This window comes from Leisingera sp. JC1 (assembly GCF_001679925.1).
Classification (GTDB): domain Bacteria; phylum Pseudomonadota; class Alphaproteobacteria; order Rhodobacterales; family Rhodobacteraceae; genus Leisingera.
In genome coordinates this window covers 1-55666 of record NZ_LYUZ01000083.1, presented here as the reverse complement: position 1 = coordinate 55666, position 55666 = coordinate 1, and the positions used below count along the sequence as shown (strand labels likewise).

Below are 55666 nucleotides of genomic sequence, written 5' to 3'. Positions count from 1 at the left end.
GAAGTCGATCGAAAAAGCAGGCTACAAGCCGGGTGAAGAGATCTACCTGGCGCTCGATTGCGCGGCGACCGAGTATTACAAGGACGGCAAATACGTGCTGTCCGGCGAGGGCAAATCGCTGTCCAGCGAAGAAAATGCCGATTATCTGGCTGCGCTGGTTAAAGACTATCCGATCATCTCCATCGAAGACGGCATGTCCGAGGACGACTGGGACGGCTGGAAGCTGCTGACCGACAAGATCGGCAATTCTGTGCAGCTGGTGGGTGACGATCTGTTCGTGACCAACCCGGCCCGCCTGGCCGAAGGCATCGAGCGCGGTGTTGCGAACTCGATGCTGGTGAAGGTGAACCAGATCGGCTCCCTGACCGAGACCCTCAAAGCCGTCGATATGGCCCACCGCGCCCGCTACACCAACGTGATGTCGCACCGCTCCGGCGAAACCGAAGACGCCACCATCGCGGACCTGGCGGTTGCCACAAACTGCGGCCAGATCAAGACCGGTTCGCTGGCGCGCTCTGACCGGCTCGCCAAGTACAACCAGCTGATCCGCATCGAGGAAGCGCTGGGCGAAGTGGCTGAATACGCAGGCCGTTCGATCCTGAAGTAAGGCCGCAAGTCCGAAGATATTCGGAATATTCTGCGTGAAAGCCCCGCCAGACTGGCGGGGCTTTTTTGCGGGGCAGCGCGTACTTATGCGAAGCGGCTGGAAGAAAAGGTGGGGAATGTCTATTGCTGCGGCGGAACCTCTAATTGAAGGCGGTTGAGATGCAGGCACCAAGTCCGGACAACGGGTTTCAAGCCGCCCATGCAGGGCTTCTGCTGCGATCCTATTTGCAGGTGACAGGCCGGACGCTTTTGGAGGGTGGAGATGCGGAGGCGCTCTATCACGCGCCGTTTCCGGTACTGTCGCACAATACAGCCGCCGATCCGGTTCTGACCTACGGCAACCTGGCGGCTCAGGTGTTGTGGGAGATGGGCTGGGAGCAGCTGACGTCTTTGCCCTCACGGTTGACGGCAGAGCCTGCGCACCGGGCACAGCGGGAGGCGATGTTTACGCAGATGCGCGCCAAAGGGTTTATCGAGGATTATGCGGGCGTCAGGATCAGCGCCTCTGGGCGGCGGTTCGAGATCCGGGGAGCAGTGATCTGGCCGCTGCTAGGGGCGGACGGCGTGAAGCTGGGAGAGGCGGCAAGTTTCCGGGATTATGGGTTTATCTGACAGCATACCTGCCGGAAACGGCATATGTGGCCCGGATCACAGACGCTCACGCGGGCGTCATGTTAGCGTGTTCTTACGCGGTGCAGAGGTGCCGCGGGAAAGGGGAACAGGCCATGACGATGCGGATGTTGCGCACAGTGGCAATCTGTGCAGTTCTTTCAACCCTTTTGGGGTGCAGCGGACCGGGGATGTACCCGTTCAGCGGTCAGGCCGCGTCACCGGATGATCCGGTTCAGCGGCTGAACCTTGGCGGGGAAATACGCTGATACCAGGGCTGCGGCTTGAACGCAGGCTGCAGCCGGAGATCTGGCGCCCTAGCCGGGGGGAGGGCGCCAGATCAAAAAACTCTTAACAGGCTGCGGTGTAATAGGTGCCGTCGCCGCGGGAATACGCGCATTTGTTGGACTGGTTGTTTTGCGCAACCATCGTGCCCGCCGCGGCACCGCCGAGCGCTGCGATCAGACGCCAGTCGTCGTCAGCCTTGAGCGCGTCGGCGGCAATCAGGCCGGCTGCGGCACCGCCTGCCACACCGGCAACGGTGCGCTGTTCCGGGGTCATGTTGGTGCAGGCGCCCAGGCCCAGTACGGCGGAACTTGCAAGTGCAGGGATCCAGCGGAAAGTCATTTTGTATCTCCATTTTCAGGTCCGGGGCGGCCGTATTGCGGGCCGCAGACGGGACTATAACGCCGGCCTCTGCAGGATGGTTCCGTATAAATGCGCGCGGTTACGACAGCAGCGCAATTCTGCCGGAGGGGGGCGCACAGCGGCGGGCTTTTGCCGGGGAGGGGTGGAAAAGCCCGCCGTGAAGTGCCGGATTTCAATTCAATTTCAGGCCTGGAAGCTGGGGGGCTTCCGGGCCGTGTTCTGTGCATCAAGCTGCCTGCGGGGCTGGCGTGTCAGAGCTGCTTGGACATCAGGATGTAGTTCTTGCGCGGTTGGAAGCGGGTGCGCAGGTAGAGCCGCTGGGCAGTTTCGTTTTCCCGGTCGACCTCCAGATGCAGGGCGCGCATGCCAGCAGTTGCCAGGGATTTCGGCAATTCGGTCAGCACTTCGGTCGCGATGCCGCGGCCGCGCACGGCGGGGCGGATGTAAAGCTCATCAACAAATCCGTCCATGCCGCCGAACTCAACCGACCAGCCGAAGGTGATCACGATATAACCGATCGGCGCACGGGTGGGGCCGATCAGGTAGACAGCGCCGTAAGGGTGGCCGTTCAGCAAAGGCTCAATGCCAGCGCGGCGGTGCTCGTCGCTGCTTTCCAGCCCGGATTCGGCATGGAAAGCGGCAACGAGGGCCAGAACGGTGTCCAGATGTTCGGGCTTGGCGAGATGCAGGGCGGCGCTCATAGACGGGCGAGCCTTTCGGTCAGAAGGGTGAAGAAGCCGTTCGCGTCGGCATCACCGATGAACATCGCGTTGGCATCACGGTCTGTGACGCCCCACCAGTCGGCGACGGTCATGCCGAGGGTGAGGTCCGATTTGGTTTCGATTTCGACGTTCACATGGCGGCCGGAAAACAGTTCCGGCTGCAAAAGCCAGGCGATCACGCAGGGATCATGCAGCGGACCGCCTTCGGAGCCGTATTTCTCCACATCGAAGCGCTCGAAGAAATCCAGCATCTCTGCTGTGAAATGGCCGACCCGGGTATTGAGGGCACGGATCGCTTCGACGCGCGGTTCGGTGGCCAGCACCTTATGCGTCACATCCAGCGGCATCACGGTGATCGGTGCGCCGGATCTGAATACGATTTCAGCGGCTTCCGGGTCGACGTAGATGTTGAACTCTGCCGCCGGTGTGATGTTGCCGACCTCGAAATAGGCACCGCCCATCATCACGATTTCCTGCACCCGGTCGATGATGTCGGGGGCTGTGTTGAAGGCGGCGGCAACATTGGTCAGCGGTCCCAGAGTGCAGAGCGTGACGGTGCCGGGTTCGTGGCGGCGCAGGGTTTCTATGATGAAATCGACGCCATGACCATCGGCCAGAGGCATCGCCGGCTCCCACAAGTCCGGGCCGTCGAGTCCGGTCTGGCCATGCACATGTTCAGCGGTGATCAGCGGGCGGGCAAGCGGTGCAGCGCTGCCAGCGTAAACCGGCACATCCGGGCGAGCGGCGGCTTCACAAACAATGCGGGCGTTCTTGCTGGTCAGTGACAGGGGAACATTGCCAGCCACGCAGGTGATACCGAGCAGGCCGAGGTCTTCCGGGCTGGCCAGCGCCAGCAGGATGGCGACGGCATCGTCCTGGCCGGGATCCGTGTCGATGATGATTTTTCTGGCGCTCATGGCGGCCTCCGCTGGTCGTGAGCTGTGAGACTACGCGCTGCGGTTCCGGGATTGAACCGGTGCGGTGCCAACCTTTGCAAATTTCCGGAGATTTTCTGCGACGGACGTTTGCCGCCCCCGCGTTTGCTTTCTATAGTTGCATGACGCGGCGTCACGGACGGGATGGTCCGCAGGCGCAGGCCGTAAATTCCTGGCCCGGATTCAGGGCTTTATTGGTACGGCATTGGTTGGCCGGAAACACATTGATTTGCATGGGGAAAACAAAACATGCCCAAAGAGCCCAAAGTTGTTGGCGATATCCTGAAAGATAAGAAGATGACCGCCGCTTATATGGATTACTGCAAGCGGCGCTATTGCCTGAACGAGTTCATGTTCACCCAGAACAAGGGCAACGCGGAATCGCTGTGGACCCGCTACATGGACCAGAAGAAGGGCAAGGAACCGGTCAACATCACCTCCAAGACCCATCTGGCGGCCAAGGCGCTGGCCGACAAAGGCGACTTCAAGCACGCCGACTGGAAAAAGATCATCGCGACCGGCAAGGAAGAGGTCGTGAAGATGCTGAACAAGGATGTGATGGGGTTCACCGGCGGCGACGAATACAAGAAATACGTGGCTGAAAACGCTATGGGCGACCCCAAGAAGGCGGCCAAGCTGCTGGGTATCACTGACGTCAAGAAGCTGAAGGAAGTGATGGTGAACGTCGCCGTCGACGATAAGAAAACCGCCGAGAAGCTGTGGAAAGAACTGGCGAAGAAGGAAAAGATCCTTGAGGACTACAAGGCGATTTCATCGTCCTTGAAAAAGGCCAACCTGGTCTGACCCAGCCGCCCCAGGGACCCGGCGGCGCTGCCGCCGGGATTCGAGTGTTTGGGGAAAGATGAAAAATCTGGGCGAGTTCAGGCGCGCTCGTCGGCCTTTACCGCGTCCCAGAGCGCATCCATTTCTGCCAGATCGCTGTCCTCGGGGCGTTTGCCGCGGGCGGCGAGCTTGGCCTCGACGCCCTCGAAACGGCGGGTGAACTTGGCGTTGGCAGCGCGCAGGGCGGCTTCGGGTTCAACCCCCAGGTGGCGGCCCAGATTGGCCATCACAAACAGCAGGTCGCCGAATTCTTCTTCTACTTCCGCGTGGGAGAGGCTGTCGCGTGCCTCCACCAATTCGGCGCATTCCTCGGTTATCTTGGCGATGACGTTGTCAGCCGACGGCCAGTCAAAGCCGACCCGGGCGGCGCGTTTCTGCAGCTTGTAGGCACGCAGGAGGGCAGGCAGGCCGACGGCGACGCCATCCAGCGTGCCTTTCTGCGCCTTGCCAGCGCGTTCTGCCGCCTTAATTGCCTCCCAATCCTGCGTCTGCTGTTCTGCGGATTTCTCGCGGCTCTCATCGCCGAACACATGCGGGTGGCGCGAGACCATCTTGTCCGACATCGTCCGCACCACGTCCTGAAAGGTGAAATGCCCGGCTTCCTGTGCCATCTGCGCGTGGAAGACGGACTGGAACAGCAGATCACCCAGTTCACCCTTCAACTCATCCCAGGCCTCACGCTCAATGGCATCGGCAACTTCATACGCCTCTTCAATGGTATAGGGGGCGATGGTGGCGAAGTCCTGTTCGATGTCCCAGGGGCAGCCGGATTGCGGATCGCGCAGGCGCGCCATGATTTCCAGGAGGCGCTCGATACCGGCGGTTTGGTCGTGGATCAGGTCTGTTTCTTGCATTGCGGCTGCTCTTTTTCCGGTGTCAGATGCATCATCCCGAGTCTGGAGCAGGAGTCCACCCCGATGCCCGTTGTGAACCGTATTGCCGATTATGCCGAGGAGATGAAGGCCTGGCGGCGGCATCTGCACCGGATCCCGGAACTGGCGCTGGACCTGCCCAAGACGGCCGCCTTTGTCGCTGAGCGGCTGCGGGAGTTCGGCGTGGATGAGCTGCATGAAGGCATCGCGCAGACCGGCATGGTGGCAATCATCAACGGGCAGGGCGAGGGGCCGACGATCGGCCTGCGCGCCGACATGGACGCTCTGCCGATCCCGGAGGAAACCGGGGTGGAGTACGCCTCGGGCCATAAGGGCAACATGCATGCCTGCGGCCATGACGGGCACACCGCGATGCTGCTGGGGGCGGCGAAGTACCTGGCGGAAACACGGAATTTCCAGGGCCGGGTCGCGCTGATCTTTCAGCCTGCGGAAGAGGCGATTGGCGGTGCCCGCATCATGGTCGAGGAAGGCATCATGGAGCGGTTCAATATTGGCGAGATCTATGCGCTGCATAATGCGCCGGGCCTGCCGGAAGGGCATTTCCTGACCACGCCGGGCGCGCTGATGGCGGCGGTGGATACCTTCCACATCCATATCCAGGGCTTGGGCGGCCATGGGGCGATGCCGCATGAGACCCGCGACCCGGTGATGGCGGCCTGCGGCATGGCGCAGGCGATCCAGACCATCGTCAGCCGCAATCATCACACGCTGGAGGACCTGGTGGTCTCTGTCACCCAGATCCACACAGGCACCGTCGACAACGTGATCCCGGACACCGCCTATATCAACGGCACCGTGCGCACGTTTAACCCGGACGTGCAGAAGATGGTGATGCGGAGGATGAAGGAAATCGTTGCCGGGCAGGCGGCGAGTTACGGGGTCGAGGCGGAGCTGGACTATGAGATCGGCTATCCGGCGACGTTCAATGACGCGGAAAAAACCGGTTTTGCGGTGGAAGTCGCGCGGGAGATTTCCGGCGATGCCAATGTGGAGGCCGACGGCGGGCGTGAGATGGGGGCAGAGGATTTCGCCTATATGCTGCAGGCGCGGCCCGGCTCCTATCTGTTCCTGGGACAGGGTGACAGCGCCGGGCTGCATCACCCGAAGTATGATTTCAATGACGCGATTGCACCGGTGGGGGCGTCTTTCTTTGCCCGGCTGGTAGAGCGGGCGCTGCCGCTGAACGGCTAGAGGCGCGGCGTGTCTGCACCAGTCTGCCGGACTGGTGCAGCAGCAGCGGTCTGCGGTCTTTGACACAAGCCTCGCAGGTGCTATTGCCGGGATAAGCTGCGGCGGGGTTTCCGCCTTCTTTGCTGGAACATGAGAGACAATGACTGACTTCAATCAGCCGATCAGCGGCAATGACCTGGCGCGGTTTTCCGGGCCTAACACCTTTATGCGGCTGCCGCAGGCGACTTCGCTGGACGGTTTGGATGTAGCAGTGCTGGGGGTTCCGATGGATATCGGCACCTCCTGGCGGTCAGGCACCCGTTTCGGCCCCAAGCAGATCCGCGCAGAGAGCGCTATGCTGCGGCCCTACAACATGGCGACCGGGGCGGCGCCGTTTGACAGCCTGAACATTGCCGATATCGGCGATCTGGCGATCAACACGTTTTCGCTGCCGGAATCGCTGCGCATTATCGAAGACAGTTACGACGCGATCCTGTCGGGCGGGGTGGTCCCGGTGGCAATGGGCGGCGATCATTCGATCACCCTGCCGATCCTGCGCGCGATTGCCAAGAAATACGGCCCCGTCGCGCTGGTGCATGTGGATGCCCATGCCGATGTGAACGACGAGATGTTCGGCGAGCGGGAGACCCATGGCACCGTGTTCCGCCGCGCCTATGAGGAAGGGCTGATCGTTCCTGACAAGACCTATCAGATCGGCATCCGCGGCACTGGCTATGCCGCCACCGATTTCTCCGAGGCGCAGGGCTGGGGGTTCCAGCACTTCCCGGCGCAGGAGCTGTGGAACCGCTCGCTGCACCAGATGGGTGCGGAAATTCGCCGCGATATCGGCAATAGGCCGGTCTATGTCTCCTATGATATCGATAGTCTTGACCCGGCCTATGCGCCGGGCACCGGCACGCCGGAAATCGGCGGGCTGACAACGCCGCAGGCGCTGGAACTGATCCGGTCTCTGAAGGGGGTCAACATCGTGGGCTGCGATCTGGTTGAGGTGTCGCCGCCATATGATCCCTCCGGCAATACCGCCCTTGTGGGCGCCAACCTGCTCTATGAGCTGTTGTGCGTGCTGCCGGGTGTGGCAACAAGATAAGCGGTCCGGCCTCACACAGAAGGCCGGGGGAGGACCGCGTGTGAGGAGGAGGCAAGGGGTGACCTTGAAACCGCGTTGAGGCGGCTGATGCTGCTGGGCTGGCTGCTGCTGGCCGCGATAGTCGCCGGGCTGGGGTTCATCCGGCTGGCCCCAAGCGACCCGCTGGACTGGAACACCCAGCCGGAGTTCACCGAGGACAAGAATTTCCGCGGCGGCGTGTTCCGGGTGATCCGGACCGGGCCGGACGGGCTGGAGCGGTTCCACCGCATCGCTAGCCACGCGCCGCGCACCAGCGTGCTGGCGGGCGGCCCGGACGACGGCATGGTGACCTATATCACCCGCACCCAGGTGCTGGGCTTTCCCGACTACACCACCGCGGCGCAGGACGGCGATTTGCTGAAGGTTTATGCCCGGCTGCGGTTCGGCCGGTCTGACCTCGGCGCTAACAAGGCGCGGATCAACGGCTGGCTAGCTGAAATGGAGGAGGTGCCGCAGGCGGCCACTGCCGGTGAATAAGCCGGAGGCTCCCGCCTGTTCACGGGCTTTTGGCAAAAGCCCCTCACAGTTGGGGGTGGCGCCGCGCTGACGCGCGGCGCAGGCTCATCGGCTGCCAGCCGATGAGCCATTGGTTTGCTGAGAGGCGCTTCAGGGGCAGGGCTGCCCTGAAGGCGCGTTTTTGATTGTGTTTGTTTCTGTCGTGTTAAGGGCAAGCCGCGCTGGCGCGCGGTGGCTGCGCCACCCTTGACCCGGTTCTGTGATTGTTGATTGTGGTTTTCAGAACCTTGTTCAGAAAAGTTTATTGGGCGCTGAGCATCAGTGCCGGCTTGAAAATGGAGAGCATTTCATGACCGATAGATTTACGAAGCATGTGCTGTCTCTTGCTTGTTGCGCGCTGCTTGCGGCCTGCGGTGGAGCTCCTGCCAGCAATGAACTGCAATTCGACAAGGACGGGAATGGCCGGTTCAGCGGCAGTGCGGGCTCAGGCTGGACGGCGCAGGATATCAACAATTATGCCGCCGGTCAGATATGCGGCGGTCCTGTTACAGGCTTCAGTGTCAGGGTGTTGCCAACCGCCCCTGACTACAAGATTTTTTCAGGCGCTTGCGCATCCGGAGAATATGGCGCGGTTGCTGCAGGCGCAGGTCAGAACTATGTTGTGGCCGCCCCAACCACCCCAGCCGCCCCGGTGGTGGCGTCAGGAGGGAACGGTGCGGCCTGGGATGGCTCCACCCCAATTGTGGATTGATGACGCAGGCATCCCGCTTGGGTGAGGCTTGCAAGGGCACCTTTGCCGAGCCTTCGAGCATTGATGCGGAGACGGGGGAAGTGTTTTCGGGAGGGCTCAGATCCTCGGCAGCTCCATTGGCGCCGGGGAGGCTCCCAGCTTATCCCCCAGCGAGGCCGACAGGCAGCTGCTTTGCACCTCGCGCCACATCGGCACGTTCAAGGACATCTGGCATTGCGCCATGAAGGTGCGGCCGTCCACTTGCAGGCAGCGTAATTCTCCCAGTTCCACGCGGGACCCGGATTTGTCGGTGCAGTAGCAGTCGATGGTCTTGCCGCCTGGTCCCTTCACGTCCGCCAGCGCCAGGCTGGGAAAGGTCAAGAGGATTGTGGCAATAAGGGCTCTGGCATGTCGCATGGCTCTAGCATATCACATGGGGGTCACTTGGCCAAAACATGAACAACAATAGGCGCGCCCATGGTTCCCGAAGAACGGCTGGAACAGATCCTGCAGCGGTTTCAGTATCTTGAAGCCGCAATGGCGGATGGCGCCGGGGGCGGGGATATTGCCGCGCTGGCCAAGGAGTATTCCGATCTGCGCCCGGTGGCGGAGCAGGTGACGGCCTACCGCAAGCTGCAAAGCGATCTGGAAGAGGCGGAGCTGATGCTGGCGGACCCGGACATGAAGGACCTGGCGGCGGAGGAGATCCCGGCCTTGAAGGCGGCCATTCCCGAAGCCGAGCACGCCTTGCAGCTTGCCTTGCTGCCCAAGGATGCGGCTGATGGCCGTCCGGCGATGCTGGAAATCCGGCCCGGAACCGGGGGCGACGAGGCGGCGCTCTTTGCCGGTGACCTCTTGCGGATGTACCAGCGTTATGCCGAGGCGCAGGGCTGGAAGTTCGACATCATCGAGGAGCAGGCAACCGAACTGGGCGGCATCAAGGAAGTGGTGGCCCATATCAAAGGCGAGAATGTCTTTGCCCGGCTGAAGTATGAATCCGGTGTGCACCGGGTTCAGCGGGTTCCGACGACTGAGAGCGGCGGGCGCATCCATACCTCGGCCGCCACCGTGGCGGTGCTGCCGGAAGCGGAGGATGTGGACATCCATATCGACCCAAATGATATCCGCATCGACACCATGCGGGCGTCGGGGGCCGGCGGGCAGCATGTGAATACGACCGACTCTGCCGTGCGGATCACCCACCTGCCGACCGGGCTGATCGTGACCTCGTCGGAGAAATCCCAGCACCGCAACCGCGAGATCGCGATGCAGGTACTGAAGACGCGGCTCTATGATCTGGAACGGCAGCGGATCGACAGCGAACGCTCAGCGGACCGCGCGAGCCAGGTGGGCTCCGGCGACCGGTCGGAACGCATCCGGACCTATAACTTCCCGCAGGGGCGCATGACCGATCACCGCATCAACCTGACGCTTTACAAGCTGGACCAGGTGATGGGCGGCGATCTGGAGGAGATCATTGACGCGCTGACCGCGGACAATCAGGCGCGGCTGCTGGCCGAGATGGGGCAGTAACCATGGCAGAGACCGCAGCACAGGCAATGGCGGCGGCAACAGCCAAGCTCCGGGCGGCCGGGGTCCAGGACCCGGCGAGGGATGCGCGGGTGCTGCTGGCGCATGCGGCGCGGATCGAGGCCAGCCGGGTGACGCTGATTGCACCAGAGGAACTGGCGCCGGAAATCGCCGAACGCTATGAGCAGCTGATTTCGCTGCGGGCGGTCCGGGTGCCGGTGTCGCATCTGATCGGCGAGCGGGAGTTTTACGGCCGCCGCTTCAAGGTCTCACGCGATGTGCTGGACCCGCGGCCTGAGACCGAGATCCTTATCGAGGCGGCGCTGGCGGAGCCTTACGTGCGGGTGCTGGATCTGGGGGTCGGATCCGGCTGCATCCTGGTGACCTTGCTGGCAGAGCAGCAAGAGGCCACCGGCCTGGGGGTCGACGTCAGTGAGGCCGCCTGCCTGCAGGCCAGCGCCAACGCGGTTCTGCACCGGGTGGAGGCACGCGCTGACATCCAGCAGTCGGACTGGTTCGAAAAGGTTGAGGGGCAGTTTGACCTGATCGTGTCAAACCCGCCCTATATCGCGCTGGATGAGATGGACGGGTTGTCAGCTGAGGTGCGCGGGCATGAGCCGGGCATTGCGCTGACCGATGGCGGCGACGGGCTGGGAGCTTACCGGAAGATTGCTGCCCAAGCGGCAGCGCATCTGGCGCCGGGCGGGCGGGTGCTGCTGGAAATCGGTCCGACCCAGGGCCGGGCGGTGAGCGCGCTGCTTGAGACGGCCGGTTTCAACGGTATCGCGGTGCTGCCGGACCTGGACGGGCGGGATAGGGTGGTACGGGCGCATTCCCCCTCAAATCGCGGATTTTAACGCGAAAATCCGCAGATTCGGGTGAAAAAACACAGAAAAACCTTTTGGCCCCCTTGTGTGGGGCTTCGGAACATGGTTACTCAAGATGAGCCGTATAGAGGTGAACGCTTTTCAAGCATTCCCGCGGCATCAAGCCCAAAAAAGCTAACGATCCGGCGCTGAGGCGCGCTGCACAGGGTCAACGGCGCATTAACTCAAGGCTTCTGATAGGCATATGAGATCGTCCAAATCACGTTCCCGCTCCAAGTCGAACCGGAATCGCCCGAACGGCGCCAATGTGGTCAACCGGGTGTTCGACAGCTCCGGTCCCGAAGGCAAGGTGCGCGGAACCCCGCAGCAGATCATCGACAAATACAATCAGCTGGCCCGTGACGCACAGCTGGGCAATGACCGTGTTGCAGCAGAGAATTTCCAGCAGCACGCGGAGCATTACCTGCGGATGTTGAACGAGGCGCAGCGTGAGATCGAGGCGCGCCGCGAGGAGCAGGAACGCCAGAACCGCGAACGTCAGGCAGAGCGCGACCGCGAGCGGGCAGAGCGGCTGGAGCGTCAGGAGCGCGAGGCTGCGGTCTCAGCACCTGCTGACAGTGATCCGGCAAGCACGCCGCAACCCGAAGTGATCGACCCGCGCGGCGACAACGGCAATGTTCAGGACAGCGGCCTGGTTGAGACGCCGGAGAGCCAGAGCGCAGCTCCGGCAGAGGGCGGCGAGGAAGCTGCCCCGAAGAAAGCCCCGGCGCGCAAGCCCCGCGCCCGCAAACCCGCAGCTAAGGCTGACGGCGGCGAGGCGGCAGGCGAGGGCGGTGACGCCCCGGCGCCGAAGAAACCAAGCCGCCCGCGCGCCAAACCCAAGCCGAAGGCCGAAGATGGTCCGGCGGAAGCTGCCGAGTAATCCGGCAACGGTCAGAAAAGAAAACCCCCGAAGCTGAAGGCTTCGGGGGTTTCTTTTGCGGAATTTCCGGTTGGCTGTTCAAGCGTCGTGGCCCAGCACCCTCAGGTAACGGCGCACAGCTTCGGGGAAGCCCAGCATCAGGGCATCTGCTGTCAGGCCATGGCCGATGGAAACCTCGGCCAGATCGGGAATGGCCTGGCGCAGGCCGGGCAGGTTTTCGATGGTCAGGTCGTGCCCTGCGTTCATCATCAGTCCGCCAAGGGCGCGGGCCTCGTTCGCGGTATCCCGGATCAGATCCAATTCGCGCGCGGCGGCGTCAGGATCGGTTTGATCAGCATAGGGCCCTGTGTAGAACTCGATCCGGTCGGCGCCTGCCTGCTGTGCCAGCGCCGGATCGGCGGGGTTGGCGTCCACAAAATAGGACACCCGGATGCCGGCCGCCTTGAATTCCTCAGCGATGGGCAGGAGCATCTCACCGTCGGCAGCAAAGTCCCAGCCGTGATCAGAGGTGGACTGCTCCGGCGTGTCCGGCACCAGCGTCACCTGATGCGGTTTGTTCTCCAGCACCAGGTCGATGAAGTGGCGGGTCGGGTAACCCTCGATGTTGAACTCGGCCTGAGGGAATTCCTCGGCGATCAGCCGGGACAGGGCGGGCAGGTCGGAGAAGCGGATGTGGCGTTCATCCGGGCGCGGGTGCACGGTGATCCCATGGGCACCGGCCTGCAGGATGGCGCGGGAGATGTCGATCAGGTTTGGCCAGGGCACCTCGCGCCGGTTGCGCAGGTAAGCAACCGCGTTGACGTTCACGGACAGAAGGGTCGGGCGCGCAGCTACGGCTTGGGTCATCTGAAAATCGGGCTCCGGCAGTATATCAGGTAAAGAGGGTCAGGCCTTGGCGACTTCGCGGGCCAGGGCGCAGAAGGCCTCCAGACTCACCTGTTCGGCTCGTTCAGTCGGCGGGATCCCTGCGGCGGTCAGATGCGCCTCGATATCGGGAGAGATCCCTTTGAGCGAGGCACGCAGCATCTTGCGGCGTTGGTTGAAGGCGGCAGCGACGACGCGGGAAAGGACCGCAGCGTCGGCCTCGAACCGGGGTTCCGGCAGGGCGTCCAGATGCACCACGGCGCTGGAGACCTTGGGCGGGGGGGKGAAGGCACCAGGGGGAAGTGACAGCACGATGCGGGCATCGGCGCGCCATTGGGCCAGGATTGCCAGCCGACCATAGGCCTTGGAGCCGGGCTGCGCCACGATGCGCTCGGCCACCTCGCGCTGGAACATCAGGGTGAGGCTTTGCCAGAACGGCGGCCAGTCTTTAGGAGTAAGCCAGCGCACCAGAAGCTCTGTGCCGACATTATAAGGCAAGTTGGCGGCGATACGGATAGGCGGGGTGAGATGTTCTAGAGGGTCGATCTCCAGTGCGTCTCCGTTGATCACTTCGAATTGGCCAGGATAGGCGTCTGCAATTTCCTGAAGTGCCGGCAGGCAGCGCTGGTCTTTCTCCACTGCCAGCACCCGGCGGGCGCCTTCGGCCAGCAATCCGCGCGTCAGACCACCGGGGCCCGGGCCGATTTCCAGCACGTCGCAGCCGGTCAGATCGCCTGCTTGCCGCGCAATCTTGGCAGTCAGGTTCAGGTCCAAAAGGAAGTTCTGGCCCAGCGACTTGCGGGCGGACAACTGATGCGTTGCGATCACTTCGCGCAAGGGGGGAAGGCTGTCGATAGCGCTCATGTCATCTGGACCCTGGGACTGGGCGCGCAGCGCACGCCAAATGTTTCATGCTTCCGGCGGGGATATTTCCGGCAAGAGGAAGAATCAAGTGCTGGCGGCCATGGCCTGCGCCAGCCTCAGCGCCTCGATCAGGCTGGAGGGATTGGCCTGGCCGGTGCCTGCGATGTCAAAGGCGGTGCCGTGATCGGGGGACGTGCGGATGAAGGGCAGGCCCAGGGTGACATTCACACCCCGGTCGAAATCCAGGGTCTTGATCGGGATCAGTGCCTGATCGTGATACATGCAGACCGCTGCGTCATAGCGCGCACGGGCGGCGGCGTGAAACATGGTGTCGGCCGGGTGGGGGCCGGTGACGTTCAGGCCTTCCGCCTGCATTTGCGAGACTAATGCATTGATCCAGTCGAGCTCTTCGCGGCCCATGGCGCCGCCTTCGCCCGCATGCGGGTTGAGGCCTGCAACCGCGATACGCGGTGCAGCAATGCCGAACTGGTTTTGCAGGCCCGCCGCGGTGATTTCTATGGTTTCGCGCAAGCCTTCCGGTGTCAGGGCCGAAGGCACGTCTGAAAGGGCGATGTGGATGGTGGCGGGCACCACCCGCAGTTGTTCGCTGGCCAGCATCATCACAACCCTGTCGCGGCCCGCCAGCGCCGCAAGAAATTCGGTATGGCCGGGATAGGCAAAGCCTGCGCCGTCGATCAGTGCTTTCTTGTGAATGGGAGCAGTGCAGACAGCGGAAGCCTCGCCTGCCTTCACCAGCTTTACAGCGGTTTCAATGGATTGGATTACGCCTGCAGCGTTGGCCGGATCGGCCATGCCCTTGGTAGCGCTGCCGCCGAAGGCAAGCGGCAGAACCGGAAAGCTGCCCGTGCAGGTTGCGGCGGCCTCAGCGGGGGATGATATCTCGCGGACCGGTGTGCCTGAGGGCAGATGCTGCGGATCGCCAATCCAGAAGAACGGGCAGCTGTCGCGCAGTGCGTCCCAAGCCTTTACGGCGATTTCCGGGCCGATGCCTGCGGGTTCGCCGCAGCTAAGGGCAATAGGCCCGGAGAGGGTCATTTGATGTCGATCCGGGCGTCCGCGCGCAGCTGCTCCAGGAAGCTGTCAGTCAGCGATGTCATCCGCTGCGCCACAAGCGCATTGGCCACGGTTTCGCGGTTGGCGCCTTCGCCGAGGTCGGCAGTGCGGCCGCAGAGCATCAGAACCATCTGAGTCTGGCCGTTGTTACGGGTCAGCGCAGTGGAGGTTTCACTAGGGTCGAGCTTGGCCAGTTCCAGCGCGATGTCGCGGGGAATGTCAGCCGGCGGCAGGCTTTGGATTTCCAGCACCGACGGGTCCTGACCTTGAGCGAGGCCGTAGAAGTCCTCGCAGGTGTCGACGCTGTTCACAACCTTCTGCGCTGCGGCCAGTCCTTCAGGCGTGCGCCCGCCGGGCACAAAGTAAGTTGCGTATTCGATTGCGGTGTAACGCGGTGCAGCGCCCTCAACCTCGCGCACGCCGCGCATCTGAAAGAGCGCAACGGCATTCTGCAGCGGCAGCGGTTCGGAAATCTCACCCGGTTTCAGTGCCAGCACGATTTCCTGCAGCTGCGGCGGCAGCTTGGTCAGTGGCATCCAGGGAAGGCGGCCGCCTTCATTGCGGCTGGCCGCAGCGGAGTACTGGGTCGCCGCAGCAGAGAAGCTGTCAAAGCTCTTGAGCCGTGCGACCTGCTCAATCAGTTCCTCGACCTGTACGGCGTTCTGGTCGTTGATTGGCACGATGAATTCGCTCAGCAGCACTTGGACGCTGCCAGTACCCGCAGAGCCCATGGCGCGGTCAATCTCTTCCGGGGTCGGGCGCGCCTGGGACAGGAAACGGGCGCGGGTGTATTCGCGCCAGCCCAGACCGACCCTGGTAAAGTCACGCAAGGTCTGCGGAGCGACACCCTGCTGCTGCAGAGCTGTCAGGAATTCGTTCAGCGACAGGTTGGCGCGGCCAGCCATTTCTTCCATGCCCGCGGAAATATCCTCATCCGACAGTTCAATACCGGCCTGTTGCAGCACTTCCAGTTTGAGCCGGTCGTTGATCAGCTCCTCGCGTGCAGTTTCCAGCGGGTCGCCTGGAACTCTCAGCGCTGCCTGGAAGCGGGCGCGCTGTTCCAGCTCATAGCGCGTGATGACTTCGTCATTGACCGTAATCGCGGGGGCAAAAAGGTTCTGTGCCCCGGCCGGCAGAGCGGTCAGGGAAAGACCTGCGGCCAGCGCCAGCGCGGCCGCGGATTTGAGAGCACGGGAAAGGAAGGGAGCCGGGAACCGGGAATTCACGTCTTGCTGCATGACCGCCTGTACTGTTTGTTGCCGCTCTTTACGGAAAAACCGCTGAGGGAGATGGTAAAGCCGAAATCCGTTGTCGGCTCAACACTTGTTGTTGAGGTATAGCGGCGGTTGACCGAAAGGTCGACCGTTACGCATTCGTTCTGATAGGCCAGCCCCAGGCCCGCCCGGGTGGCTTGGGCGCCGGAGATATCGTAGCGCAGCCGGGCGCTGGCAGACCAGCTGGGGTTGATGTCGTAGCGCCCATCAACCCAGATTTCGGAGCTTTCCTCGGACCGTTCCTCGACAGGGTCGGTGCCAAGCCACAGATAGGTGCCGGACAGGCTGGAACGGCTTGTGTGCCATTCGCCACGGACTTCGGCCTTGGAAAAGTTCAGCGAGCCGTTCAGCAGACCGCGGGTTGAGATCGCAAGCCCGTCACCAAACTTAATCTGACCTGCCAGCAAAAGGTCCGACGATGTGCCGCTGAGCCCCGAGCTCTTGGTGAAACGGATGTCGTCTTCACTGCGCAGCACCTGGCCAATCGTTGCATAGGCCTGCCAGCCCTGGGGCGAGTAGCGCGCCCAATTGGCGCCATAGACCAGGGTGAACCCGTCCTCGCGGGCATCGGTTGCAGGGAAGCGGGACAGCGACAACAGATTGCCCTGGTCGAACTCGACGAATCTGCTTTCCTCGCTGACCACATCACCACTGCCTTCGTTGCGCCAGCCCAGCTGCAGGATCGGCTCCAGGTACTGGGTGGCGCCATTGGCTTCACGGCGGGTCATCGGCAAGCGGAAGGTCATTGAGCCGCGGGGCGTCAGGCGGGTGACTTCATCGGTGAAATAGGCATCATCATACGCCCTGGATGCATCTGCCGCAGCGCCCAGCTCGGCTTCTGCCAGGATCCCGTAGCCGAGCCTCCAAGTGCGGAGCCAGCTCAAGTCGGCGGTAAGCCGGACGAGGTCCCGGCCGGTGGCGGAATCTTCGCTCAGCCCATCGCCCCGGTTTGTAGAGCGGCGGTATCGCCCGTTTCCTTGAAGCGTAAGCCGGACTTCGCCTCCTGTGAGGCTGGGGAAATAGCGTTTCTGAAAAAGCGCTTCCGCAATACCGGAGGGGATTTCGTCAGGGTCTTCGTCAGAGCGGAGGGTTTTGTAATGGGTTAGAGACGTGCGGAGCAAACTGTCCCGGCGGACCCGTGACAACTCAAGCCTGGAACGCAGCCGGTCAAGGTCAGGCAGGCCGTAGTCCGCCAGATAGGCATCGTCTGAGACCACCTTTGCGCTGAAGGTCAGGCGGTAGCCGCGCGGCAATTCGAACTGGCCATTTCCGAAGATGTATCCGCGGTCCTGGTCCGGGTAGAGATCGTCACGGGTATATGCACCATTGAATTCGATCCGGCCGCGCCGGAAGGCCTGCCGGTAACGCAGATCCAGTGTCCGGGTGCTGGATGAGATGTAGGGCGCGATCGTCAGGTCTTTGTGCGGGCCGAGGGTGAAGAAGTAGGGAACCTTGAGGCCGGTGCCGAGGTTCGACGTTGAGCGCACGGACGGAATCAAAAAGCCGCTGGTCCTCTTCAGGGAGGGGTCCGGCAGGCGGAACGCCGGGAAATAGAAGACCGGCACATCCAGTACACGCAGCTGTGCGTTCTCAAAGTAAAGCTGGCGCTCCTGCTGATCGTGGGTGACGCGCTCGGCGCGGATCTGCCAGAGCGGTGGGCGCCCGTCTTCGCAGACATGGCAGGAGGACACAGCGGTCTTGTAGAGCTGGGTGTAACGGCCGCTGACCCGTGTCATTTGCAGCGAGGCGAGCTGAAGCTGCTGCTGTAAAACCATCCGGGCGCCGTCCAGCAGTCCGTTGCGCAGGCTGCTGTCCATTTCCGCTGCGTTTGCCAGAATGGTGATGTCACCGTTTTGGTCTATACGGATCGGGCCCTCTATCTGCAGAGTGCCGGTGCCCTGATCAAAGGTGATCTTCTGCGCACGCAGGCGGATTTCGCCCTGGAATGCCTCGACATTACCTTCTGCGACAAGTGTCCGGTCCGGGGTGATGAACACCTGGTCGGCGACAAGCATTGCAGGCTGGGCCTGATCCGGGGGCGTGGCAGTCTGAGCCTGTGGAGCAGAGGCAGACAACGCCAGCCAGGGCAGCACGGCGGAAAGAAGCAGCGCCCGGCGCAGGTTACCCGTCTTCGGCATGGAGAAGCAGTCCCAAAGTCAAAAGTATCGCAGCAGCGGGAGGTGCCCAGGCGGCCAGAGCCACCGGGATTTGCCCGTTCTCGCCAAGGATTTGCGCGAAATTGCGGATGAAATAAAGCCCGAATCCTAGCAGCACCGCCATCAGCACGGCCAGGCCGGTGCCGCCAAAGCGGGCGTGCCGCATGGTGAAAGATGCGCCGACCAGCACCATGGCAATCAGAAACAGGGGGCGGGCCAGTTCCGCCTGCAGCCGGACTTCGTAGCGCTTGGTGGTGAAACCGGCGGCCGACAATTCGCGGATGGTGGAGGGCAGGTCATAAATCGAGATACCGCTGGCGGTGCCCAGTGTGCCGCGGATGCGGTCTGTGGTCAGAGTGGTCGGCAGCCGCAGCTTTTCATGCCGGGCAGCACCTGTTTCAGGGTTGATGCCGGCTGTCAGCGGCCAGGCCTTGGCGTTGGTCAGAATCCAATGATTGCCCTCCAGCCGCGCCGATTCAGCGGCTATGCGGCGCACCGGGCCGCCTTCATTCGTGTAGGCATGTATCGAAACGTCAATCAGGGTGATGTCAGCGGCATCTCCGCTGTACCCCTTGGCGTGAATAACCGATTGGCCGCGGGCGCCGCCCTGGCGCAGCCACAGGCCTTCGCCGCTCAGCGACAAGGCCGAGGGGCCGCCGTTCTGATAGGTCTCCGCCAGATCCTGGTAGCGGTTGGCGGTGGCCGCGGCAATGGGGTTGAGCATGGTGACGGCCAGACCGCCGATTGCCGCTGCCACCAGTACCGGGGCTGCCAGTGCCCTGATGCCCGACCGGCCGATGGCACGGGTGACCACCAGTTCGCTGCTGCGGGCAAGGCCAACAAACAGCACGATTGTTGACAGGATCATGATCAGCGGCAGGAACTCACTGAGTGCTGGCGGAATGTTCAGCAGCGTCAGCCCGATCAGTTGCGCAAGGCTCAGGTCAACAGATTCAAACCGGCGTATCTGCTCGTTCAGATCGATCAGAACCACCAATGTCATCAGCACTGCAACAATCACCAAAAACCACTGCGTGAAACGGCGCGCGTAATAGAGGTCCAGTTTCATGCCGGAGTCTCCGCTGCCTTTGCCCGGATCCGCTTGGGGCGGGCGGACAGGATCAGAAAGACCAGCGCCACCGCCATGCCTAGCAGGGTGGGAAGGTAGATCAGCGGCCATAGATTGGGATTTTGAAGAACGGGTTCGGAAACCACGCCGCGCAGGCCTTCAACGAAGATCAGGATGACAAAGGCCAGCATTGCCTGCCGCCAGACGCCAAAACGCGAGAATGTGCCCAGCATCAACGCGGAAAATCCAATCAGAGTTACCGCAATGCAGACCAATGCACGGGCAAAGCGCAGGTGCAGCTCTTCGGCCTGGGCGCCAGCAGAGTAACCGTCGCTTCGGGTGACCGCTGCAGTGCTGTTCATCAGCTCCAGGCTGGGAATAGCGCGGATGTTGCGGGCCGGGTTCTCAGCCTGGCGGGCCAGAGAGCTGATATCATACGAGAAATCGGAAAAGAATGTGGTTGAGAGACGTTGCGACTTGGACTCGAGCCGCTGTGCCATGCCTTCCACCATGATCAGGTGCGCGCTTTCGCCGTCACGCACGAGAAATGCGCGGTTTCCGGTGTAGGTGACTGTCACTTCCGGGTCCCGGCGGTCTGACAGGAACACGTCTTTGAGGGTCCCGTCCGGGTCAATCTGCCGGATATAGAAAGTGACACCATCAGCAGGATGCAGGAAATCGCCTTCGCTTAGCAGCTTGGCGGTGATGTTTCGCGAGATTTCGCTTTCGCGCAGCTCCAGCTGGCTGATCGAGGCCGGCAGCAGATAGTGTGTCAGCGCCGACATCATCAGCGCGGTGATGATACCAAAGGCCAGCGCAGGCCGGGCCATTTGCCAGGGGCTGGTGCCAGTGGCACGCAGAACGGTCAGCTCGCTTTCGCTGTTCAGCCGGTTGGTTACCCAAACCGCGGCGCCAAAGGCAGCGATCGGCAGCACCATGCGGATCAGGTTCGGCAGGGTGAGCGCGGTGAACTCCAGAAACACCAGCGCGGACTGCCCGTTGCCGATCAGCGTGTCGAACAGCACGACCGCCCGGTTGACCCAGAACACGGCCACCAGAATCAAGGCAAAGAAGCCAAAGAAGAGCAGATACTGTGACAGCACATATCTGTCGTAGCGTGACACCCGATCCCCCCAGATCTTGCCGTTGTTGTTTTGGCGGACCTTAGTGGATTTGATTGGCGGGGAAAACTGCATTCTCGCCCGGCCCGGCAATCGGCGGCGGACCGCAGGTGCCAGCCTGCGCAACCGGGTCTTTCCAACCGCCGCTCTGCAGGATACCTCTGGTGCCAAGAACCAAATGATTTTCAGCAGGAGCGCGCGCATATGACCAGCCTCACCCCGATCCGTTTTGCCGAATACGACCCCAAGACGATGGCAGAGATGACCGGCCGGGTAGCGGTCATGGTGACGCCGGACGGCAGCATGGACCAAGCTGCGCGCAGCGCCAACCGGATGGCCAAAGGCGCGATCGCGAGGCTGATCGACTCGGACGGGTTCAAAAAGGCGAAGGCAGGGGATGTGATATCGCTGAACTGGCCTGCGGGCATGAAGGCGGAGGCACTGGACGTGCTGGTGCTGCCGCGCAAACTCACACCGGTGGAAGCGCGGCAGGCTGGGGCCAAGCTGGTGAAGGGCGTTGCAGGCAAGCGGTTGACCGTCATGGCTGGCAGCATGAACAAGGCCGCTGATCTGACCCTGGGTATGGCGCTGCGGGACTATGCCTTTGAAGATCACAAGTCTCCCAAGGATGAAAAGCCGGAGGGAGAGGTTGTTGTTGCCTCCAAGGAGCCGGCAGAGCTGGAGGCCGCCTGCGCGCCGCTGCTGGCGGTCGCCGAGGGGGTGCATATGACCCGTGACTTGGTCAATGAGCCGGCGAATGTCCTGACCACCACGGAGTTCGCCCGCCGCATCGAAGAGATGGAGGGCATTGGCCTGGAGGTCGAGATCCTGGAAGAGGCGGATCTGGAGAAGCTTGGTATGCGTACGCTGCTGAGTGTCGGGCAGGGTTCGGACAGTCCCTCCAAGGTGGCAGTCATGCAATGGAAGGGCGGTGCCAAGGATGCCGCACCACTGGCGCTGGTGGGCAAGGGGGTGGTGTTTGATACCGGCGGTATCTCCCTGAAGCCTGCGGCAGGCATGGAAGAGATGACTATGGACATGGGCGGTGCCGGTGTCGTGGCAGGCGCCATGCGCGCGCTGGCGCTGCGCAAAGCCAAAGCAAATGTGGTTGGCTTGGTCGGCCTGGTGGAAAACATGCCCTCTGGCAACGCCACCCGCCCGGGTGATGTGGTGAAATCCATGAAGGGTGACACCGTTGAGATCATCAACACCGATGCCGAGGGGCGTTTGGTGCTCTGCGATGTGCTTTGGTACGCGCAGGAGCGCTTCAAACCCGCTGGCGTGATTGATCTGGCAACGCTGACCGGCGCGATCATCATCGGGCTGGGGCATGAAAATGCCGGTGTTTTCTCCAACGATGATGACCTGTGCAATGCGTTTCTCAAGGCTGCCAAGGCTGAGGACGAAGGCGCCTGGCGGATGCCGCTGGGCAAGGCCTATGACGAACAGCTGAAATCGCGGATTGCCGACATGAAGAACGTCGGCGGCCGCCCGGCAGGCTCGATCACCGCGGCGCAGTTCCTGCAACGGTTCATCAAGGATGATATGCCCTGGATCCATCTGGACATTGCCGGCGTGGCGTCGGTCAGCAAGGACACGGACTATGCGCCCAAAGGCGCCACCGGCTGGGGTGTCATGGCGCTGAGCCGGCTGGTCGCGGACAAGTTCGAGGCGGAATAATCACAGATGGGGGCCGCCTACTTTTACCATCTGACGCGCAGGCCGCTGGAGGAGACTTTGCCGGTGCTCCTCGACAAGGCGCGCGGGGCGGGCTGGCGCATTGCGGTGCGCGGGCGCGACCCGGAGCGCATGGCCTGGCTGGATGACCGCCTGTGGCAGGGGCCGGAGGAAAGCTTTCTGGCGCATGGCCTTGCGGGCGGTCCCCATGATGCGCTGCAGCCCATTCTGCTGACGTCAGGTGCAGAGGCGGCCAACAAGCCTGAGTGCGTGATGGCGGTGGATGGTGCTGCCGTCAGCGCTGAGGAAGTGCAGGCGCTGAGCCGGGTCTGCATCCTGTTTGACGGCACCGACCCCGAGGCTGTTCAGCACGCCCGCACCCAGTGGAAAAGCCTGACTGATGCTGGCTGTTCCGCCCAGTACTGGTCCGAGGAAAGCGGGCGCTGGGAAAAGAAAGCGGAGAAATAGGCGGATTTCCGGCTGCGGCGCCTTCAGCTGGCAAGAATTTGCCGATGACCTGTGCGAATTGTTTCACAAGGGCAACAATTGCTCGATTTTTCGTCACTTGGCCTTTATCCCTTCCAGCACAAAATCCGGACAACCGGGGAAACAACCAGGACACTGGGGGGACAGATGAATTTTGGACGTGCGGTCAAGCGGCTGCGGCTGCTTCCTATTGCCGGCGCTAGCCTTCTTTTTCTCGCCAATTGCGGTGATATTCAGAACGGATCAGTCAGCCGGGCAGAGGCAGAGGCAGCGCGTCTGGAATATGCAGTTCAGGAAGTTCAGTACTTGCAGTCCAAGGGCCGCCGGGTCTGGTGTGTGCCCTTTGCCCGCAATGCCAGCGGGATCGAAATATTCGGTAATGCCAAGACCTGGTGGGCGCAGGCCACAGGGCAATACAACCGCAGCAAGGAGCCAGAACTGGGGGCTGTGATGGCGTTCAGTGCCACCCGCTCCAACCCGCTGGGGCATGTTGCTGTTGTTTCCAAGGTCGAGGACGCACGCAGAATCCGGGTCAATCATGCCAACTGGCACCGCAACAAGATCTCGCTGGGCATGGCGGTGATTGATGTGTCAGAGAAGAACGACTGGTCCGCGGTCCGGCTGGAAAGCTATCCGGGCGCGTTCGGGCGGGTCTATCCCGTCAAAGGTTTCATCACTGCAGAGCCCGGCAACGGGTAACACCGCTGCCCTCGCCCTGTTCATTGGCCCGGAATATCACCGCGTTCAATCATCTTGGCGGCAATTTCCTTGAAAGCGGTGCGCCACAGCGTTTCCAGTTCTCCGGTCATCTGCTTGCCGAGTGCATGGTGCAGGGTGTCGATAAGCGCTTCTTCCATTGGGGCAAAGTGTTTGGACAGGACACCAAGCGATGCGTGGGTCTTGCCAAGCTCCTGAAATTGAGGGGCCACGGCGCTTTCGTCATTCAGCCTGGCAATAATCACGCCCAGCGTGGTCATGAACTTCATGCCCTGGCCCTCCAGATCCTCACGGAACATCTGGCGCAGTTCAGGCGCATGACGGAACAGCGAGTCATAGAAATAGGCAGGCGATTTGCCGGTTTCCTCTTTCAGCTTGCTGTAGCTGTGCTGCAGTTGCTTCAGTTCGTCATCGGTCACGGGGGATTGCTCCTCTCTGATTGGTTCGCTGAGTTCCAATCTAAGGGGCAAGCGGGCGCACAACCTTGATCCGCCTCAATACAACGCAAGCTGCAGCGGGCAGCTGTGCGGGTTAGCGAGTGAGGACCAGCGCACCGTTGCGGATCTCGATGCTGGACCAGCGCTGCAGGTAACCCATGCCCAGCAGGGACTGTTCCAGCTCTCCCTGGTTGACCCACACGCGCAGGTTCTTGTCGGTGATGCCGCCCAAGGAGATCTCATCCACCCAGACAGAGGCAGTGCGTACTTCGCCGTTGGCGGTGCTGGCTCGGCCGAGGTAGGCAAGACTGCCGGTGTCGATCCCTGCGCTTAGGGCGTCACGTTCATTCAGCACAACCTGGCTGGCGCCGGTGTCGACAAGAAATTCAACTGGGGCTCCGTTCACTTCAAGCGTCAGGTAGTAGTGGCCGTCAGGGGAACGTGGTACCTCGACCCGGCCGGCATCCGTCGCCACGCTCTGCTGCGGGCGGACGGTCTGCCGGATGTCCTCCCACAGCCCGTATGAGGCGATCACGCCAAGGAAGATAAAGCCCCAGACCGCAAACATCTGCAGCGTCTTGCCGATACTCTGGCGGTTCTGGACAAAGACCCAGGATCCAACCGCGACCAGCAGGACTATCAGATAGATAAACCGCCCGATATCATACTCGCCCATGCGCTCACCTCCTATCTATTATGTAGGCGGGCCGGGACGTTATACTAGCCGGCGAAACCGAATGCGCGCAGGCCGTCCAGCACGAACTGCACCGAAAGCGCCGCCAGCAGCATACCAAGTAGCCGGGTGACAACGGTGATCCCTGTCTTGCCCAGCATCCGTTCGAACAGGCCGGAGAACAGGCACATCACCAAGAGGATCGCCAGCACGGCGATCACCACGCCCATAACCATGGCAAAGCCCGCGAAACCGGGCTGCTGACCGGTCAGCAGGATCACGGTGGCGATGGAGCCGGGGCCTGCCATCAGCGGAATTGCCAGCGGAAAGACGGAAGGATCGTCGAAGTCATCTTCCTCGCTGCGGTCCTCGCGGCGCTTGTTGCGGCGTTCGAACAGCATGTCGAGCGCGGTCAGGAACAGCAGAACACCACCGGCGACCCGGAAAGCGGGCATCGAAATGCCGATGAAGCCCAGCACTGCTTCGCCAAAACCGGCAAAGATTGCCAGAAGGACCGCAGCCGTAATTGTTGCCCGCAGCGCGATGGAGCGGCGGCGGGAGGAGGACATGCCTTGGGTCAGGGCAATGAAGACCGGCGTCAGGCCGATCGGATCGACGATCACGAACAGGGTTACGAAGGAAGTGATCAGGAATGCGGTGTCGATCATTGTGCCTCTGCCTGCTCCAGTTTTTCCAGCGCCTCCATCCACAGGCCTTCGGCCCGTTCCAGCGCTTCGATGCATTCTGCGTGTTTTTTCTGCCAGACTGCCATATCGCCCGCCTTGCCTGGTTCATACAGGCTAGGGTCGGCGAGTTTTTCGTCAAGCTTTTCGCGCATTTCGCTCAGCTTCTCCACCCGCGCCTCGGATTTGCGGACCTCAGAGCGCAGCGCGATCAGAACATCACGTGGTGGGCGCTTGGGTTTTGCGGGTTTGAGTGCCTCGCCTTTGGCGGCAGGTTTTTCCCGGGCCAGCAGCAGCGTGCGGTAGCTTTCCAAGTCGCTGTCATAGGGTTTGACCGTGCCGCCAGAGACCAGCCACAGCCGGTCGGCCACCAGGCTCAGCAGATGCATGTCGTGGCTCACGAGGATCACCGCGCCGGAATAGGCAGTCAGCGCCTCCACCAGCGCCTCGCGGCTTTCGATGTCCAGGTGGTTGGTAGGCTCGTCGAGGATCAGCATATGAGGAGCGTCGATGGTGGCGATCAGCAGCGACAACCGTGCCTTCTGGCCGCCGGACAGCCGCCCGACCTCGGTTTCCGCCTGTGCGGCGCCCAGGCCGAAACCCGCCAGCCGCGCGCGCCATCTGGCCGGCGCCTCATCCGGGCGCAGGCGGCGCAGGTGGTCCAGCGGGGTTTCATCGACATAAAGCTCATCCACCTGATGCTGGGCGAAATACCCGATGCGCAGCTTGGAGGACCGGGTCATCTTGCCCGCCATCAGCGGCAGCCGGTCAGCCAGCAGTTTCGAGAGCGTCGATTTGCCTTGGCCGTTCTTGCCCAGAAGCGCGATGCGGTCGTCCTGGTCGATGCGCAGGTTCAGCCGCTTCAGGATTTCGGTGTCGCCATAGCCGGTTATGCCACCCTCGATATGGATGATCGGCGGGGACATTTCTTCTGGCTCCGGGRAGGTAAAGGCGCGCAGCGCTGCTTCTTGCGGAGTGGTGATCGGCTTCATTTTGGCGATCATCTTCAGCCGTGATTGGGCCTGTACCGCCTTGGATGCCTTGTAGCGGAAACGGTCGACGAAGCTTTGCAAGTGGGCGCGGCGGGCTTCCTGCTTCTTGGCTTCTGCCGCGGCTACAGCCAGGCGCGCTGTGCGGGTTTCGGCAAAGGTGTCATAGTTGCCCTGGTACAGCGTGAGCTTCTTGTCCTCGAGATGCAGGATCGACCCGACGGCGCGGTTCAAGAGGCCGCGGTCGTGGCTGACGATCACCACTGTGTGGGGGTATTTTGCCAGGTAGCTTTCCAGCCACAATGCCCCCTCGAGGTCGAGGTAGTTGGTTGGCTCGTCCAGCAATAGCAGGTCGGGCTGGGCAAACAGGACAGCAGCCAAGGCCACCCGCATCCGCCAGCCGCCGGAGAAATCGGAGCAGAGGCGTTTCTGGTCTTCGTCATCAAAGCCCAGACCCTTGAGGATAGACGCTGCTCGTGCCTCAGCTGACCAGGCGTCGATGTCCGTCAGCCTGGTCTGAATTTCGGCAATCCGATCAGGATCTGTCGCACTGTCGGCCTCAGCCAGCAGGGCGGCGCGCTCGGTGTCGGCGGCCAGAACCGTATCGGTCAACGAAACATCCGAAGAGGGCACCTCTTGCGCGACACCGCCGATGCGGGCCTGGGAGGGCAGGGAGATGCTGCCGGTCTCGAGCGCCAGTTCGCCCCGGATCAGCCGGAACAGTGTCGTCTTGCCCGTGCCGTTTCGCCCGACAAGGCCGACCTTGTGGCCGGTGGGAATGGTGGCGGATGCGCCCTCGATCAGCGGGCGGCCTTCGACCGAGTAGGTGATGTCCTGAATGCGTAACATGGACAGCGGTGTGGCTCAGGTGCAGGGGGCTGTCAATCGGCCTGCTGTCTTCCGCATGCCGAAAACACTCGCGCCCTAGGTAAGTGCGCCTGCACGTGCCCGGAAAACATCTTCCCAAGCGCGTCCAGCCATGATAGGCGGCGCGCGGAGTTTCCGGCCCGGGGATACGCCCCGCGGCCCATTTTACAGGAGAATGCCAAATGGCTCTGGAACGCACTTTCTCGATCATCAAGCCCGATGCAACCCGCCGCAACCTGACCGGCGCAATCAACGCCAAGTTTGAAGAAGCGGGCCTGCGCATTGTGGCGCAGAAGCGCATCCACCTGACCAAAGCGCAAGCGGGTGAGTTCTACAAGGTGCACGCCGAGCGTCCCTTCTACGACGAACTGTGCGAATTCATGGCTTCCGCGCCGATCGTTGCGCAGGTTCTGGAAGGCGAGAATGCCATCGCGAAAAACCGCGAAGTCATGGGCGCCACCAACCCGGCAGACGCTGCCGCCGGCACCATCCGCGCCGAATTTGCTGAATCGGTTGGCGAAAACTCCGTGCACGGCTCCGACGCACCGGAAACCGCTGCAGTGGAAATCGCTTACTTCTTCTCCGGCCTCGAGCTGGTCGGCTAAGCTTCAGGCTTAACCGGTGAGAAAAGAGGCTGCAGCCCGCGGGCTGCAGCCTTTTTTGCATTTACATTGGGCGGCCAAGCGGGTGGCGGCGGACACCTGGCGGTTTCCGATGCGGGCCTTGGCTGCCGGCCCAAGCGGGAGAAAGCCGCAGTTCCCGCGGAGCTGTCAGGCTGGAAAACTTCCGCCGGCCCAAACGTTTGGGCAGCGGTTCCCCCTTTATTCCGTTTTCTTCCAGGTGGCGGCGCAGCAAGGCGGTATTGCGGGTGTTGGCTTTCCAAGCCACGTCGAACAGATCACCGGCGAGAGGGATCGAGCCAACGAGCGTGTCGATCCCGATATTGGCCGCCATCCGCGCCAGAACCGGGGCAGAAGCTCCCATCCGGTAGCCGCGGTAGAGAATGTATCCGGCAGGACCCAGTGCAAGCACGTCACCGATGCCTGGCACCAGGCCCGCAACACTGTCCCAGCCAACACGCACCCCAACCAAGGGAACACGGAAGGCGCGGTCCATGCGCTGAGCGAGGCGTTCAAGCGTTTGCAGTTCCTTTTGCTGATGGTTTGGCAGATCAGGCATGGCTTGGCGTCCGTGCGATGACCCAGACCGCGTGAACGATGCCGGGGATATAGCCGAGAAGCGTGAGCAGGATGTTCAGCCAGAAGTGCTTACCCAGGCCCACCTGCAAGAACACGCCCAACGGCGGCAAAATAACTGCGAAGATGATGCGGATCAGGTCCATTCCGGAACTCCCTTTGTCGTGTCAGCTCTTGGAGACACAACGCAGCGGATCAGGAAATGGTTGCAGGTTTTTCGGATGGCTTGTCTTTACCTGGCACACGAGCCGCCTATTTGCGGCCGGCTGTTTGAGTACAGGCGCCGGATGTCAGAGCGTCTTTAGGTCCGCTTGGGTTGCACGAACGCCAATGGCGTCCAGCTCTGCCAGAAGTTTGGAACTGTGCTGCGGCCTGGCCTCAGCCTTGATCGCATCAAAGCGCTTGCGCAGCTCTTCTTTTTCCTTGCCCTTGCAATCATTCCAAGGGCGGCCTTGCAGGGCCATGACCAGCACGTAATAGCCAATGAAGTGCGGCCGGGTGCCTGTTTGCAACAGCCGGGCATAGGCCGCATCGGCGCCAAGGGCGCGAAGATCCTCAGCGGAGGCAATGCCCGCACGGTGGCAGGCTTCTTCATAGGCAGGGCCGAGATTGCGGATGGAGGAAATGGCTGTGTTCATGGTTTGTTTCTATCCGGAGCCATCGCCTTTGTCACGCGAAATCAGGCCTCTTTGTAAATCGCAGTCCGCTCTTCTGACGCTGGGTCCCGTGCTGGTTTGTGTGATTGACAGTCGCAAATGAGGCGGAAACGCTATCTGGACAACCAGCGGGAGGGTGGCGGATGAGCGGTGGTTCGCATGTGTCTGTAAATGTTGAAGGATTTGATCTGGCAAATCCACCGGAAGGTTTCGCTAGGGATCCGTTTCCCTACTATGACGCCTTGCTTCACGAGGCCCCGGTGCTGCCGCAGCCGGATGGATCCTTTCTGGTCTGCCGCTATGCGGAGCTGGATCGTATCTACCGGGATACGGCTTTGTTTTCCTCAGACAAGAAGCGCGTCTTTGCCCCCAAGTATGGAGAAGGTTCACCGCTGTTTGAGCATCACACGACTTCGCTTGTTTTCTCTGACCCGCCTTTGCACACACGGGTGCGCAAGATCATGACCTCAGCCCTGACGCCGCGGGCAATTGCAAAGATGGAGCCGGGGCTGGTTGAAACCGTCGATCTTCTGCTGGAGGAGATGGCGGGCAAGGATCAGGTGGATCTGATCGGCGATTTTGCCGCTTCCATCCCGATCCAGATCATCGGCAATCTGCTGGATGTTCCAATGGCGGAGCGTGCGCCGCTTCGGGATTGGTCCCTGGCAATCCTTGGTGCGCTGGAGCCTGCGCTGAGCGAGGCGCAATTGGCCGCGGGGCATCGTGCAGTGGAGGAGTTCAAGACCTATCTGCAGGATCTGATTGCCCGGCGCCGGACCAATCCCGGTGATCCCGAAACTGACGTGTTGACCCGGCTGATCCGGGGCGAGGGGGCGGACGGGACACTTAGCGAGATCGAGTTGATCCAGAATTGCATTTTCATCCTCAATGCAGGTCATGAGACCACCACGAACCTGATTGGCAACGGGCTGGCGCTGCTGAATGATCATCCGCTCCAGAAGCAGAGGTTGCTGGAGGAGCCTGAGCTGATCAAGCCCGCGGTTGAGGAAATGCTGCGGTTCCGCTCTCCGAACCAGCTGGGCAACCGCGAAACCACCGCAGAAACTGAGATCGGCGGTGTCCGGGTGCCTGAGGGGACCAACCTGCATCTGGTTATAGGGGCCGCAAACCGCGACCCGGAGGTGTTTGAGAAACCAGAAGAGTTTGATATCAGCCGGACGCCGAACCGGCATCTGGCCTTTGCCGGCGGTCCGCATGTTTGTGTCGGGCTGACGCTTGCGCGGCTGGAGGGTAAGATCGCCATCGAACGCCTGCTGCGCCGGTTCCCGGATTACCGCATATTGTCAGGTCGGGTGCCGGGCGGACGGATCAGGTTTCGCGGCTATGCCTCCTTGCCGGCGGCGCTCGGCTGAAAGGAAACTGCCGTCAGCTTGCCGCTGACCTGTAGGCGCTTGGCGGCGCGCCGGTCCAGCGGCGGAAGGCCCGGTGAAAGTTGGCGGCGGAGGAAAATCCTGTGTCCTGCGAGATTTCCTCGATGCTTTTCAGGCCGGATTGCAGGTCGCGGATTGCCAGGTCGCGGCGCAGCCCGTCCTTGATGGCCTGAAACGAGGTGTCCTCTGCATCCAGCCGCCGCATCAGTGTGCGCGGGGTGATACTCAGCGCCTGCGCGGCATCTGCCAGATGGCAGTTTTCCCAGCTGGCCCGGTACAGGAACTCGCGGACCTTCAGCGACTGGGTGTGTTCGCGGAACCCGGTGAAGATCCAATCGCGGGGTGCCCGGGCCAGGAAGTCGTTCAGCTCCGCATTGCTGCGATGACCGGGGAGGCCAAGGCTTCCCGCGTCAAAGGCAATTGCCGAGACTGGCGCGCCGAAGCTGACAGGTGCTGGAAAGATGACAGCGTAGTCCTGGGAAAAAGCGGGGCGGTCAAAGGCAAACTGTACTGCGCGGACAGGTACCTCATAGCCTGCAAGCCAGGACAGCAGGCCGTGCGCGAGCTTCAGGATCAGCATGTGGCCGAACCGCTGCACGGGCTGCCCGCCCTGCGGCACCAGTTGCAGCCCGGTGCTGGCACCGTCCTCGCTGAGTTGAACCTGATAGTCGTCCAGCAGTAGGTTCCAGAAGGTTGAGAACCGGTGCAACGCAGCGGTCAAGGTGCTGGCTTCGCGCACAGACGTCAGCAGGTGTTGCAAAGCCCTGGGCCGGACCGGGCGGCTCCAGAGGCCGGTCATCTCATCCCCGGTCTCAACTGCGGCTATCTGATAGAGCCGCACGATCTGATCCAGCGTGACCCGGTGGGTCAGTTGCCCCTCCGCGAGATGCAATCCAGCCCGTTGCAGAAAGGTCGCCAGTTGGCCTTCTTTGCTGCACTTGCGCAGCGCGTGCAGCCAGTCGCCGGCAAGCTGCGGCGACACTGTTGCAAGGCTTGAGGAATCTGGCGGCGGGATCTGCATTGTGAATGCGCGTCTTGTCACTTTCTGAAAGGATAATGTCTTTAATGAACGTGGAATAGCCGCCTTGCAATGCGTATCTGGCATGAAGGAACAATAATCCGGAGCGACGGAAATGACCTATAAGGCCCCCATTCGCGATATCATGTTTAATATTGAGCACCTGGCAACCTCACCGGGAACCGGTGCGGCGGGCGGTGGTATTGAACTGGATGATGTGGAGGCCGCGCTGGAGGCGCTTGGGCGGTTCTGCTCTGATGTCATCGCTCCGTTGTCGCGGATTGGGGATGAGGCCGGGGCGCGGTTCGAGGGGGGCGAAACCGTGCTGCCCGAACCCTATGCGCAGGCCTATGCGCAATTTGCCGAGATGGGCTGGCAGAGCTTGCCGCACCCGGAAGAGTTCGGCGGCATGGGATTGCCGCGGGCGGCTGCGGCGGCGGCGACCGAGATTCTGAACGCCTCCGACCTGAGTTTCGGCCTGTGCCCGCTGCTGACCGATGGCGCGGTGGAGGCGCTGCTGCTGACAGGATCGGATGCGCAGAAGCAGACATACTTGGAGCGGATGATCTCCGGGCAGTGGTCCGGTACCATGAACCTGACTGAACCGCAGGCGGGCAGCGATCTGGGCCGGGTGCGCTGCAAGGCGGAACCCGTCGGGGACGGCACCTATGCGGTGTCCGGCACCAAGATCTTCATCACTTATGGCGAACACGGGCTGACGGAAAACATCATCCACCTGGTGCTGGCCCGCACCCCGAATGCTCCGGCAGGCCCCAAGGGGCTGAGCCTGTTCATCGTCCCCAAGTTCCTGGTGGAGGAAGATGGCACGCTGGGCCGCCGCAACGCAGTCACCTGCGTTAGCCTGGAACACAAGCTGGGCGTTCGTGCCAGCCCGACCGCCGTGCTGGAATACGATGGCGCGACCGGATTCCTGGTCGGCGAGGAGAACCGCGGGCTGGAGTATATGTTCGTGATGATGCGCGCCGCCCGCTTTGCCGTGGGTGTGCAGGGGGTTGCAGTGTCGGAACGCGCCTGTCAGCATGCGCTGCAATACGCACAGGACCGCGTGCAAAGCCGCCCGGTGGATGGCAGCACCAAGGATGCCGCGCCGATCATCCGCCACCCGGACGTGCAGCGGATGCTGCTGCGGATGCGGGCGCTGACCGAAGGCGGCCGGGCGCTGGCGATTGCCACTGCGGGCTGGCTGGATATGGCCAAGCAGGGCAGCTCCGACGCTGAGGAAATGGCCGAGTTTCTGGTGCCGCTGGTCAAGGCCTTCTGCACCGAGCGGTCTCTGGAAGTCACCTCGCTAGGGGTGCAGGTGCATGGCGGCATGGGCTTCATCGAGGAGACCGGAGTTGCCCAGTTCTACCGCGACGCGCGGATCCTGCCGATCTATGAGGGCACAACGGCTATCCAGGCCAACGATCTTCTGGGCCGCAAGGTGCTGCGGGACGGCGGCGCAACTGCCTGCCGCTTTGCAGGGCTGGTGCAGGAAACCGAACAATCGCTGCAGGGTGGCAATGCCCAGGCGCAGGCCGTGGCAAAACGGCTGAGTGAGGCGCGCCGGATGTTTGAGGCCAGTCTGGCCTGGCTGCTGGATACTGCCGGCAAGGATCCGAATGCGGCCTATGGCGGCAGCGTGCCTTTCCTGATGCTCACTGGCAATCTCGCCACCGCTTGGCAATTGGGCCGGTCCCTCCTAGCGGCCAGCGGCAAGCTGGAGCAGAACGAGGACACGGCATTCATGGCACAGAAGATCGCTACGGCAGTCTTCTATGTGCAGCACATCCTGGTGGAATGCGGCGCCGAACACTTGCGTATCACCGAAGGCAGTACCAGCCTGGGCGATGCCGCAGTCAACTTTTGAATACTTCACAATAGCGGCACGGCTCTGTGCTGGAAAACTAAGAAAGGGCCAGACCCATGACCCAAGCAGCAAATGCGCACGTTTATGAAAACCTTGAAATCGAACAGCAGGACAATGGTGTCAGCATCGTCCGGCTGAACCGCCCCACCAAGCGCAACGCGTTGGATACCACCACGATCGAGGAACTTGTCACCTTCTTCAGCAATGCCCACCGCAATGGCGTGAAGGCCGTGGTGCTGGCAGGCAATGGCGACCACTTCTGCGCTGGTCTTGATCTGGTGGAGCACTGGAAGGCCGACCGCAGCCCCGACGATTTCATGCATGTTTGCCTGCGCTGGCATGAAGCCTTCAACAAGATGGAATACGGTGGCGTCCCGGTCATCGCTGCGCTGCAAGGCGCAGTTGTTGGCGGCGGTCTGGAACTTGCCAGCGCGGCACATATCCGGGTTATCGACCAGAGCACCTATTTCGCGCTTCCCGAGGGCCAGCGCGGCATCTTCACCGGCGGCGGCGCTACCATCCGGGTCTCTGACATGATCGGGAAATACCGGATGATCGACATGATTCTGACCGGCCGGGTCTATCAGGGCCAGGAGGCGGTCGATCTCGGGCTGGCGCAATACATCACCGAAGGTTCCAGTTTCGACAAGGCGCTGGAACTGGCGGATAAGATTGCTGAAAACCTGCCGCTGACCAACTATGCGATCTGTTCGGCAATCAGCCATCTGAACAATATGTCCGGCATGGATGCGGCTTATGCCGAGGCAGTGGTGGCGGGCGTGGTGAACACCCAGCCCGCAGCGCGGGAACGGCTGGAGGCCTTTGCCAACAAGACCGCTGCCCGGGTGCGTCCCAACAGCTAATTCTTCGATGCGCGCCGCCAGGGGCAGGGGCAGCCTGGCGGCGCCAAAGAGCATTGTTCCCGGGGCTCCAGCCAGTGCGGCGGCTGACCGGCCTGTTTGCTGCGCAAAGGAAAAGGGCCTAGCGAGTGATCGCTAAGCCCTTGAATTCTTTGGCTCCGGCGGTAGGGATCGAACCTACGACCAATTGATTAACAGTCAACTGCTCTACCGCTGAGCTACGCCGGAACATGTGGCGTCGTATAGGATTTCCGGATTGCGGCGTCCAGAGGAAATTCTCATGCAAAGGCAATTTTTTTGAGGTGAATTTCGCGCCCGCTGGCACAGTCCGAAAGCAAGGGCCTGACCTAGTCCTAGAGGTGCGTTGTCATCCTGTAACCAGGGGCGAAGAACAGTTTGGCCAGCGTCACCGGCTGACCGCGCAGCCAGGTGATGCGTTCTGCTGTGAAAACCGGATCGCCCGCCTGCGCGTCCAGAAATTCGGCCACGCTCTGGTCGGCCTTGGTTGCCAGAAAGCTCAGCTCCAGATTGGTGAAGGGCACTTTCTGCACCAGCCAGTCGTTGGGGCCGGAACTGGAAAAATCCGCCTCCAGAACGTCAGGAATGCTGTCAGGAACGATCCAGCGGATCTCATACTGAAACGGGGCATTGCCGGCATAGTGCATGCATCTGAGATGCAACACATCCCGGCCTTGCGGAATATCCATTCTGGCGGAAAGCCAGGCCGGAGCAGGCAGAACGGTACGCTCAACAAGTGCGTAGCGGTACTCGGATCCGTTTTCCGTAATCTCGTCACGGACCAGCGGAATCGCAAACTGTGCCTTTCTGACCGGCGCATTCAGAACTCTGGTACCGGCCTTGCGCTTTCTTTCCAGATAGCCTTCCTCAGCCAGTTCCCGAAGCGCTCGGTTGACGGTGGTGCGGGTGCTTGAAAACTCCTCAGCAAGGTCGGTTTCGCTCGGCAGCAGGCTGTCAGGGGGCCAGATCTTGTTGTGGATGCGGTCCAGCACCACCTGCTTGATATCGCGGTAGCTCATGTTTGCGCGTGGTGCGGCCATACTGTCTCCAATAAAATGCTTAATGGCTATATATATAGACATAAGTGGCTTTGAAAAGCGAGCAGCCGCTACGGAGCAACACGGGGGCCAATAGATGCAAAAAAGCCCTCAAGCGGTTGAGGCTTGAGGGCTTTTCATGGCTCCGGCGGTAGGGATCGAACCTACGACCAATTGATTAACAGTCAACTGCTCTACCGCTGAGCTACGCCGGAACGGTTCGTGCCATATAGCGTTCCCGGGGTGGGCCGTCCAGAGGGCAGCGGGGAATTTTTTGAAAAAATTCAGCCGCCGCTCAACTCAAAAACCGACGATGCCGACAGGGGGCTTTGCGGGGCTGTCCGGCCGCGGCCTGTGAGGTCCACGAGATGCGCAAAAACATTGCGCTCCGCGGCTTTCAGCAGGGCGGCTGGCGTGTCGGTATAGATCTGTTCAGCCAGGCTGCGGGCGGTAGCCGGAGCCTGCCCCAAGGCTTTTAGAATTGCGGCTTCGCGTGATTCCCTGTGGGTTATCAGCCAGTCGAGCCGTTCTTTCGGATTGTCTATTGGTGCGCCGTGACCTGCGTGAAAAACCCGCCAGCTGCGCTGCTGCAGGCGGCGGCAGGAGGCCATGAAATCGGTCAGGTCTCCGTCCGGCGGCGATACCAGCGAGCTGGCCCAGCCCATCACATGATCGGCGGTAAAGCAGGCATCCCCCCAGGCCAGCGCGATGTGGTTCCCCAGGTGGCCGGGAGTGTGGATCACCTCCAGTTCCCAGCCGTCTCCGCTGATGACTTCGCCATCGTCCACCGTGACATCCGGGGTGAACTCCTTGTCGATGCCCTCGCCGCCACCGGCCAGGCCGTGCGCGGCAAGACGGGACATGACGTCGCTTCGTCCTGCTTGCGGCCCGCCGAACGCATAGACTGCTGCGCCAGTGGCCTGGCTCAGTCCGCGGGCCAGCGGCGAATGGTCTAGGTGGCTGTGGGTGACGATGATATGGGTTATCTTCTGGCCGGGCTGCACGGCTGCAAGTATTGCGTCCAGATGCGCATCCGACGCCGGACCGGGGTCAATCACTGCCAGCCCGTCAGTGCCCAGCATATAGGTATTGGTGCCGCGGTAGGTCATGGGAGAGGGATTCGGAGCCAGAATACGGCGCAGGCCCGGCTCCATCTCCTCGGCCAGTCCGGGTTGCGGGTTGAAGTCGTCCGGTGCCTGCATGGTCCTGCCTCATTAATGATTTCCCGGCCCGGGCAATCTTCCCTCTTTCCCCGGCGCCCTATAGGCTTAGCCCATGTTCTTCCAATGGCTCAAACGATATATGCCGCGCAGCCTCTATGCCCGGGCGGCCCTGATCCTGGTGGTGCCGATCGTGGCGCTGCAGATCGTGATCTCCGTCGTGTTCATCAAGCGCGACCTGGAGGATGTGACAGTGCAGATGACAGCGACCATCCAGCGCGAGATGGAACTGCTGCGCCAGATTGCCGATGCTGCGCCGGATCAGGAGACGGCGCTGGCCCAGATCGCACCGGTGCTGCAGCCGCTGCAGATGCAGGCACGGTTTCTGCCGCCAGGCGCGCCGCTGCCGGAGGATGAATTCAGCCTGATCGAATTTTCCGGCCGGGTGGTGCGCGAGGAGATGGAAAAGACGTTTCCGGGCTTTCTGGCGGCGCGGTTTCTGTCTGACCGGATGGTGCAGATCTACTTCGGTTCCGCTCACGGGCTGGTGGAGCTGAGTTTTGACCGCCGCAGGCTGACTGCTGCAGCGCCGCACCAGCTGATTGTCACCATGCTGCTGTTCGGCTTTTTCATGATGATGATCTCTTTCCTCTACATGCGCAACCAGCTGCGCCCGATCAAGCGGCTGGCCAATGCGGCCGAGGCCTTCGGGCGCGGGCGGGCGGTGCCGTATTCACCCTCCGGCGCAACAGAAGTGCGGGCGGCGGGCAGCGCTTTTCTGGACATGCGTGCGCGGATCGAACGGCAGATTGAGCAGCGTACGCTGATGCTTTCGGGGGTAAGCCATGATCTGCGCACGCCGCTGACACGGATGAAGCTGGAATTGGCGATGCTGGACGAAGAAGACGCGGCGCCGATGCTGCGTGATGTCGACGAAATGCAGGCGCTTTTGGACGCGTTTCTGGACTTCTCCCGTGGCGCTGCGGTCAGCGAGCCGGAGCCGGTGGATCCGCAAGAGCTGGTCCGCGATATCATCAGCGACTGGGAGAGGCAGGAGCAGCAGGTGACTCTGGGTGAAATGTCCGGCGAGGGGCAGGTGATGCTGCGCCGCCAGCCGATGCGCCGGGCGGTCGCTAACCTGATTTCCAATGCGGTGCGTTATGGCACCCGGGCGCGGGTTTCCGTTGCGATGACGGATAAATCGATGCGGATACGGGTCGAGGATGACGGGCCGGGCATCCCGGCAGAGCAGCGCGGCGATGCGGTGCGCCCCTTTACCCGCCTTGACCCGGCCCGCAACCAGAACCGGGGCACCGGCGTCGGGCTGGGGCTGGCGATTGTCGCTGATACCGCGCGGGCGCACGGCGGCACCCTGCGGCTGGGCGAAAGCGCCGATCTGGGCGGGTTGAAGGCGGATATCGTCATCGCCCGCTGAGAGCGCCCTGAGAAAAGCAAGCTGGCAGCCCTGGTAAGGCTGCCAGTGTGAAATCTTGCTGACCCGCCTTTGCGGGAAAGGCGGCCGTCAGGCAAACTCTTTGGACAGAGTGTTGAAACCGGTCTCAATCGCCGAAGCCGCTTTGACCAGGTTCTCGCCTCCGGAAGCAATGCTGGTCACAGTGGTGCTGAGGCCCAGGCTGCCGACCCAAATGACCCATTTGGCCCAGACTGGATCCTTGTGGCGCAGGGCGTCGACGGCCTTTTGCGAGTTGTCGCGGAACTTCTCGGCCGGCTTGATGCTGACGTGATAGGCTTCGATGCTTTTGATCAGTTTGGCGGTTTCCTTGCGCGTGGCCTCCATCGCAGTGAACAGCCCATCCAGCTTCTTGCTCTTGTAACCGCGGTCCTTGGCCATCTTGCCCAGCTTCTTCTCGATCTCCTTGTCTAGCTTGCTTTGCTTGTCGAGAAGCTTGTTCAGCTCCTTGCCCAGTGCGGCGATTTCCAGATCGATGTTCTTGAGCTTGGCCTTGTAGGTTTCCAGATGTTTGTCGACCCGGTTGAAGCCCGCAGTTTCGATCATCAGGAAGTCTGCCAGGAACTCCTTACCGATCTCTTTGGCCTTTACCTTGGCCTTGGATTGTTTCTCATAGGCCGAAACCAGCTGTTTCAGTGCCTTCTCCAGCTCGCCGTGGATCTTGACGATGTCGGATGTCACCTTCTGCACGGCGCGCGCCACCGAAACGATGCTTTGCGCAATGCCATAGATACTGGCGGCAATGGACACACCGCCGGTCACCGCGCCAGCCGCCAGCGAGGCAGTGGAGCCAATGGCGCAGGCGCTGCCAAGCACAATCGCGCTCACCACCTTGATGCGGTATTTCTTGCGGTCCTTGTTGGCCTGTTTCCACTTGTCGAAATGCTTGGTCGCGACCTGTTCAATCGATTTTTCATACTTGGCAAAGATCTTCTTGATGTCGGCGTCCAGCTCTTTGCATTCCTTGTCGCTCAGCGGCATCACCGAGCCCAGGTTGTTCGCGGCATCCACCCGAAGGCAGCATTCGTTCAGCAGCTTTTTGTATTCTTTGGTGGCATCGTCATACAGCTTGGCGACAAAGCGGGCGTCGGTGTCGAGTTCCTTGGCAACGCTCTTGTCGACCTCGACGGTTGCCGCAAAGTTCATGTTGCCGAGCTGAACAAATTTGGGCTTCACCTTTTTGGTGACCTCATTTTTAACGTCAGCTTTGATGATGGTGAGCTTTTCTGTCGCCATATTTCTGGTGCCTCTTGAATAATCTTGCGGCGGGGGCGGCGCCTGAAAACAGTATCGAAATCGCTACGGAACAAGTAATTTGCCCTGCTCTGAGGCCACCCTACCGGACGGCGGGGATTATGAAAGCAAAAAGCTTACAGCCGGGTGAAGGCGGTTTGAGAACGGCATGATCCTATAGGCGTCTATGGATTGGTGCCTCCTGACCGGACGCACTAGGCTGCGGTCCCCAGACTGGCCGCAGAGTGTTGCGCCGCAGGCCTGAACAGCGCACGCCCGGTTTTCCGGATCTTTGTCTTTTGCCTGTAACTCTCTGACATAGGGGAAGCAGCCTGAAGCGAAACCTGCCTGGGAGTACCCGAATGCCTCAGATTGACCCTTTCACCAGTTTCCGCCGCGGCTTGGAATGCCCGGCCGCCCACCATTTTGACACTACCCCGCAGGACGGGAAGGATTGACCTGGCAGGTCCAGGGTCCTGCGCCTGCCCGGGGGGGGGGCGACCTTGCCATGCGCAATGAAGCCGGGACCGTGTTCACCTATGCCGTCACGGCTGGCGAAACCATCGGGTTTTCCGCTGCGGGTAATGAGGTCACTGGTACCTCCGCATCCATCACGCGGTGGTGCTGACGTTGTGCCTTGGCGCCTGTGCAGTGCCGCAGGGATGTGCATCCTTTTCGGCCATCATGGCCGCCTCTCTGGATTCTGCAGATGCAGTAACTGGCAATCTGCCGGGAATAGGCGGGGGCAGGCGGAGTGAAATATGGTAGGCCCGGCAGGATTCGAACCTGCAACCAAAGCGTTATGAGCGCTCTGCTCTAACCGTTGAGCTACAGGCCCGCCATGGATTTGTGGTTAGGAAAAGAGGCAAGCAAGGTCAAGCGGTGATTGCGGCGGGCAACGGCGTTTCTTCTGCGCGGGTCCGGTGCAGGGTCTCCAGCCGGGCAACCGTGTGCTCGATGGTCAGGTCCCGGCGGCGGTCCGGGGTGCGGCGGGATGGGTAGACGGCAAACACGTCCTTAAGCGGTGCCTCATAGCCGGGCAGCACCTGTTCGTATTCGCCGCTGGCCAGCTGTTCCTCGACCATGAAGCGGGGCGCGCGGGTATAGCCTGAGCCGCTGCTTACGGCGCGCATGATCAGGTCGGGGTCATCGGCGGTGAAGCCCACCTGCACCGGTGCCGGGTATTCCTGCCCGCCTCGGCGCAGCGGAAAGAACCCGCGGGTCTGGTCCTCATGGTGTTGAATGAACTTTAGCCGTTTCAGCTCCTCCGGCGTTTGCGGGCGGGTTTCGCGGTCGAGATAGCCGGGGGTGGCAAACAATACGGTTTCCAAGGTGGAGATCTTGCGTCCGAACCCATCGGTATCGCCCAGTTGTCCGGTGCGGATCGCCAGATCGTAGCCTTCGCGTACCACATCGACCAGCCGGTCCTCTAGCCGCATCACGATGTTCAGGTCCGGGTGCTCGCGGTTCAAGTCCAGCAGCATCGGCCCGATAACACTGCGCCCGAGAAAGGAGTTCACGCTGATCCGGAAGGTGCCGGAGACGCTGCCCTCCAGCGCATCCACCTCCGCTGTCATGCGGTTATAGCCGCTCAGCAGTGACTGCGCGTGGCTGTAGACCAGATCGCCTGCACGGGTTGCATGGATGCCCTTGGCGGTGCGGTGCAGCAATTGCTGGCCGATCTGCGCCTCCAGTTGCTTGATCTGCTGGCTGACCGCCGACTGGGTGATGCCGCGGCGCCGGGCGGCCCGGTTCAGGCTGCCTTCGTCCAGGGCGATGGTGAATGTCTCCAGCAAGGTCAGCTTGTCCATGGGGCGCCTATAAGAATTACTAATAACAGTTATCGGTGCTGCCGGGCTGCGAGCTGCGGAAATGCGCGATTAAGTCCGGTGCACGGGAATATTTCCTGAAACAGATATTGGAGTTTCTTATGACAATCAATCGCAGGGCATTTCTGAGCGGGCTGGCGGCAGCTCCGGCGGCGGCACTGGCAACCGGGCTTGCTGGCAGCAATTGGGCTTGGGCGGCTGAGGGTTCAGCGGCGGCTGGCCCTGTCATCCACCCGTTCAGTCTTGGAGATGCCAGGATTACGGTGCTGCTGGATGGCCATCTGCCGCTGGGAACCCAGTTGTTCAATGACTACGATGCTGCCAAGGCGGAAGCGGTGCTGGCACAGGGTCTGCACCGGCTGCAGAACGATGCCCTGCAGATCCCGGTCAATGGCTACCTGGTGGAGCGCGGCGGGAAGAAGCTGCTGATCGACACTGGTACGGCGCAATTGATGGGGCCGGGCCTGGGGGCGCTGGGCGCCGGGCTAGCAGCGGCAGGCGTTGCGCCGGGAAGTATTGATACTGTACTTTTGACGCATATCCATCCGGATCATTCCGGCGGACTGATCACGCCGGACGGTGCCGCGGCCTTTGCCAATGCCGAACTGGTAGTGGCGCAGCGGGAATGGGACTTCTGGCATGACGATGCCATCATGGCAGGCGTGCCGGAAAGCAGCCGCGGCTTCTTTGACATGGCCCGCCGATCCGTCGCGCCATATGCCGACCGCCTGCGTCTGCTGCAGGGGGAGGGCGAGGCTGCGCCCGGTTTCACTGCTGTGGAACTGCCGGGCCATACGCCGGGCCACACCGGGTTCATGCTGGATGCGGGCGGCGAAGGACTGCTGTTCTGGGGTGATCTGATCCACAGCGCCGCACTGCAGTTTGCGCTGCCGGACTGGACCATCGCCTTTGACACCGATCCGGTGCAGACCGCGCAGACACGGCGTAAAATGATGGACCGGGCAGCGGCGGACAACCTGCTAGTGACCGGCGCGCATCTGGACTTCCCGGCGCTGGGCCGGGTGCTGCGGCAAGGCGATGCCTTTGCGTATCAGGCAGCCCCCTGGCAATTCGGGATCTAAGGCCCGCATTCCTGTGGTGAAAACCGCTCTGCTGCGCTGTCGGCGATGGCGCAGCAGATTCCCTAGTTCCCTTCTGATGCGCCTTGCGCTAAAGGCTGCGCAACCGATTTGAAGGAGCCATGTGATGACCAGCGGCAAGAACGGCCTGACCTATGCAGATGCAGGTGTGGACATTGATGCGGGCAACGCCCTGGTTGACCGGATCAAGCCGGCTGCCAAGCGTACCAACCGCCCCGGCGTGGCCAGCGGGCTGGGCGGCTTCGGCGCGCTGTTTGATCTGAAGGCTGCAGGCTACAACGATCCGATCCTGGTTGGTGCAACCGATGGCGTTGGCACCAAGCTGCGGATCGCCATCGACACCGGTGTGGTGGATGGCGTTGGTATCGACCTGGTTGCCATGTGCGTGAACGATCTGGTTTGCCAGGGCGCTGAGCCGCTGTTCTTCCTCGACTATTTTGCAACGGGCAAGCTGGAAACAGACGTTGCTGCCCGCATAATCGAAGGCATTGCTGAGGGCTGCGTACGCTCCGGCTGCGCGCTGATCGGCGGCGAGACTGCGGAAATGCCGGGCATGTACCCCGAAGGCGATTTTGACCTTGCAGGCTTTGCTGTCGGCGCCATGGAACGCGGCACGGCACTGCCCGAAGGTGTGCAGGAAGGCGACGTGCTGCTGGGCCTGGCATCCGACGGCGTGCACTCCAACGGCTATTCGCTGGTGCGCAAGCTGGTTGAGGTTTCCGGCCTCGGCTGGGACGCGGACTGCCCGTTTGGTGAGGGCTCCCTGGGCGCGGCGCTGCTGACCCCGACACGTCTGTATGTGAAGCAGTGCCTGGCCGCAGTGCGGGCAGGGGGCGTGCATGCGCTGGCCCATATCACCGGCGGCGGGTTGACCGAGAACCTGCCGCGGGTTCTGCCTGAGGATCTGGGCGCCGATATCGACCTGAACGCTTGGGACCTTCCGCCCGTGTTCAAATGGATGGCAGAGACCGGCGGTATTGCCGAGGCGGAAATGCTGAAGACCTTCAATTGCGGCATTGGCATGATCCTGTCCGTTTCTGCAGACCGCGCTGATGAGCTGGTCAAGGTTCTGGAGGGTGAAGGCGAGACCGTGGCCCGCCTGGGCACCGTCACCGCAGGCGCCGGCATGCGCTATTCGGGCAAGCTGCTGTGAGCCACAAAAAGGTCGCGATCCTGATTTCCGGCGGCGGCTCCAACATGGTGACGCTGCTGGAGAGCATGACCGGCGATCACCCGGCGCGGCCTTGCCTTGTTTTGTCCAACAATTCCGATGCCGGCGGTCTGGCCAAGGCCGTGGCGGCAGGCGTGGCAACCGCCGTGGTGGACCATCGCCCGTTCAAGGGCGACCGGGAAGCGTTTGAGACGGAACTGGTAAAACCGATTTTTGAGGCCGGCGCGGACATTGTCTGCCTCGCAGGCTTCATGCGGGTGCTGACCGCCGGGTTCGTCTCGCAATTCGAGGGGCGGATGCTGAATATCCACCCCTCACTGCTGCCGAAATACAAGGGCCTGCATACACACGCCCGCGCGCTGGAAGCAGGCGACGCGGAGCATGGCTGCACCGTGCATGAGGTGACACCGTTGCTGGATGATGGCCCGATCCTGGGCCAGGCGCGGGTGCCAGTGATGGCAGGTGATACGCCGGACGCACTGGCTGCGCGGGTGCTGGAGCAAGAGCACAAGCTCTATCCGGCGGTGCTGCGCCGCTTTGCCGCGGGCGACAAGACACCGGTACAGTTGCCTTAACGGATTTCCTGCGTGGCCGCGCTGTTTCCGCGCCAGTCCAGCTGCTCGGTCTGCTGTTCCGGCGCCATCAGTGCGGGCAGGCCGATCAGCACCAGCAGCAATGCTGCCGCAAGTACCGGAACCAATCCTCGGGACAGCATAAAACCACCGGTTTTGGCGGGGGAAAGATCAAGTATGGTCATCGTTTGTCCTCCTGTGACGGGTGTATCCCCAATCTAGGAGTGCGCGTGTTATTATGAAAATGAATGTTTGAATCGAGTATCATCACAAATAGTGAACACTGGTGGTGCCCGTGTGCTGGCGGCCACAGCGCTGCTGGCAGAATTCTCCACCCGGTCCCGCACCTGTTTGCATTGGCCGGGACAAGCGCGTATCACGGCCCGGTCTTACTGATAATGAAAAGCCGTAATTGATGAAAACTCTGACCTCTACCGAAGAACTGCAGGCCTTCTGTGAAGCTGCAGCGCAGCACGCCTATGTCACGGTGGATACCGAGTTTCTGCGTGAACGGACCTATTATTCCAAGCTCTGTCTGATACAGCTGGCCTTCGCCGGGGATGGGGAGAACGACGCGGTTCTGGTTGATCCGCTGGCGGATGGCATCTCGCTGGAGCCGCTGTATGAACTGTTCCGCAACGAGAATGTGGTCAAGGTGTTTCATGCCGCGCGGCAGGATCTGGAGATCTTCTGGGTCGACGCGCAGGTCTTTCCGAAGCCCTTGTTCGACACCCAGGTTGCGGCGATGGTCTGCGGCTTTGGCGAGCAGGCGGGCTATGAGACGCTGGTGCGCAAGATCGTCAAGCAGGGGCTGGACAAGACCTCGCGCTTTACCGACTGGTCGCGGCGTCCCTTAAGCGAGGCGCAGAAGACCTATGCGCTGGCGGATGTGACCCACTTGCGCAAGATCTACGAGTTCCTTGCCGCCGAATTGGACAAAAGCGGCCGCGCCCATTGGGTAACCGAGGAGCTGCAGGTGCTGACGGATCCTGCAACCTATGACATTCAGCCCCAGGACGCCTGGAAACGGGTGAAAACCCGGACCAACTCCGGCAAGTTTCTGGCCGTAGTGCGCGAGTTGGCTGCCTTCCGCGAGACCTACGCGCAGAGCAACAACGTGCCGCGCAACCGGGTGTTCAAGGATGACGCGCTGGTCGAGCTGGCCTCTACCAAGCCGCGCAATCCGGGGGATCTGGGCGGTTCCCGCCTGCTGCTGCGCGAGGCGCGCAAGGGCGCGATTGCCGAGGGTATTCTGGAGGCCGTGGCCAAAGGCGTTGCCTGCCCGGCTGAAAAGCACCCCAAGATGGACCGCAGCAAGGAGAAATTGCAGGTAAACCCCGCACTTGCCGATCTGCTGCGGGTGCTGCTGAAAGCGAAGACCGAGGCGGAAGGTGTGGCCGCGAAGCTGATTGCGCCCAGTGCCGATCTGGACGCAATTGCGGCAGGCCTGCGCGATGTTCCGGCCCTTAGCGGCTGGCGGCGTGAAGTCTTCGGGGCTGACGCGCTGCGCCTGTGCGAAGGCAAGATCGGACTGGCTGCCAAGGGGCAGGACGTGAAAGTGGTTGAGCTCTAAATTTCCAGCCTGGTGTTAGTGTCAAAAAAACGCCCGCATCTGCGGGCGTTTTTTTGATGGCCAGGAGATTCAGCGGCGCCGGCTTTCCCGTGCGTTCGTCTCGCCGTTTACCCTGACGATGCGGATCTCCTCCAAATCCTGGTTCGACAGGGTGCGGGCCGCATGCAGTGTGCGGCTGAACTCGCTGCCGGTCAGGGTCGGCACTTCCGGGTAGACCACTCGGAAGTCGTATGTCAGCACGCCATCCTCAGCGTCCTCCACTGGGCGTAGCTCGACCTTGAAGGCACCCTGGCGTTCGGCAATGCCGGTTGCGTGGATGATCGCACCGGAGGCCGTTCGTTCAATTTGCAGCCCGGCGATCTGGCTGATTAGAACACTTTTGTCTTTGGGCGGTTTCTTGGCAAAAATGCCGCGGGCATTGCTCTCCTGCGGCAGCAGCGGGTTGACGTTCTCCGCCACCTCGACCTCTGCCGGTTCCGAACTGCCAAACCAGTTGGTCGGGTTCAGCCGTGAATCCCGCCAGCCGCATGCTGAAAGCACCAGCGCGCAGGCCAATGTAAGAGCCAATGGTTTTTGCATTCGTCCCCGCCCATTCAAAATGTCTTTGCAACGGATTACCCGATTGGGTGCAGCTTGAAAAGCGGTTGAAAAGGGACGGGCAGGGGCTTAGGTGCTGATCTGCACCGGACGCGGGTTTTGAGGATAGACAGACGATGGCCACTGCCGCCTTTGAAGAGATCGTGGAAGACTTCGAGTTCATGGAGGACTGGGAGGACCGCTACCGCCATGTGATCGATCTGGGCAAGGCAATGGAGCCTCTGGACGAGGCACTGAAAGTGCCTGCGACCAAGGTGGACGGCTGTGCCAGCCAGGTGTGGCTGCATGCCACCATCGAGGGCGGTGATTTCCGGTTCGACGGCGACAGCGACGCGATGATCGTGCGCGGGCTGATTGCGGTGCTGCGCTGCCTCTACAACGGGCTGGCTTTGGCAGAGGTAACGGCAGTTGATGCCAAGGCCGAATTGGGCCGCCTGGGTCTGAACGAACACCTGTCCTCGCAACGCTCCAACGGCCTTAGGGCAATGATCGAGCGGATTCGCGAAACCGCGATGGCGCAGGCCTGAGGCAAACGGGCGGAGGGTGAGGGCCTCGCGCTCCCCGAAGTATTTCCTTCAAAGAAGAAGCGGTTAGCGCGCCCAGCGGAAAATGGCGGTTTCCAGATCGCCATAGCCGGTATGGCGGTGCTCAAACGCCAGCCCCATGCGGTCTGCGCATTCGCGCGCCTTTGTCACCAGCTTGGGGTCATTGACCTGCGATTGGTAGACTAGCTTGGTGTAATTTCCAAACACCATGTCCCGCAACTCCGGGTTCTTGTCGAGGCCCATGGGGCGCCAGACGAAAGCGTCGAACTGCTTGACCAGGAAATCGGTCAGATAGAAGGCGGTGATTTCGCCTTCCTCCGAATGGCGGGCAAAGGTTTCGTTGCCTTCGAAGAAGGAATAGCAATGCGGACCTGCAACCATCTCCACGCCCAGTTCAGCGCATTTGCGCTCCAGCGCGCCGCCGGTGCCGCAGTCGGCATAAACCACATAGATCTTGTCGTAGACCTTTGAATGCTTGGCAACGGCGCCATCAACGGCGTCGACAATCTGCTCCGGGTACAGGTGCAGCTTGGCAGGCAGGCAGGTGAGGTCGATGTGATCCATGCCGTTTGCGTCCTTGATGGCAAGGATCTCGCGCGCCAGCGCGCCGCAGGCAATCAGCAGGATGCGGCCGGTCTTTTTCTCGGGCGCAGCCAGGCCCTGTTCGGTGAGGGAGCTTTCCTCAAGCGTCCGCCCGGTCGGGGGGCGGAAGGCAGCCCGCTCTGTCAAGCGGGCTGCGCGTCCTTTGCGTGCCAAATCAGGCGCTCATCGAGTTGTGCTTGCGCGCAACGAAGTCCTTGGCCATTTCCACGGCCACGGCTGCGTCACGGCAATAGCCGTCGGCGCCGATTGCCTTGCCGAACTCTTCGTTCAGCGGTGCGCCGCCAACCAGCACAATATAGTCGTCGCGCAGGCCCTGTTCGACCATAGTGTCAATCACCACCTTCATGTAGGGCATGGTGGTGGTCAGCAGAGCCGACATGCCGAGGATGTCCGGCTTATGCTCTTCCAGCGATTCCAGGTAGTTCTCGACCGGATTGTTGATGCCGATGTCGACAACCTCAAAGCCCGCGCCTTCCATCATCATGGAAACCAGGTTCTTGCCGATGTCGTGGATGTCGCCCTTGACGGTGCCGATCACCATGGAGCCGACGCGCGGGGCGCCGGTTTCGGCCAGCAGCGGCTTCAGGATGGCCATGCCGCCCTTCATCGCGTTTGCGGCCAGCAGCACTTCGGGAACGAACAGGATGCCGTCGCGGAAGTCGGCGCCGACGATGGTCATGCCGCCAACCAGGGCTTTGGTCAGAATGTCGTAGGGAACCCAGCCGCGCTCCAGAAGGATGTTCACGCCTTCTTCGATTTCCTCTTTGAGACCGTCATAGAGGTCGTCAAACATCTGCTGAACAAGTTCCTCGTCATCGAGTTCCGAGAGGATGATGTCTTCTTCGTCCGACATGCGCCTAATCCTTGCTGACGGGGGAATCCCCGGTGTTGGCCTATTTCTGAGGCTTTTGTGACAGAATGCTGTTTGCGAACTGCATTATTTGCGACATTGCCGCGTTTCTAACCGACGTATAGAGACAATTCCGGCGCAAGAATAATGAAGATTCCACATGGAAATCTTCGAAATTGCCCATTTGTTCTTTATTTGTTCTCTTTGAGCGGTTATTTTGCGTCCATGCCGCCGGAAATTACGCCACCCGCCATGCGCCGCAAATCACGTGCCAGCCTCAGCAATGCGGCAGGCCGGTTCGACATGGCACGGGAGGGGGTGGATGACGGCTGGTTCCAGGAGCTGCCGGATGCCGTGATTCCCACTGAGGTGCGTCAGGAAGCGGCGCGCACGCTGATCACCTACAACCGTTCACCCGACCTGCCGTTTGACCGCTCGATCAATCCCTACCGCGGCTGCGAGCATGAAATATGAGTTGCGTGATCGGATGAGCGAGCGTTGGTTTTTAAGGGTTCTTCGCGTTGGTTGGTCTTGCGGGAAATTTGGGACCTAGATGCAAAAAAGTGTTCATCAAGCCTCTATTTTGTGTGTCGAACAAGGATTTTCTGTTGGCTTTTTGTCCTCGCATAAATTGCGGGGGCGGAGTTCTTATGAACACGTTCTCTGCGAAGCCTAGCTACATGGAGATCTCTTGGCGTGCGGAAGGAGAACTAGGGTCGAGCGCAGGCCAACTGGGACGAGCCTGACCTAAGCGGTCCTGCTCGGGAATTTCACGGTAATTGGTGCAGTCCCCTGCGAGGCATTTTTGCGAAAAAGCTACGTTCAGTGGGTGAAAGCAACGAGAAGGCCCTAAAAAATAGGGCTTATCAGACAGCTGGGGAATGTGCGAGAACCGAAATATGGTTTAAATTCAGATACTTGACTTGGATCTTTGGGGCTGGTTAAGTGTCGGGTGACTGACATTGCCGTCGCGATACATAGCTCCGTTGTACACATTCTTTGCCAATCCCTCCGCATTTGAAACCCTGCGTGCTGGCCATCCCGCAATCTGGGAAAATGGTCACCTGCACGAGCAGGCCTGCCGCTGGTTGAATGAGCAGGTCGTTCCAAGATCAGGGTCGATCAGAACATGGGAAAACAAGGCACGCGCTCTGATCACATGGTTCGAGTGGTGCGAGGCGATCAAAATTGATTGGCGGGACACTGCGGCCGATGACCTCGCCGCGTACAGGGACGCGTATCTGTCGGCGGTCTCGCCGCTTACGGGAAGGCCCTATTCGCCAGGAACTGTAGGCACCCGAATGAGCGCCATCCTTGATTTTTTTAACTTCGCTCACGAGCAAGGATGGATGGTTGATGCATCCCTTTCAACAGAGCAGCGAACTGCTGGCCGGGCACCGATCAGCCGCGATATGCTCGCGCACACTCGAAAGGGAGGTGCGGCGGCTCGTATGCGGAGCATCATCCCTAGGAACCAAACCGATAAGGTTCGGGTGCTGAGCCGAAATCAACTCGACGCGTTGCTGAAATGGGCCGGCCCGCGAGTGTCCGAGCGGACACCAGAGAGCGGAGGTTCGGCGAGGGATCGGATCGCGATTGATCTTGGTTGGGCTGTCGGGCTTCGAGTTCGTGAGAAGGTCTCGCTGACTATTTTTCCCTTTCTCGCAATGACCCCTGATCCAGCTTCGCTCGCACATCACAAACTTGCTGTAACAGGAAAGGGCAACAAGACGCGCCAAGTCGACGTACCTGCTTGGCTTGTAGTTGACATCCAAGCGTACATTGACGGCGCCCGGGCCAAGGCCCTGCGAACCCGTGGAAGAGGAGCGAGGGAGGGTCAGCTACTGCTCAACTCCGAGACATCGACGAACCGTGCAGGACGTCCGATGAAGATACCTGGTGTGACAGAGATGATGAAGCGGGCCTGCGCTGGTGCAGGGCTAATCGAACAGCGCGCCCGGACCGATCCCATCACCGGGCATGCAGTAGTAAAGGCAGCTGCCAAATTCAGCGATCACTCTCTTCGGCACACCTATGCTGTGATGACCTGGTACGCCCTGCTGGCAGCCGGCCATGACGAAGCCTATGCTTGGAAATACGTTCAACACCAGTTGGGTCATTCGCAACTGGCCACCACCACGGACACCTACCTGAAGCATGTGAGTGTTTGGGCAACGCCTGGGCTGACCGCAGTTATAAAGTCTGTGCGCTGATGGCTCGTGGAAGGAAAGCAAACATTGCTGCGTCCGTTGTTGCCCAAGCGAGGAGGACTGCAGAAAGCAACGAACGTGATGTTTCATCTGTCGTAAAGCTTGCTGATCGCAGTCGCCTACAGTCTCGTGTCGACTGCACTCCTGATCCCGAGACAGGATATGCACGTCTTCGCGTGATTATCCCGGTCGCCGCAAGTTCGGGGGTCTATGATTTCACACCATTCCTTGCACATCAGCAATTCGCAGAGTGTCTAGCTGAAGGTTTCCGGTGTTGGGCTCAAGGTAAGGGAGTACGGTCAATAGACAACGCCTCCCGCAACTTACTTAGAGGAATAGGCAATTATCTTACTCTTTTTCCTTCGGGCTCTTTGACGATTGAAGCCATTGATGAGGGGTTTTGGACCGGGTACCTGCGATTTCTCGATGCGCCAACTGAGAGCGGGCAACCGTTGGCACTTAGTTCGCGTGCCACGCTGCTGGGTGCCGTCGGCAATTGTATCAACGCACTGGAAGGTCACGAGACCTGGGGCTACGCAGCTGAGCACCTGATTTATGCGTCAGGGTTTCCGCGAAATCCATGGCCTGGGCGAAGCAAGAAGAGCAAGCCCACAGAAATCATTCTTCCTCATTATGTCGATCATATTCTGACGGCTTGTATCGCCGATGTCACCGCCATCAATGCGCGCCTAGACAACAACGACCTGATCCTCGCTTCAGGTCGGGAAATCTTAAAAGAGGCTCGGTCCTTTTGCGAAGTGCCCAACTACGACAATCTCAGCGTTTGTGCCGCTCTCATTCTTGAAGCTTTTCCCAACCAACTGGCTCTGCTGAAGGATCTCGATCAAATTGATCCAAAGCTTGGGTCTGCAGTGCGTTTTGCCCACGGAATGACGGCAATTCGCCGGACACTCTACAATTGCTTTGAAGACCTTGTCCCATTCGTTGTGCTGATTGGATTCAAAACAATCTTCAACCCTGACACGCTTCTGTCCCTCGAATGGGGCGCGCTTCAGCCTTCGTTTGATGGGGCTACGATCATTCTGCATGGGAGTAAACTCCGGTCCACAAAGATGCAAACAAGCACACATATTGCAGAGGAAGATGTCGCAAAAGTGGCCTTGCCTGCGGAACTCGGTGCGCCACTTGGTTTTGGCGACCTCCTTGATATATTGGAGCGCTTAACTAAGCGAACTCGCAGGATCCTTGTTAACAAGGCAGATTCCTCGCGGCTTTTTGTAGGCGCCCCCCTTACCAGTGGTACCGTTGCAAAAGCGTTCCGGCAAAAAAATGGGCTTAGTGGTGACATTTGTTGGAAATGGGCATTAGAAAAATTTATTTCAAGGCACGATCTGCCCTCTTTCACACTCAAGTCCATTCGCGCGACAGGTGCTGATCAAACGCGCCGCGATTTCGGTGTCTTTGCCCAACAAGTCAGGCAAGGACATGCGTGTCCACAAACGACGCGAAATTTCTATACATCTGACTGGGTAAAGAAGCGGGGGCAGGATCGAATTGGCGAGATACAGGACCTCTACGTGCGGGCCTCGGAAACACTCGGGAAAATTGATCCGCGCGGTATAGGAGAAAAAGGTCCGCAAGCTGCAGCGACCCCCGGTTTCCTCTGTCTTGACCCTTACGATAGTCCCAGGGTTGGACAGATGAAGAACCGACTATGTGCAGCTTACGGCGAGTGCCCTTCGTGCCCACTTGCAGCTGTGGAGCTTCATAGTGATCAGGCTGCAGCCAGATACCTTGCCCTGCGTCAAGCACTTCATGCCGGGCAGCAAGGCTTAGTGTCGGCTGTCCAGTGGCAAGAGAAATGGGCACTGATCCTGCGTGACCTTGAACAGATTCTCTCTGAGGTTCCGCAGGACATTCTGGAAGCTGCCAAACAGTACCGTCTCTCAGTACCTGCGATAGGATGAGCATGAGCTTTGTCGCTGACCACTCCAAACCTCTGACAACAGATGGCATTTTGGAAGCTACTGCCGCGCGTCCCTTGCATTTACGGTCACGGGACAAATTGGAGGACCTTTTTGTCTCAAGTGAAAGCAGATGGTCGGATAAAAGGTGGGTGTTTGATAGTGATACACCTGGCGCGAGACCAAACCATAGTGCGGTCTCTTGGGACCTCGACCTGTCCGGCGGTTCCAACCTCTGTGATCCTTGCCATGCAGACCTGCTTGATTGGCTCAAACGTCTCGTTTGGTCAGCTTACGCGGCTCCAGGAGACGGTTCTGGTCGGCTGAAGCCCGGTTCACTAAGTGCTTTGTCAACTGGACTGCGCTTCCTTGTTGTCTGGAGCGTAGAAAACGATGTCGTTCTGCCCTCTCAACTGACGCGTGATGTCGTTAATGCTTATGTCGATAGGCTCAGAGAAGAAGCAGGCGGCGATGGACAAGGGCGAAACCTTACAGAGGCCGTTGCCTGGAACAGATTGCGTGTGATTGCTTTGATTTGGCAACAACGGCATGCATTAGAGCGCGCGGGTATCGCATCTATGCCCGATCCGCCCTTTGGTCGTCGTAGCGTCATTGCGATTGTCAGGGAAATTGGCGCGATCGCAACCGGAAGTTACAGGCCGATCCCAAGCGAAGTAAGTTTGCGTATACTTAACACCGCCATGAAATTACTCAGTGTTCCAGCCAAGGATGTCATCAGCCTTGTTGATCTCTCTGCTTCAGCTTACGCCACCAATGATTTGGAAGGCCGCAGCAAAAACTATAGACGAGATGTTGGCCGAAAACGACAGCGTGAAGCTGCGTTGAGCTTTGAGTTCTCAGCCATTGGGGGCCGACCATGGCATCCTCCTTTGGATCCTGCTGCCTGGGATCAAAGTGTAGTCCAGGGCATTAGAAATGATCTAGCAGCATATCTCGCTAGGGTGGAAGAGCTTCCTGAGGTTGTGGTCCGCAGTAGAAGATATGTGGATACCCGCAGGATTGTAGTCACGATGGGGTATCGGGCGGGAATGGAGTATTTTCTTCATGCCTGCCCGAACATGAACGCTGTTCTTAGCGAAAGGGCTCGGCTGAAAGGCCTCAAGTGTCCTTTTATTAGTACAACCGTTCGCTTGCTCCAGTTGACAAAGGCCATTTGTTCGGCCGCGCACATTGTCGTTCAAGGAACGGTTGGCCTTAGGATAAGTGAAGTCTGCGGGCTGAAGGCTGGTATTGATGAGAGTACTGGATTGCCGCGCTGCGTTCACATTCGGGATTCGGTAACAGGCTTCGCGGAGGTCTTTGTTCTCACGACGAATCTCTCGAAGACTGAAGAAACACCCCGTAAAGAAGAGTGGACCATCGGGTCCCGCCCAAAAGGCGCTGATCACATCCCTCCCGCCGTACAAGCGATCCTAGTTGTAGACCGGCTGCTCGCACCCTACCGGAAATTGATCGGTACCGATGATCTCTTTGTCACACTGGTAGCCAAACCGGGTCTTCCCAAAACGCGTTCTGGGGTGGGGTTGGTAACCGCAGACTTTCTTCAGTCGGACTTGCGCGCCTTCATCGCGGAGTGGGTCGATCTGTCTGACCTACCCGATGATGCAGCTCAGAAGACTATGGATCGCGAACTTGTGCCCTGGCGCGAAAGCCATGGCCGTATTCTCAAGAGCCACCAATGGCGAAAAAGCTTCGCGCACTTTGTTTACATGGTCGATCCAATGATGTTGCCGGTACTCCAGGCACATTTTCATCATGTATCAATCGCTATGACCGATGGCGGCTACCTTAACAATGTTATCCAAATTGAGGACATGAATGACATCAAGCGGCAGAAGGTGGCCAGTATTGCACTCGAAATAGCGCGGGGCGGCTCGGAACTTGCTGGGCGGAATGGCGAAGGTCTTCAGGAAAAAATTCTCCGGGAGCTTGGCCCTGAAATTGAAGGGGAGTCGACAGAGGCAGCCTATCAGTCCGCGTTCATCTACGTTGAGGAAGCGGGTCTTCATCGGATGTTTTTCGAGCCGTATGGCATCTGCGGTGCAAAAAGTGCGTCGGAAATGGCCTGCCACAAGGAGGCAGGAACGGAAGATCTTGCTCGCTGGAGACCTGACCTTGTTCCAAATTACTCCACGCGAACGCCAAGCCTCTGTGCGGGCTGCCCATCGTTTGCGATTGCACGCTGGAACCTGCCGTTTTGGGAGGAGCGCTACGTTGAGAGCGTCTTCGCGGTACGCCAGTACGAGGTAGTGAAGATGGACATGACCTACATGGATCGTCCTAACGAGCTTATGCGGGCGCGTGCAAAACAGTCTGCTGCCCTGTGCCGGAAGCTCGGTGCCGACATCAGTGAATTGGATCTTCGCGTCGAAATTAAGCTGGAGGAGCTGCGCCATGCCTCGTAGACGCACCAAAGATATCGACATGATTGAACAGGACTTTCTTGACGCTTTGGAGAGGCTTCAAGGAGGTCGCCCGCAGAATCCAGAGCTGCGAAAACGCCTGAAAACCGGTAAATCGGTGAAGGTCAACATTCTTAATGTGGCCAAAGAGGCTGGCCGGGCCCGAGGGCTGATTGCTGAAGAAGACTGCCGCTTGCCTGCGGTACGGAACTTGGTGCTGGCCGCCGCTGGACGCGAGGGTGTTCAACCGGGAAACCTTAACGACGTGATCAAGCACCTCCGTGCTGAAGTAGCATTGCTTCGTGCCGAACTTGCTGATGCCAAGAAACATGCGGCATGGCATCTCTCTGAAAGGCATAAAGCGGAGAGCCAGGCACAAAGGCTTCAGGCACAACTAAAGCGGATCCGCGAAAATGCGGATCAACGATCCAGTAAGGTGATCCCGTTTTATGTGGAAGGTCACGATAACTAAGTCAGAGGTCGTCCAGGCTGCCTACACTGGAGGGTTTCCAAGCTTTTCTATTGACCGTGCTCTGAGCCCCAACCTTGGACCGCCAGAAGCTGGATTTTTTCGGCTCTGTCACGATGACGGGCTGGCGACGCCATCGGGATAATGCATGGCAATCGGGACGTTGTATGCGCCCGCAACAAGGCGATCTTGCCGGCAACTTCAGGGTCAATCTGCTGGGAGGGGACTTCGGCGTTCATAGTCTATTCCTTTTCTACCGCACACTCAGGTTTGACCCTCAGTTGGTTTTGACGCCAACGATTGATCTCGCGCTCCCCGCGGATCTGGTCCGGATTTTGGACCAACCGCAGCCTGCGCCGCCGGAGATTGCCGATAAGAATTGTGCAAACCTCGCGGCGGAGCGGCTTGATTGGTGGGCGCATCTACTGGTCCAGGACCGGCTCTGGTCCATTTTTGCGCGGCACGTCGCGCAGCCAGGACCGGACCGCCTTGGCATCGAACTCACGCTCACGCACCAAAGCCGCAGCCATGTCCTGCAACAGCCGCTGATGTGGGTACAGCAATGCACGCGCGTGGTCCTCTGCGTAGTCGAGATTCTCACGGAGGCGTTTGCGGTCGGGTTCTGCCAGCTGCGCCGGATCCTGTGGTCCAAACCAGCCGTTGCCGAAGGTCCCTAAACCCAGTTCAAAATCCATCGCCAGGACCATCCGAGCTGCTTTTCCGAGGTCGGACGTGGCGCTGCCGCCAGCGCCCGCGGACACAGTCCCAAAGATGAGCCGCTCCGCCGCCCGCCCCGCGAGGTGGACGTAGAGCTGACGGTCGAAATCTGACGCCAGACCCGGATTCGGGGGAACATCCCGTTCGATTGTTCCGCCTGCGGCAGCCACCCGGACCTGCGTG

The 55666-nt window shown here is 60.7% G+C and carries 55 protein-coding genes, 3 tRNA genes and 2 pseudogenes (1 of these 60 cut by a window edge); 28 read left to right on the top strand and 32 right to left on the bottom strand.

Features of this window, described 5'->3' with window-relative positions; all coding sequences use genetic code 11:
* Both eno and A9D60_RS10405 read left to right on the top strand, forming a co-directional pair.
* On the top strand, positions 1–607 hold the final stretch of the coding sequence (gene eno / locus A9D60_RS10410) for a phosphopyruvate hydratase (RefSeq protein ID WP_065267519.1). It extends 668 nt beyond the left edge of the window; the window shows 607 of its 1275 coding nt (coding positions 669–1275); its start codon lies off the left edge, out of view; it ends in the stop codon at positions 605–607.
* Between the two features lie 158 nt (positions 608–765).
* Positions 766–1218: an MEKHLA domain-containing protein gene (locus A9D60_RS10405; RefSeq protein WP_065267530.1), complete on the top strand. Its 453-nt coding sequence runs from the start codon at positions 766–768 to the stop codon at positions 1216–1218.
* 348 nt (positions 1219–1566) lie between these two features.
* On the opposite strand, the gene A9D60_RS10400 is transcribed toward A9D60_RS10405, so the two are convergent.
* The 3 genes from A9D60_RS10400 to A9D60_RS10390 all read right to left on the bottom strand — a co-directional run bounded on the left by A9D60_RS10400 (position 1567) and on the right by A9D60_RS10390 (position 3502).
* A complete protein-coding gene (locus A9D60_RS10400; RefSeq protein WP_065267518.1) occupies positions 1567–1842 on the bottom strand; it encodes a glycine zipper 2TM domain-containing protein in 276 nt (91 codons plus the stop codon).
* A 272-nt stretch (positions 1843–2114) separates the two neighbouring features.
* Entirely contained in the window at positions 2115–2564 is a 450-nt protein-coding gene (locus tag A9D60_RS10395; RefSeq protein ID WP_065267517.1) for a GNAT family N-acetyltransferase, read from the bottom strand.
* A complete protein-coding gene (locus tag A9D60_RS10390; protein WP_065267516.1) occupies positions 2561–3502 on the bottom strand; it encodes a nucleoside hydrolase in 942 nt (313 codons plus the stop codon). Before A9D60_RS10390 ends, A9D60_RS10395 begins: the two co-directional genes overlap by 4 nt.
* A 267-nt stretch (positions 3503–3769) precedes the next feature.
* Between A9D60_RS10390 and A9D60_RS10385 the strand changes: the two genes are divergently transcribed.
* A complete protein-coding gene (locus A9D60_RS10385) occupies positions 3770–4324 on the top strand; it encodes a hypothetical protein (RefSeq protein ID WP_039145630.1) in 555 nt (184 codons plus the stop codon).
* 77 nt (positions 4325–4401) lie between these two features.
* On the opposite strand, the gene mazG is transcribed toward A9D60_RS10385, so the two are convergent.
* Positions 4402–5217, bottom strand: coding sequence for a nucleoside triphosphate pyrophosphohydrolase (gene mazG, locus A9D60_RS10380; protein ID WP_065267515.1), 816 nt, complete (start codon positions 5215–5217; stop codon positions 4402–4404).
* A 63-nt stretch (positions 5218–5280) separates the two neighbouring features.
* Between mazG and A9D60_RS10375 the strand changes: the two genes are divergently transcribed.
* The 4 genes from A9D60_RS10375 to A9D60_RS10360 all read left to right on the top strand — a co-directional run bounded on the left by A9D60_RS10375 (position 5281) and on the right by A9D60_RS10360 (position 8780).
* Positions 5281–6447: a M20 aminoacylase family protein gene (locus A9D60_RS10375; protein ID WP_065267514.1), complete on the top strand. Its 1167-nt coding sequence runs from the start codon at positions 5281–5283 to the stop codon at positions 6445–6447.
* Between the two features lie 139 nt (positions 6448–6586).
* Positions 6587–7534, top strand: a complete 948-nt coding sequence (gene speB / locus A9D60_RS10370) for an agmatinase (RefSeq protein ID WP_039178543.1) — start codon at positions 6587–6589, stop codon at positions 7532–7534.
* Between the two features lie 75 nt (positions 7535–7609).
* A complete protein-coding gene (locus A9D60_RS10365) occupies positions 7610–8050 on the top strand; it encodes a DUF1499 domain-containing protein (RefSeq protein WP_065267513.1) in 441 nt (146 codons plus the stop codon).
* Between the two features lie 328 nt (positions 8051–8378).
* Positions 8379–8780 (top strand): hypothetical protein, encoded by a 402-nt coding sequence (locus A9D60_RS10360; RefSeq protein ID WP_065267512.1) that lies wholly within the window; start codon positions 8379–8381, stop codon positions 8778–8780.
* Positions 8781–8876: 96 nt separating this feature from the next.
* Here the strand turns inward: A9D60_RS10360 and A9D60_RS10355 are convergent, their stop codons facing one another.
* A complete protein-coding gene (locus tag A9D60_RS10355) occupies positions 8877–9176 on the bottom strand; it encodes a hypothetical protein (RefSeq protein WP_065267511.1) in 300 nt (99 codons plus the stop codon).
* A 60-nt stretch (positions 9177–9236) separates the two neighbouring features.
* On the opposite strand from A9D60_RS10355, the gene prfA reads away from it, so the two are divergent.
* From prfA to A9D60_RS10340, 3 genes are all read left to right on the top strand, one after another.
* Positions 9237–10292, top strand: a complete 1056-nt coding sequence (gene prfA, locus A9D60_RS10350; RefSeq protein WP_065267510.1) for a peptide chain release factor 1 — start codon at positions 9237–9239, stop codon at positions 10290–10292.
* 2 nt (positions 10293–10294) lie between these two features.
* Positions 10295–11146, top strand: coding sequence for a peptide chain release factor N(5)-glutamine methyltransferase (gene prmC, locus A9D60_RS10345; protein ID WP_065267509.1), 852 nt, complete (start codon positions 10295–10297; stop codon positions 11144–11146).
* A gap of 214 nt (positions 11147–11360) precedes the next feature.
* Positions 11361–12038 (top strand): DUF4167 domain-containing protein, encoded by a 678-nt coding sequence (locus tag A9D60_RS10340; protein WP_065267508.1) that lies wholly within the window; start codon positions 11361–11363, stop codon positions 12036–12038.
* 78 nt (positions 12039–12116) lie between these two features.
* On the opposite strand, the gene A9D60_RS10335 is transcribed toward A9D60_RS10340, so the two are convergent.
* The 7 genes from A9D60_RS10335 to lptF all read right to left on the bottom strand — a co-directional run bounded on the left by A9D60_RS10335 (position 12117) and on the right by lptF (position 20463).
* The gene (locus A9D60_RS10335; RefSeq protein ID WP_065267507.1) at positions 12117–12884 is read right to left on the bottom strand and encodes a pyridoxine 5'-phosphate synthase; all 768 of its coding nucleotides are present in this window, start codon (positions 12882–12884) and stop codon (positions 12117–12119) included.
* A gap of 39 nt (positions 12885–12923) precedes the next feature.
* Positions 12924–13766: a 16S rRNA (adenine(1518)-N(6)/adenine(1519)-N(6))-dimethyltransferase RsmA gene (rsmA, locus tag A9D60_RS10330; protein ID WP_065267506.1), complete on the bottom strand. Its 843-nt coding sequence runs from the start codon at positions 13764–13766 to the stop codon at positions 12924–12926.
* 84 nt (positions 13767–13850) lie between these two features.
* Entirely contained in the window at positions 13851–14822 is a 972-nt protein-coding gene (gene pdxA, locus A9D60_RS10325; RefSeq protein WP_065267505.1) for a 4-hydroxythreonine-4-phosphate dehydrogenase PdxA, read from the bottom strand.
* The gene (locus A9D60_RS10320) at positions 14819–16078 is read right to left on the bottom strand and encodes a peptidylprolyl isomerase (RefSeq protein ID WP_065267504.1); all 1260 of its coding nucleotides are present in this window, start codon (positions 16076–16078) and stop codon (positions 14819–14821) included. The genes pdxA and A9D60_RS10320 overlap by 4 nt, the downstream gene beginning before the upstream one ends.
* Positions 16063–18252, bottom strand: coding sequence for an LPS-assembly protein LptD (locus tag A9D60_RS10315; RefSeq protein ID WP_175392937.1), 2190 nt, complete (start codon positions 18250–18252; stop codon positions 16063–16065). Before A9D60_RS10315 ends, A9D60_RS10320 begins: the two co-directional genes overlap by 16 nt.
* Positions 18236–19339 carry an LPS export ABC transporter permease LptG gene (lptG, locus tag A9D60_RS10310; RefSeq protein WP_065267503.1) on the bottom strand — a complete coding sequence of 368 codons (1104 nt, stop codon included), beginning with the start codon at positions 19337–19339 and terminating at the stop codon, positions 18236–18238. The genes A9D60_RS10315 and lptG overlap by 17 nt, the downstream gene beginning before the upstream one ends.
* Positions 19336–20463, bottom strand: coding sequence for an LPS export ABC transporter permease LptF (gene lptF / locus A9D60_RS10305; protein WP_065267529.1), 1128 nt, complete (start codon positions 20461–20463; stop codon positions 19336–19338). Before lptF ends, lptG begins: the two co-directional genes overlap by 4 nt.
* 201 nt (positions 20464–20664) lie before the next feature.
* Here lptF and A9D60_RS10300 point away from each other — a divergent pair, with 201 nt between their 5' ends.
* The 3 genes from A9D60_RS10300 (at position 20665) to A9D60_RS10290 (ending at position 23322) form a co-directional block, all read left to right on the top strand.
* Positions 20665–22140: a leucyl aminopeptidase gene (locus A9D60_RS10300; RefSeq protein WP_065267502.1), complete on the top strand. Its 1476-nt coding sequence runs from the start codon at positions 20665–20667 to the stop codon at positions 22138–22140.
* Between the two features lie 6 nt (positions 22141–22146).
* Entirely contained in the window at positions 22147–22605 is a 459-nt protein-coding gene (locus tag A9D60_RS10295; RefSeq protein WP_065267501.1) for a DNA polymerase III subunit chi, read from the top strand.
* Between the two features lie 165 nt (positions 22606–22770).
* Entirely contained in the window at positions 22771–23322 is a 552-nt protein-coding gene (locus A9D60_RS10290) for a CHAP domain-containing protein (RefSeq protein ID WP_065267500.1), read from the top strand.
* Positions 23323–23342: 20 nt separating this feature from the next.
* Here A9D60_RS10290 and A9D60_RS10285 read toward each other — a convergent pair whose 3' ends face one another.
* The 4 genes from A9D60_RS10285 to A9D60_RS10270 all read right to left on the bottom strand — a co-directional run bounded on the left by A9D60_RS10285 (position 23343) and on the right by A9D60_RS10270 (position 26971).
* Positions 23343–23759, bottom strand: coding sequence for a globin domain-containing protein (locus A9D60_RS10285; protein ID WP_065267499.1), 417 nt, complete (start codon positions 23757–23759; stop codon positions 23343–23345).
* 112 nt (positions 23760–23871) lie between these two features.
* Complete coding sequence (locus A9D60_RS10280) at positions 23872–24453, bottom strand: retropepsin-like aspartic protease family protein (protein WP_065267498.1); 582 nt, start codon at positions 24451–24453, stop codon at positions 23872–23874.
* A gap of 44 nt (positions 24454–24497) precedes the next feature.
* Complete coding sequence (locus tag A9D60_RS10275; protein ID WP_065267497.1) at positions 24498–25118, bottom strand: MarC family protein; 621 nt, start codon at positions 25116–25118, stop codon at positions 24498–24500.
* Entirely contained in the window at positions 25115–26971 is a 1857-nt protein-coding gene (locus A9D60_RS10270) for an ABC-F family ATP-binding cassette domain-containing protein (RefSeq protein WP_065267496.1), read from the bottom strand. The genes A9D60_RS10275 and A9D60_RS10270 overlap by 4 nt, the downstream gene beginning before the upstream one ends.
* A 200-nt stretch (positions 26972–27171) precedes the next feature.
* Here A9D60_RS10270 and ndk point away from each other — a divergent pair, with 200 nt between their 5' ends.
* Complete coding sequence (gene ndk / locus A9D60_RS10265) at positions 27172–27594, top strand: nucleoside-diphosphate kinase (RefSeq protein ID WP_039178499.1); 423 nt, start codon at positions 27172–27174, stop codon at positions 27592–27594.
* Between the two features lie 61 nt (positions 27595–27655).
* Here ndk and A9D60_RS10260 read toward each other — a convergent pair whose 3' ends face one another.
* The 3 genes from A9D60_RS10260 to A9D60_RS10250 all read right to left on the bottom strand — a co-directional run bounded on the left by A9D60_RS10260 (position 27656) and on the right by A9D60_RS10250 (position 28823).
* Positions 27656–28168 carry a DUF4112 domain-containing protein gene (locus A9D60_RS10260; protein ID WP_065267495.1) on the bottom strand — a complete coding sequence of 171 codons (513 nt, stop codon included), beginning with the start codon at positions 28166–28168 and terminating at the stop codon, positions 27656–27658.
* The gene (locus tag A9D60_RS10255; RefSeq protein WP_065267494.1) at positions 28161–28331 is read right to left on the bottom strand and encodes a YqaE/Pmp3 family membrane protein; all 171 of its coding nucleotides are present in this window, start codon (positions 28329–28331) and stop codon (positions 28161–28163) included. The genes A9D60_RS10260 and A9D60_RS10255 overlap by 8 nt, the downstream gene beginning before the upstream one ends.
* A gap of 144 nt (positions 28332–28475) precedes the next feature.
* Positions 28476–28823 (bottom strand): TfoX/Sxy family protein, encoded by a 348-nt coding sequence (locus A9D60_RS10250; RefSeq protein ID WP_065267493.1) that lies wholly within the window; start codon positions 28821–28823, stop codon positions 28476–28478.
* Positions 28824–28984: 161 nt separating this feature from the next.
* Here A9D60_RS10250 and A9D60_RS10245 point away from each other — a divergent pair, with 161 nt between their 5' ends.
* Positions 28985–30214, top strand: coding sequence for a cytochrome P450 (locus A9D60_RS10245; RefSeq protein ID WP_065267492.1), 1230 nt, complete (start codon positions 28985–28987; stop codon positions 30212–30214).
* Positions 30215–30227: 13 nt separating this feature from the next.
* On the opposite strand, the gene A9D60_RS10240 is transcribed toward A9D60_RS10245, so the two are convergent.
* On the bottom strand, positions 30228–31253 hold the full coding sequence (locus tag A9D60_RS10240; RefSeq protein WP_065267491.1) for an AraC family transcriptional regulator: 1026 nt from the start codon (positions 31251–31253) through the stop codon (positions 30228–30230).
* Positions 31254–31395: 142 nt separating this feature from the next.
* Here A9D60_RS10240 and A9D60_RS10235 point away from each other — a divergent pair, with 142 nt between their 5' ends.
* Together A9D60_RS10235 and dmdD are read left to right on the top strand one after the other, a co-directional pair.
* A complete protein-coding gene (locus tag A9D60_RS10235; RefSeq protein WP_302621843.1) occupies positions 31396–33120 on the top strand; it encodes an acyl-CoA dehydrogenase in 1725 nt (574 codons plus the stop codon).
* Between the two features lie 56 nt (positions 33121–33176).
* Complete coding sequence (gene dmdD, locus A9D60_RS10230; protein ID WP_065267489.1) at positions 33177–33983, top strand: methylthioacryloyl-CoA hydratase; 807 nt, start codon at positions 33177–33179, stop codon at positions 33981–33983.
* 150 nt (positions 33984–34133) lie between these two features.
* On the opposite strand, the gene A9D60_RS10225 is transcribed toward dmdD, so the two are convergent.
* From A9D60_RS10225 to A9D60_RS10210, 4 genes are all read right to left on the bottom strand, one after another.
* Positions 34134–34208: transfer RNA gene (locus tag A9D60_RS10225), tRNA-Asn, on the bottom strand.
* Between the two features lie 125 nt (positions 34209–34333).
* A complete protein-coding gene (locus A9D60_RS10220) occupies positions 34334–35038 on the bottom strand; it encodes a UTRA domain-containing protein (protein WP_254656669.1) in 705 nt (234 codons plus the stop codon).
* Between the two features lie 137 nt (positions 35039–35175).
* Positions 35176–35250 (bottom strand) — tRNA-Asn (locus A9D60_RS10215).
* 69 nt (positions 35251–35319) lie between these two features.
* Entirely contained in the window at positions 35320–36237 is a 918-nt protein-coding gene (locus A9D60_RS10210) for an MBL fold metallo-hydrolase (protein WP_065267487.1), read from the bottom strand.
* A 73-nt stretch (positions 36238–36310) separates the two neighbouring features.
* Here A9D60_RS10210 and A9D60_RS10205 point away from each other — a divergent pair, with 73 nt between their 5' ends.
* Positions 36311–37630, top strand: a complete 1320-nt coding sequence (locus A9D60_RS10205; protein WP_065267486.1) for an ATP-binding protein — start codon at positions 36311–36313, stop codon at positions 37628–37630.
* Positions 37631–37717: 87 nt separating this feature from the next.
* Here A9D60_RS10205 and A9D60_RS10200 read toward each other — a convergent pair whose 3' ends face one another.
* The 3 genes from A9D60_RS10200 to A9D60_RS10185 all read right to left on the bottom strand — a co-directional run bounded on the left by A9D60_RS10200 (position 37718) and on the right by A9D60_RS10185 (position 40710).
* A complete protein-coding gene (locus A9D60_RS10200) occupies positions 37718–38902 on the bottom strand; it encodes a hypothetical protein (RefSeq protein WP_065267485.1) in 1185 nt (394 codons plus the stop codon).
* A 759-nt stretch (positions 38903–39661) separates the two neighbouring features.
* Positions 39662–39737, bottom strand: a tRNA-Ile gene (locus tag A9D60_RS10190).
* A gap of 37 nt (positions 39738–39774) precedes the next feature.
* The gene (locus A9D60_RS10185; protein WP_065267484.1) at positions 39775–40710 is read right to left on the bottom strand and encodes a LysR family transcriptional regulator; all 936 of its coding nucleotides are present in this window, start codon (positions 40708–40710) and stop codon (positions 39775–39777) included.
* A gap of 119 nt (positions 40711–40829) precedes the next feature.
* Here A9D60_RS10185 and A9D60_RS10180 point away from each other — a divergent pair, with 119 nt between their 5' ends.
* From A9D60_RS10180 to purN, 3 genes are all read left to right on the top strand, one after another.
* Positions 40830–41810: an MBL fold metallo-hydrolase gene (locus A9D60_RS10180; RefSeq protein WP_065267483.1), complete on the top strand. Its 981-nt coding sequence runs from the start codon at positions 40830–40832 to the stop codon at positions 41808–41810.
* 124 nt (positions 41811–41934) lie between these two features.
* Positions 41935–42981 carry a phosphoribosylformylglycinamidine cyclo-ligase gene (gene purM, locus A9D60_RS10175; protein ID WP_065267482.1) on the top strand — a complete coding sequence of 349 codons (1047 nt, stop codon included), beginning with the start codon at positions 41935–41937 and terminating at the stop codon, positions 42979–42981.
* Positions 42978–43574: a phosphoribosylglycinamide formyltransferase gene (gene purN / locus A9D60_RS10170; RefSeq protein WP_065267481.1), complete on the top strand. Its 597-nt coding sequence runs from the start codon at positions 42978–42980 to the stop codon at positions 43572–43574. The genes purM and purN overlap by 4 nt, the downstream gene beginning before the upstream one ends.
* Here the strand turns inward: purN and A9D60_RS10165 are convergent.
* Entirely contained in the window at positions 43571–43756 is a 186-nt protein-coding gene (locus A9D60_RS10165; RefSeq protein WP_065267480.1) for a hypothetical protein, read from the bottom strand. The genes purN and A9D60_RS10165 overlap by 4 nt on opposite strands.
* A 230-nt stretch (positions 43757–43986) precedes the next feature.
* Between A9D60_RS10165 and rnd the strand changes: the two genes are divergently transcribed.
* Positions 43987–45144, top strand: coding sequence for a ribonuclease D (gene rnd, locus A9D60_RS10160; protein ID WP_019297450.1), 1158 nt, complete (start codon positions 43987–43989; stop codon positions 45142–45144).
* Positions 45145–45213: 69 nt separating this feature from the next.
* On the opposite strand, the gene A9D60_RS10155 is transcribed toward rnd, so the two are convergent.
* Positions 45214–45723, bottom strand: a complete 510-nt coding sequence (locus A9D60_RS10155) for a hypothetical protein (RefSeq protein WP_065267479.1) — start codon at positions 45721–45723, stop codon at positions 45214–45216.
* 134 nt (positions 45724–45857) lie between these two features.
* Here A9D60_RS10155 and A9D60_RS10150 point away from each other — a divergent pair, with 134 nt between their 5' ends.
* Entirely contained in the window at positions 45858–46268 is a 411-nt protein-coding gene (locus A9D60_RS10150; protein WP_065267478.1) for a SufE family protein, read from the top strand.
* Between the two features lie 63 nt (positions 46269–46331).
* Here A9D60_RS10150 and A9D60_RS10145 read toward each other — a convergent pair whose 3' ends face one another.
* Both A9D60_RS10145 and A9D60_RS10140 read right to left on the bottom strand, forming a co-directional pair.
* Complete coding sequence (locus A9D60_RS10145; RefSeq protein WP_065267477.1) at positions 46332–47042, bottom strand: DUF1638 domain-containing protein; 711 nt, start codon at positions 47040–47042, stop codon at positions 46332–46334.
* 1 nt (position 47043) lies between these two features.
* Positions 47044–47742 (bottom strand): corrinoid protein, encoded by a 699-nt coding sequence (locus tag A9D60_RS10140; RefSeq protein WP_039178412.1) that lies wholly within the window; start codon positions 47740–47742, stop codon positions 47044–47046.
* A gap of 249 nt (positions 47743–47991) precedes the next feature.
* Here A9D60_RS10140 and A9D60_RS10135 point away from each other — a divergent pair.
* From A9D60_RS10135 to A9D60_RS10115, 5 genes and pseudogenes are all read left to right on the top strand, one after another.
* Positions 47992–48204 (top strand): annotated as a pseudogene (locus A9D60_RS10135) (PA0069 family radical SAM protein); the annotation flags it as partial.
* A 521-nt stretch (positions 48205–48725) separates the two neighbouring features.
* On the top strand, positions 48726–49952 hold the full coding sequence (locus A9D60_RS10130; protein ID WP_141117889.1) for a tyrosine-type recombinase/integrase: 1227 nt from the start codon (positions 48726–48728) through the stop codon (positions 49950–49952).
* 368 nt (positions 49953–50320) lie between these two features.
* Positions 50321–51877, top strand: a complete 1557-nt coding sequence (locus A9D60_RS10125; RefSeq protein ID WP_065267474.1) for a hypothetical protein — start codon at positions 50321–50323, stop codon at positions 51875–51877.
* Positions 51874–54300 carry a hypothetical protein gene (locus A9D60_RS26055; protein ID WP_175392936.1) on the top strand — a complete coding sequence of 809 codons (2427 nt, stop codon included), beginning with the start codon at positions 51874–51876 and terminating at the stop codon, positions 54298–54300. Before A9D60_RS10125 ends, A9D60_RS26055 begins: the two co-directional genes overlap by 4 nt.
* Positions 54290–54769 (top strand): hypothetical protein, encoded by a 480-nt coding sequence (locus A9D60_RS10115; RefSeq protein ID WP_039170768.1) that lies wholly within the window; start codon positions 54290–54292, stop codon positions 54767–54769. Before A9D60_RS26055 ends, A9D60_RS10115 begins: the two co-directional genes overlap by 11 nt.
* Before the next feature lie 419 nt (positions 54770–55188).
* Here A9D60_RS10115 and A9D60_RS26835 read toward each other — a convergent pair.
* A pseudogene (locus A9D60_RS26835) lies at positions 55189–55666 on the bottom strand (AAA family ATPase); the annotation flags it as partial.

Bases quoted from the DNA above. Each gene is read 5' to 3' on its own strand.
- A9D60_RS10405 (WP_065267530.1), top strand. From the start codon at position 766: ATGCAGGCACCAAGTCCGGACAACGGGTTTCAAGCCGCCCATGCAGGG.
- A9D60_RS10400 (WP_065267518.1), bottom strand. From the start codon at position 1,842: ATGACTTTCCGCTGGATCCCTGCACTTGCAAGTTCCGCCGTACTGGGC.
- A9D60_RS10395 (WP_065267517.1), bottom strand. From the start codon at position 2,564: ATGAGCGCCGCCCTGCATCTCGCCAAGCCCGAACATCTGGACACCGTT.
- A9D60_RS10390 (WP_065267516.1), bottom strand. From the start codon at position 3,502: ATGAGCGCCAGAAAAATCATCATCGACACGGATCCCGGCCAGGACGAT.
- A9D60_RS10385 (WP_039145630.1), top strand. From the start codon at position 3,770: ATGCCCAAAGAGCCCAAAGTTGTTGGCGATATCCTGAAAGATAAGAAG.
- mazG (WP_065267515.1), bottom strand. From the start codon at position 5,217: ATGCAAGAAACAGACCTGATCCACGACCAAACCGCCGGTATCGAGCGC.
- A9D60_RS10375 (WP_065267514.1), top strand. From the start codon at position 5,281: ATGCCCGTTGTGAACCGTATTGCCGATTATGCCGAGGAGATGAAGGCC.
- speB (WP_039178543.1), top strand. From the start codon at position 6,587: ATGACTGACTTCAATCAGCCGATCAGCGGCAATGACCTGGCGCGGTTT.
- A9D60_RS10360 (WP_065267512.1), top strand. From the start codon at position 8,379: ATGACCGATAGATTTACGAAGCATGTGCTGTCTCTTGCTTGTTGCGCG.
- A9D60_RS10355 (WP_065267511.1), bottom strand. From the start codon at position 9,176: ATGCGACATGCCAGAGCCCTTATTGCCACAATCCTCTTGACCTTTCCC.
- prfA (WP_065267510.1), top strand. From the start codon at position 9,237: ATGGTTCCCGAAGAACGGCTGGAACAGATCCTGCAGCGGTTTCAGTAT.
- prmC (WP_065267509.1), top strand. From the start codon at position 10,295: ATGGCAGAGACCGCAGCACAGGCAATGGCGGCGGCAACAGCCAAGCTC.
- A9D60_RS10340 (WP_065267508.1), top strand. From the start codon at position 11,361: ATGAGATCGTCCAAATCACGTTCCCGCTCCAAGTCGAACCGGAATCGC.
- A9D60_RS10335 (WP_065267507.1), bottom strand. From the start codon at position 12,884: ATGACCCAAGCCGTAGCTGCGCGCCCGACCCTTCTGTCCGTGAACGTC.
- pdxA (WP_065267505.1), bottom strand. From the start codon at position 14,822: ATGACCCTCTCCGGGCCTATTGCCCTTAGCTGCGGCGAACCCGCAGGC.
- A9D60_RS10320 (WP_065267504.1), bottom strand. From the start codon at position 16,078: ATGCAGCAAGACGTGAATTCCCGGTTCCCGGCTCCCTTCCTTTCCCGT.
- A9D60_RS10315 (WP_175392937.1), bottom strand. From the start codon at position 18,252: ATGCCGAAGACGGGTAACCTGCGCCGGGCGCTGCTTCTTTCCGCCGTG.
- lptG (WP_065267503.1), bottom strand. From the start codon at position 19,339: ATGAAACTGGACCTCTATTACGCGCGCCGTTTCACGCAGTGGTTTTTG.
- A9D60_RS10300 (WP_065267502.1), top strand. From the start codon at position 20,665: ATGACCAGCCTCACCCCGATCCGTTTTGCCGAATACGACCCCAAGACG.
- A9D60_RS10295 (WP_065267501.1), top strand. From the start codon at position 22,147: ATGGGGGCCGCCTACTTTTACCATCTGACGCGCAGGCCGCTGGAGGAG.
- A9D60_RS10290 (WP_065267500.1), top strand. From the start codon at position 22,771: ATGAATTTTGGACGTGCGGTCAAGCGGCTGCGGCTGCTTCCTATTGCC.
- A9D60_RS10280 (WP_065267498.1), bottom strand. From the start codon at position 24,453: ATGGGCGAGTATGATATCGGGCGGTTTATCTATCTGATAGTCCTGCTG.
- A9D60_RS10275 (WP_065267497.1), bottom strand. From the start codon at position 25,118: ATGATCGACACCGCATTCCTGATCACTTCCTTCGTAACCCTGTTCGTG.
- ndk (WP_039178499.1), top strand. From the start codon at position 27,172: ATGGCTCTGGAACGCACTTTCTCGATCATCAAGCCCGATGCAACCCGC.
- A9D60_RS10260 (WP_065267495.1), bottom strand. From the start codon at position 28,168: ATGCCTGATCTGCCAAACCATCAGCAAAAGGAACTGCAAACGCTTGAA.
- A9D60_RS10255 (WP_065267494.1), bottom strand. From the start codon at position 28,331: ATGGACCTGATCCGCATCATCTTCGCAGTTATTTTGCCGCCGTTGGGC.
- A9D60_RS10250 (WP_065267493.1), bottom strand. From the start codon at position 28,823: ATGAACACAGCCATTTCCTCCATCCGCAATCTCGGCCCTGCCTATGAA.
- A9D60_RS10245 (WP_065267492.1), top strand. From the start codon at position 28,985: ATGAGCGGTGGTTCGCATGTGTCTGTAAATGTTGAAGGATTTGATCTG.
- A9D60_RS10240 (WP_065267491.1), bottom strand. From the start codon at position 31,253: ATGCAGATCCCGCCGCCAGATTCCTCAAGCCTTGCAACAGTGTCGCCG.
- A9D60_RS10235 (WP_302621843.1), top strand. From the start codon at position 31,396: ATGTTTAATATTGAGCACCTGGCAACCTCACCGGGAACCGGTGCGGCG.
- dmdD (WP_065267489.1), top strand. From the start codon at position 33,177: ATGACCCAAGCAGCAAATGCGCACGTTTATGAAAACCTTGAAATCGAA.
- A9D60_RS10220 (WP_254656669.1), bottom strand. From the start codon at position 35,038: ATGGCCGCACCACGCGCAAACATGAGCTACCGCGATATCAAGCAGGTG.
- A9D60_RS10210 (WP_065267487.1), bottom strand. From the start codon at position 36,237: ATGCAGGCACCGGACGACTTCAACCCGCAACCCGGACTGGCCGAGGAG.
- A9D60_RS10205 (WP_065267486.1), top strand. From the start codon at position 36,311: ATGTTCTTCCAATGGCTCAAACGATATATGCCGCGCAGCCTCTATGCC.
- A9D60_RS10200 (WP_065267485.1), bottom strand. From the start codon at position 38,902: ATGGCGACAGAAAAGCTCACCATCATCAAAGCTGACGTTAAAAATGAG.
- A9D60_RS10185 (WP_065267484.1), bottom strand. From the start codon at position 40,710: ATGGACAAGCTGACCTTGCTGGAGACATTCACCATCGCCCTGGACGAA.
- A9D60_RS10180 (WP_065267483.1), top strand. From the start codon at position 40,830: ATGACAATCAATCGCAGGGCATTTCTGAGCGGGCTGGCGGCAGCTCCG.
- purM (WP_065267482.1), top strand. From the start codon at position 41,935: ATGACCAGCGGCAAGAACGGCCTGACCTATGCAGATGCAGGTGTGGAC.
- A9D60_RS10165 (WP_065267480.1), bottom strand. From the start codon at position 43,756: ATGACCATACTTGATCTTTCCCCCGCCAAAACCGGTGGTTTTATGCTG.
- rnd (WP_019297450.1), top strand. From the start codon at position 43,987: ATGAAAACTCTGACCTCTACCGAAGAACTGCAGGCCTTCTGTGAAGCT.
- A9D60_RS10155 (WP_065267479.1), bottom strand. From the start codon at position 45,723: ATGCAAAAACCATTGGCTCTTACATTGGCCTGCGCGCTGGTGCTTTCA.
- A9D60_RS10150 (WP_065267478.1), top strand. From the start codon at position 45,858: ATGGCCACTGCCGCCTTTGAAGAGATCGTGGAAGACTTCGAGTTCATG.
- A9D60_RS10140 (WP_039178412.1), bottom strand. From the start codon at position 47,742: ATGTCGGACGAAGAAGACATCATCCTCTCGGAACTCGATGACGAGGAA.
- A9D60_RS26055 (WP_175392936.1), top strand. From the start codon at position 51,874: ATGAGCATGAGCTTTGTCGCTGACCACTCCAAACCTCTGACAACAGAT.
- A9D60_RS10115 (WP_039170768.1), top strand. From the start codon at position 54,290: ATGCCTCGTAGACGCACCAAAGATATCGACATGATTGAACAGGACTTT.